The 55086-nt window shown below is 71.6% G+C and carries 53 protein-coding genes and 1 pseudogene (1 of these 54 only partly in view); 26 read left to right on the forward strand and 28 right to left on the reverse strand.

The genetic code is table 11. From position 1 onward, the window contains the following. A partial coding sequence (locus J2S22_RS06025; protein WP_307155806.1) for a hypothetical protein occupies positions 1 to 186 on the forward strand: 186 nt, incomplete at its 5' end. A gap of 242 nt (positions 187 to 428) precedes the next feature. Beyond that, the gene (locus J2S22_RS06030; protein WP_272780816.1) at positions 429 to 683 is read left to right on the forward strand and encodes a hypothetical protein; all 255 of its coding nucleotides are present in this window, start codon (positions 429 to 431) and stop codon (positions 681 to 683) included. A gap of 307 nt (positions 684 to 990) precedes the next feature. On the opposite strand, the gene J2S22_RS06035 is transcribed toward J2S22_RS06030, so the two are convergent. Next, positions 991 to 2013, reverse strand: a complete 1023-nt coding sequence (locus J2S22_RS06035) for an LLM class flavin-dependent oxidoreductase (RefSeq protein ID WP_272780815.1) — start codon at positions 2011 to 2013, stop codon at positions 991 to 993. Between the two features lie 112 nt (positions 2014 to 2125). Continuing rightward, complete coding sequence (locus J2S22_RS06040; RefSeq protein WP_272780814.1) at positions 2126 to 3322, reverse strand: patatin-like phospholipase family protein; 1197 nt, start codon at positions 3320 to 3322, stop codon at positions 2126 to 2128. 274 nt (positions 3323 to 3596) lie between these two features. Between J2S22_RS06040 and J2S22_RS06045 the strand changes: the two genes are divergently transcribed. Continuing rightward, positions 3597 to 4802, forward strand: a complete 1206-nt coding sequence (locus tag J2S22_RS06045) for a hypothetical protein (protein ID WP_272780813.1) — start codon at positions 3597 to 3599, stop codon at positions 4800 to 4802. A gap of 64 nt (positions 4803 to 4866) precedes the next feature. Here J2S22_RS06045 and J2S22_RS06050 read toward each other — a convergent pair whose 3' ends face one another. Both J2S22_RS06050 and J2S22_RS06055 read right to left on the reverse strand, forming a co-directional pair. After that, positions 4867 to 5619 (reverse strand): hypothetical protein, encoded by a 753-nt coding sequence (locus tag J2S22_RS06050; protein WP_272780812.1) that lies wholly within the window; start codon positions 5617 to 5619, stop codon positions 4867 to 4869. A gap of 303 nt (positions 5620 to 5922) precedes the next feature. Next, positions 5923 to 6801 (reverse strand): LysR substrate-binding domain-containing protein, encoded by an 879-nt coding sequence (locus J2S22_RS06055; protein ID WP_272780811.1) that lies wholly within the window; start codon positions 6799 to 6801, stop codon positions 5923 to 5925. 221 nt (positions 6802 to 7022) lie between these two features. Here J2S22_RS06055 and J2S22_RS06060 point away from each other — a divergent pair, with 221 nt between their 5' ends. Next, positions 7023 to 7418 carry a DUF1127 domain-containing protein gene (locus tag J2S22_RS06060; protein ID WP_272780810.1) on the forward strand — a complete coding sequence of 132 codons (396 nt, stop codon included), beginning with the start codon at positions 7023 to 7025 and terminating at the stop codon, positions 7416 to 7418. A 58-nt stretch (positions 7419 to 7476) separates the two neighbouring features. On the opposite strand, the gene J2S22_RS06065 is transcribed toward J2S22_RS06060, so the two are convergent. The 3 genes from J2S22_RS06065 to J2S22_RS06075 form a co-directional block, all read right to left on the reverse strand. Next, positions 7477 to 8451, reverse strand: a complete 975-nt coding sequence (locus J2S22_RS06065; RefSeq protein ID WP_272780809.1) for a Bug family tripartite tricarboxylate transporter substrate binding protein — start codon at positions 8449 to 8451, stop codon at positions 7477 to 7479. Between the two features lie 85 nt (positions 8452 to 8536). Next, positions 8537 to 8839: a hypothetical protein gene (locus J2S22_RS06070; protein WP_272780808.1), complete on the reverse strand. Its 303-nt coding sequence runs from the start codon at positions 8837 to 8839 to the stop codon at positions 8537 to 8539. 237 nt (positions 8840 to 9076) lie between these two features. Next, a complete protein-coding gene (locus J2S22_RS06075) occupies positions 9077 to 9436 on the reverse strand; it encodes a BA14K family protein (RefSeq protein ID WP_272780807.1) in 360 nt (119 codons plus the stop codon). Between the two features lie 181 nt (positions 9437 to 9617). Here J2S22_RS06075 and J2S22_RS06080 point away from each other — a divergent pair, with 181 nt between their 5' ends. Continuing rightward, entirely contained in the window at positions 9618 to 10250 is a 633-nt protein-coding gene (locus J2S22_RS06080) for a LysE family translocator (protein ID WP_272780806.1), read from the forward strand. Positions 10251 to 10268: 18 nt separating this feature from the next. On the opposite strand, the gene J2S22_RS06085 is transcribed toward J2S22_RS06080, so the two are convergent. The 3 genes from J2S22_RS06085 to J2S22_RS06095 form a co-directional block, all read right to left on the reverse strand. Further along, positions 10269 to 10700: a hypothetical protein gene (locus J2S22_RS06085; RefSeq protein WP_272780805.1), complete on the reverse strand. Its 432-nt coding sequence runs from the start codon at positions 10698 to 10700 to the stop codon at positions 10269 to 10271. A 115-nt stretch (positions 10701 to 10815) separates the two neighbouring features. Further along, positions 10816 to 11790: an alpha/beta fold hydrolase BchO gene (gene bchO / locus J2S22_RS06090; protein ID WP_272778376.1), complete on the reverse strand. Its 975-nt coding sequence runs from the start codon at positions 11788 to 11790 to the stop codon at positions 10816 to 10818. Positions 11791 to 11842: 52 nt separating this feature from the next. Next, positions 11843 to 13891 carry a c-type cytochrome gene (locus J2S22_RS06095; protein ID WP_272778371.1) on the reverse strand — a complete coding sequence of 683 codons (2049 nt, stop codon included), beginning with the start codon at positions 13889 to 13891 and terminating at the stop codon, positions 11843 to 11845. A gap of 532 nt (positions 13892 to 14423) precedes the next feature. Between J2S22_RS06095 and J2S22_RS06100 the strand changes: the two genes are divergently transcribed. Then, positions 14424 to 14687, forward strand: a complete 264-nt coding sequence (locus tag J2S22_RS06100) for a hypothetical protein (protein ID WP_272778370.1) — start codon at positions 14424 to 14426, stop codon at positions 14685 to 14687. Between the two features lie 325 nt (positions 14688 to 15012). Here the strand turns inward: J2S22_RS06100 and J2S22_RS06105 are convergent, their stop codons facing one another. Continuing rightward, the gene (locus J2S22_RS06105; protein WP_272778369.1) at positions 15013 to 15465 is read right to left on the reverse strand and encodes a hypothetical protein; all 453 of its coding nucleotides are present in this window, start codon (positions 15463 to 15465) and stop codon (positions 15013 to 15015) included. Positions 15466 to 15533: 68 nt separating this feature from the next. After that, complete coding sequence (locus J2S22_RS06110) at positions 15534 to 16535, reverse strand: 2-hydroxyacid dehydrogenase (protein WP_272778368.1); 1002 nt, start codon at positions 16533 to 16535, stop codon at positions 15534 to 15536. A gap of 307 nt (positions 16536 to 16842) precedes the next feature. On the opposite strand from J2S22_RS06110, the gene J2S22_RS06115 reads away from it, so the two are divergent. Then, a complete protein-coding gene (locus tag J2S22_RS06115) occupies positions 16843 to 17334 on the forward strand; it encodes an SH3 domain-containing protein (RefSeq protein WP_272778367.1) in 492 nt (163 codons plus the stop codon). 221 nt (positions 17335 to 17555) lie between these two features. Here the strand turns inward: J2S22_RS06115 and irr are convergent, their stop codons facing one another. Next, positions 17556 to 18062, reverse strand: coding sequence for a Fur family transcriptional regulator Irr (gene irr / locus J2S22_RS06120; RefSeq protein ID WP_272778366.1), 507 nt, complete (start codon positions 18060 to 18062; stop codon positions 17556 to 17558). A 232-nt stretch (positions 18063 to 18294) separates the two neighbouring features. Here irr and fabA point away from each other — a divergent pair, with 232 nt between their 5' ends. The 4 genes from fabA to J2S22_RS06140 all read left to right on the forward strand — a co-directional run bounded on the left by fabA (position 18295) and on the right by J2S22_RS06140 (position 22242). Beyond that, on the forward strand, positions 18295 to 18822 hold the full coding sequence (gene fabA, locus J2S22_RS06125) for a 3-hydroxyacyl-[acyl-carrier-protein] dehydratase FabA (protein WP_272778365.1): 528 nt from the start codon (positions 18295 to 18297) through the stop codon (positions 18820 to 18822). A gap of 51 nt (positions 18823 to 18873) precedes the next feature. Continuing rightward, on the forward strand, positions 18874 to 20091 hold the full coding sequence (fabB, locus tag J2S22_RS06130) for a beta-ketoacyl-ACP synthase I (protein ID WP_272778364.1): 1218 nt from the start codon (positions 18874 to 18876) through the stop codon (positions 20089 to 20091). 304 nt (positions 20092 to 20395) lie between these two features. Further along, positions 20396 to 21232, forward strand: a complete 837-nt coding sequence (fabI, locus tag J2S22_RS06135) for an enoyl-ACP reductase FabI (protein WP_272778375.1) — start codon at positions 20396 to 20398, stop codon at positions 21230 to 21232. Between the two features lie 8 nt (positions 21233 to 21240). Beyond that, positions 21241 to 22242 carry a transporter gene (locus J2S22_RS06140; protein WP_272778363.1) on the forward strand — a complete coding sequence of 334 codons (1002 nt, stop codon included), beginning with the start codon at positions 21241 to 21243 and terminating at the stop codon, positions 22240 to 22242. A gap of 9 nt (positions 22243 to 22251) precedes the next feature. Here the strand turns inward: J2S22_RS06140 and J2S22_RS06145 are convergent, their stop codons facing one another. Genes J2S22_RS06145 through J2S22_RS06160 form a run of 4 tightly spaced genes read right to left on the reverse strand, consistent with a single transcriptional unit; the run spans position 22252 to position 25448 of the window. Continuing rightward, the gene (locus J2S22_RS06145; RefSeq protein WP_272778362.1) at positions 22252 to 22665 is read right to left on the reverse strand and encodes a RidA family protein; all 414 of its coding nucleotides are present in this window, start codon (positions 22663 to 22665) and stop codon (positions 22252 to 22254) included. Then, positions 22655 to 23803: a DSD1 family PLP-dependent enzyme gene (locus J2S22_RS06150; RefSeq protein WP_272778361.1), complete on the reverse strand. Its 1149-nt coding sequence runs from the start codon at positions 23801 to 23803 to the stop codon at positions 22655 to 22657. Before J2S22_RS06150 ends, J2S22_RS06145 begins: the two co-directional genes overlap by 11 nt. Before the next feature lie 8 nt (positions 23804 to 23811). Continuing rightward, positions 23812 to 24816: a tripartite tricarboxylate transporter substrate-binding protein gene (locus J2S22_RS06155; protein WP_272778360.1), complete on the reverse strand. Its 1005-nt coding sequence runs from the start codon at positions 24814 to 24816 to the stop codon at positions 23812 to 23814. Continuing rightward, complete coding sequence (locus tag J2S22_RS06160; protein ID WP_272778359.1) at positions 24813 to 25448, reverse strand: HAD family hydrolase; 636 nt, start codon at positions 25446 to 25448, stop codon at positions 24813 to 24815. The genes J2S22_RS06155 and J2S22_RS06160 overlap by 4 nt, the downstream gene beginning before the upstream one ends. Positions 25449 to 25519: 71 nt before the next feature. Here J2S22_RS06160 and J2S22_RS06165 point away from each other — a divergent pair, with 71 nt between their 5' ends. Beyond that, positions 25520 to 26467 carry a LysR family transcriptional regulator gene (locus J2S22_RS06165; RefSeq protein ID WP_272778358.1) on the forward strand — a complete coding sequence of 316 codons (948 nt, stop codon included), beginning with the start codon at positions 25520 to 25522 and terminating at the stop codon, positions 26465 to 26467. Between the two features lie 128 nt (positions 26468 to 26595). Here J2S22_RS06165 and J2S22_RS06170 read toward each other — a convergent pair whose 3' ends face one another. Next, on the reverse strand, positions 26596 to 27363 hold the full coding sequence (locus tag J2S22_RS06170; protein WP_272778357.1) for a carbonic anhydrase: 768 nt from the start codon (positions 27361 to 27363) through the stop codon (positions 26596 to 26598). A gap of 188 nt (positions 27364 to 27551) precedes the next feature. Here J2S22_RS06170 and J2S22_RS06175 point away from each other — a divergent pair, with 188 nt between their 5' ends. Both J2S22_RS06175 and J2S22_RS06180 read left to right on the forward strand, forming a co-directional pair. Beyond that, complete coding sequence (locus J2S22_RS06175) at positions 27552 to 28460, forward strand: hypothetical protein (RefSeq protein ID WP_272778356.1); 909 nt, start codon at positions 27552 to 27554, stop codon at positions 28458 to 28460. Between the two features lie 74 nt (positions 28461 to 28534). Further along, complete coding sequence (locus J2S22_RS06180; protein ID WP_272778355.1) at positions 28535 to 29065, forward strand: REP-associated tyrosine transposase; 531 nt, start codon at positions 28535 to 28537, stop codon at positions 29063 to 29065. Between the two features lie 228 nt (positions 29066 to 29293). On the opposite strand, the gene katG is transcribed toward J2S22_RS06180, so the two are convergent. After that, positions 29294 to 31504: a catalase/peroxidase HPI gene (gene katG, locus J2S22_RS06185; protein ID WP_272778354.1), complete on the reverse strand. Its 2211-nt coding sequence runs from the start codon at positions 31502 to 31504 to the stop codon at positions 29294 to 29296. A 154-nt stretch (positions 31505 to 31658) separates the two neighbouring features. On the opposite strand from katG, the gene J2S22_RS06190 reads away from it, so the two are divergent. Next, entirely contained in the window at positions 31659 to 32606 is a 948-nt protein-coding gene (locus tag J2S22_RS06190; protein WP_272778353.1) for a hydrogen peroxide-inducible genes activator, read from the forward strand. A gap of 51 nt (positions 32607 to 32657) precedes the next feature. On the opposite strand, the gene J2S22_RS06195 is transcribed toward J2S22_RS06190, so the two are convergent. Next, positions 32658 to 34778 (reverse strand): methyl-accepting chemotaxis protein, encoded by a 2121-nt coding sequence (locus J2S22_RS06195; protein WP_272778352.1) that lies wholly within the window; start codon positions 34776 to 34778, stop codon positions 32658 to 32660. A 357-nt stretch (positions 34779 to 35135) separates the two neighbouring features. Between J2S22_RS06195 and J2S22_RS06200 the strand changes: the two genes are divergently transcribed. The 3 genes from J2S22_RS06200 (at position 35136) to J2S22_RS06210 (ending at position 38989) form a co-directional block, all read left to right on the forward strand. Next, entirely contained in the window at positions 35136 to 35885 is a 750-nt protein-coding gene (locus J2S22_RS06200) for a hypothetical protein (protein WP_272778351.1), read from the forward strand. Positions 35886 to 36635: 750 nt separating this feature from the next. Continuing rightward, positions 36636 to 37163: a YaiI/YqxD family protein gene (locus J2S22_RS06205; RefSeq protein ID WP_272778350.1), complete on the forward strand. Its 528-nt coding sequence runs from the start codon at positions 36636 to 36638 to the stop codon at positions 37161 to 37163. Further along, positions 37163 to 38989: an ABC-F family ATP-binding cassette domain-containing protein gene (locus J2S22_RS06210; protein ID WP_272840360.1), complete on the forward strand. Its 1827-nt coding sequence runs from the start codon at positions 37163 to 37165 to the stop codon at positions 38987 to 38989. Before J2S22_RS06205 ends, J2S22_RS06210 begins: the two co-directional genes overlap by 1 nt. A gap of 124 nt (positions 38990 to 39113) precedes the next feature. Here J2S22_RS06210 and J2S22_RS06215 read toward each other — a convergent pair whose 3' ends face one another. The 6 genes from J2S22_RS06215 to J2S22_RS06240 form a co-directional block, all read right to left on the reverse strand. Continuing rightward, positions 39114 to 39515 (reverse strand): hypothetical protein, encoded by a 402-nt coding sequence (locus tag J2S22_RS06215; protein ID WP_272778348.1) that lies wholly within the window; start codon positions 39513 to 39515, stop codon positions 39114 to 39116. 38 nt (positions 39516 to 39553) lie between these two features. Next, a complete protein-coding gene (locus J2S22_RS06220; RefSeq protein WP_272778347.1) occupies positions 39554 to 42742 on the reverse strand; it encodes an efflux RND transporter permease subunit in 3189 nt (1062 codons plus the stop codon). Between the two features lie 3 nt (positions 42743 to 42745). After that, complete coding sequence (locus tag J2S22_RS06225) at positions 42746 to 43873, reverse strand: efflux RND transporter periplasmic adaptor subunit (protein ID WP_272778346.1); 1128 nt, start codon at positions 43871 to 43873, stop codon at positions 42746 to 42748. A gap of 131 nt (positions 43874 to 44004) precedes the next feature. After that, the gene (locus J2S22_RS06230) at positions 44005 to 45237 is read right to left on the reverse strand and encodes an HlyD family secretion protein (protein ID WP_272778345.1); all 1233 of its coding nucleotides are present in this window, start codon (positions 45235 to 45237) and stop codon (positions 44005 to 44007) included. A gap of 3 nt (positions 45238 to 45240) precedes the next feature. Next, on the reverse strand, positions 45241 to 45798 hold the full coding sequence (locus J2S22_RS30890) for a hypothetical protein (RefSeq protein WP_370878181.1): 558 nt from the start codon (positions 45796 to 45798) through the stop codon (positions 45241 to 45243). Between the two features lie 109 nt (positions 45799 to 45907). Beyond that, positions 45908 to 46234, reverse strand: coding sequence for an HdeA/HdeB family chaperone (locus tag J2S22_RS06240; protein WP_272778344.1), 327 nt, complete (start codon positions 46232 to 46234; stop codon positions 45908 to 45910). Between the two features lie 550 nt (positions 46235 to 46784). Here J2S22_RS06240 and J2S22_RS06245 point away from each other — a divergent pair. The 6 genes and pseudogenes from J2S22_RS06245 to fabI (J2S22_RS06270) all read left to right on the forward strand — a co-directional run bounded on the left by J2S22_RS06245 (position 46785) and on the right by fabI (J2S22_RS06270) (position 53004). Continuing rightward, positions 46785 to 47048: a hypothetical protein gene (locus J2S22_RS06245; protein WP_370878182.1), complete on the forward strand. Its 264-nt coding sequence runs from the start codon at positions 46785 to 46787 to the stop codon at positions 47046 to 47048. Positions 47049 to 47099: 51 nt separating this feature from the next. Then, positions 47100 to 47600: a hypothetical protein gene (locus tag J2S22_RS06250; RefSeq protein ID WP_272778343.1), complete on the forward strand. Its 501-nt coding sequence runs from the start codon at positions 47100 to 47102 to the stop codon at positions 47598 to 47600. A gap of 95 nt (positions 47601 to 47695) precedes the next feature. Continuing rightward, complete coding sequence (locus J2S22_RS06255) at positions 47696 to 49969, forward strand: DUF3141 domain-containing protein (protein ID WP_272778342.1); 2274 nt, start codon at positions 47696 to 47698, stop codon at positions 49967 to 49969. Continuing rightward, positions 49858 to 51000: pseudogene (locus tag J2S22_RS06260) on the forward strand (phosphate acetyltransferase); the annotation flags it as partial. The gene J2S22_RS06255 and the pseudogene J2S22_RS06260, both read left to right, overlap by 112 nt. Before the next feature lie 19 nt (positions 51001 to 51019). Further along, positions 51020 to 52225 carry an acetate/propionate family kinase gene (locus tag J2S22_RS06265; RefSeq protein WP_272778340.1) on the forward strand — a complete coding sequence of 402 codons (1206 nt, stop codon included), beginning with the start codon at positions 51020 to 51022 and terminating at the stop codon, positions 52223 to 52225. After that, the gene (fabI, locus tag J2S22_RS06270) at positions 52222 to 53004 is read left to right on the forward strand and encodes an enoyl-ACP reductase FabI (RefSeq protein WP_272778339.1); all 783 of its coding nucleotides are present in this window, start codon (positions 52222 to 52224) and stop codon (positions 53002 to 53004) included. Before J2S22_RS06265 ends, fabI (J2S22_RS06270) begins: the two co-directional genes overlap by 4 nt. 97 nt (positions 53005 to 53101) lie before the next feature. On the opposite strand, the gene J2S22_RS06275 is transcribed toward fabI (J2S22_RS06270), so the two are convergent. Beyond that, a complete protein-coding gene (locus J2S22_RS06275) occupies positions 53102 to 53794 on the reverse strand; it encodes a polysaccharide deacetylase family protein (RefSeq protein ID WP_272778338.1) in 693 nt (230 codons plus the stop codon). A gap of 844 nt (positions 53795 to 54638) precedes the next feature. Between J2S22_RS06275 and pufB the strand changes: the two genes are divergently transcribed. Continuing rightward, entirely contained in the window at positions 54639 to 54782 is a 144-nt protein-coding gene (gene pufB, locus J2S22_RS06280; protein ID WP_272778337.1) for a light-harvesting antenna LH1, beta subunit, read from the forward strand. Positions 54783 to 54797: 15 nt separating this feature from the next. Continuing rightward, positions 54798 to 54977 (forward strand): light-harvesting antenna LH1, alpha subunit, encoded by a 180-nt coding sequence (gene pufA / locus J2S22_RS06285; RefSeq protein ID WP_272778336.1) that lies wholly within the window; start codon positions 54798 to 54800, stop codon positions 54975 to 54977. 108 nt (positions 54978 to 55085) lie between these two features. Here pufA and J2S22_RS06290 read toward each other — a convergent pair whose 3' ends face one another. Next, a protein-coding gene (locus J2S22_RS06290; RefSeq protein ID WP_272778335.1) for an alpha/beta fold hydrolase crosses the window boundary here: on the reverse strand, position 55086 shows a 1-nt sliver of it. 791 nt of this gene lie beyond the right edge of the window; only 1 of the gene's 792 nt is visible here; the start codon falls outside the window, past its right edge; its stop codon straddles the right edge of the window (only 1 of its three bases is visible, at position 55086).

Raw genomic sequence — 55086 nt, forward strand, 5'->3', positions numbered from 1 at the left:
GGCATCCTCGGCCTCGACCGGTTCGTGGCCTGCCTGGCCGAATGCGCCGCCGAACTGCTCGCAAGCGGCGCCCGGAACGCCGTCCAGCCCCTCATGCGCGCCGCCGTGCGCCTCCTGGCCCGATTCGCGGCCGAAAGCGCCCGAACGAAAGCCTCCCCGCGACCACTCTCCGCCCTCCAGGCCTGAAGCGCTTTCTTGCCCAGCCTCGCAGCGACGGCCGGGTCGGCCGGGCCGCGGATCCCGGGTCTCGTTTCACTCCACCCGGGCTACGGAGCCGGACTGCGGCGAGGCTCCGAGCCGATCGCACCTGTCACCGGGTCCCTGCGCCCATCCGCCCTACGGTGCGGGCTTGAAATCATGTTCCTGTTATGTTCTTTGGCGATCGCCGAGCCGGCTCGAATCGCCGAGTCGGGACAGGAGTGGGACTGATGGATGCGCCGAAGTATTCCGACATGTCGTCGGAGGAGCTGCTGACGATGATCGAGGATGCGCAGGCGGCGCTCGATCAGAAGATCGCCGCCGAGAGGGCGGAGCTGGAGGAGCGGCAGGCCAAGCTGGCCGAGCTGCAAGCCCGCATCGGCGGCAAGGACGCCGGACAGAAGCCGTCGGCGCCCAGGCCGCGCGGCCGGCCGCCGCGGTCGGCGACGCCGCGGACCGACGAGCAGCTTGCGCCGGCGCCGTAGCGGCACGACGGGACGCGGCGCTTCGCGGCCAAGGCGAGATCGAAGGCACGGCCTCTCGATCGTCGTCGTCCGCGCAGGCAAGGGCTTTCCATGGTCATTCCGGGGCGCGCCAAAGGCGCGAGCCCGGAATCCAGCGCCGAACTCGGCATTTTTGGCTGGATTCCGGGTCCGGCGCTGCGCGCCGTCCCGGAATGACCAATAATGCAAAGCCGTCGCCTCCGTGGACGACGACGATCGAGAGGCTGTGCCTCCGAACCTGTCTTGGCGCCTATGCCCCGCCACGGTCCCGCCGCCGGCCGCCACCACGTCACCGCCAGCCGAGCGCCGGCGCCACGTGGGTCAGGATCGCCTCGATCACGTGGGCGTTGTAGTCGACGCCGAGCTGGTTCGGCACGGTGAGCAGCAGCGTGTCGGCCTCGGCGATCGCCTCGTCCTTACGGAGCTGCTCGATCAGCGCGTCCGGCTCGGCCGCGTAGCTCTTGCCGAAGATGGCGCGCTCGGTCTCGCTCAGGAAGCCGATCTGGTCCTCGCCGTCGCCGCTGCGGCCGAACCAGGCGCGGTCGCGGTCGTCGACCAGCGCGAAGATCGAGCGCGACACCGACACCCGCGCCGGCCGGGCGTGCCCGGCCTCCGCCCAGGCGGCGCGGAAGCGGCGAATCTGCGCGGCCTGCTGGACGTGGAAGGGCTCGCCGGTCTCGTCGATCTTCAGGGTCGAGCTCTGCAGGTGCATGCCGAGGCGGGCCGCCCACTCGGCCGTCGCATTGGTGGCGGCGCCCCACCAGATTCGGTCGCGCAATCCATCCGAATGCGGCTCGAGGCGCAAGAGGCCCGGCGGGTTCGGAAACATCGGCCGCGGATTGGGCTTGGCGAAGCCCTCGCCGCGCAGCACGTCCAAGAGCACCTGCGTATGCCGCCGCGCCATGTCGGCGTCGGTCTCCCCCTCGCCCGGCGCGTAGCCGAAGTGACGGAAGCCGTCGATCACCTGCTCGGGCGAGCCGCGGCTGATGCCGAGCTGCAGGCGCCCGCCGCTGATCAGGTCGGCGGCGCCGGCGTCCTCCGCCATGTAGAGCGGGTTCTCGTAGCGCATGTCGATCACGGCGGTGCCGATCTCGATCCGTTTCGTGCGCGCGCCGATCGCCGCCAGCAGCGGGAACGGCGAGGCGAGCTGACGGGCGAAGTGGTGCACGCGGAAATACGCGCCGTCGGCGCCGAGCTCCTCGGCCGCGACCGCGAGCTCGATCGACTGGAGCAGCGCGTCGGCGGCCGAGCGCGTCCGCGAGCGCGGCGACGGGGTCCAGTGGCCGAAGGAGAGAAAGCCGATGTGCTTCATCGTGGAGGTCTTCTGCTGGGGGGACGCGACGGCGGTGCGCCTTATCTATTCATCCGGTTCCGCCGCGCCAGGAGGGCCGGCAGCCCCCTGCCCCCGCCTGCGGCGGGAGCCGCTACGGCGCGGCGCCGGCGCGCGCCGTCGTCTCCGGCCGCGGGGCGGCGTCCGGACCGGCGAGGCCGATGCCCTCCACTGTCTTCCGCCAGGCCGCGCCGGAGAGCCCCTGCTGCTCGCCGATGACGAACACGGTCTCCATGTAATCCCGCGCGAACGGGCGGTCGGGCTGGAACTCGACCTGCCGGTCGATGAAGGCGAGGTCGAAGTCATAGCCGTGCCGCTGCGCGCCGGCGAAGGCGACCCGGGCGTTGTCCTCGGCGTGGGACTTCACCAGGGTCGCGAACGACCGGTAGCCGACCGCGATGGTGCCGTGCTCGGTCATGCCGAACTCCGGCGGCAGCGTGTTGTTGACGACCACCCAGAGACGGACGGAGGTCCGGGCCCGCTTCGGCACCGACTCGGCCAGCGCGTCGACCGGCAGGAAGAACTGCATCGCCGCGCCGCCGTCGACATGCATCTCGTCGATCGGCTTCTCGCCGGCCCGCGATCTGATCAGCACCGGCGGATAGACGGCCGGAATGCTCGCCGAGGCGAGCAGGATGGTCCGCACCAGTGCGACGGAGTCGGGCCGGCCGCTCGCCGCGATGGCGCCGATGTCCCAGACCACCGGCCGCTGGGCGTCCAGATTGGTGGTGACGACGAACAGACGCCGCCCGCCGCGGTGCTGCGCCCCGATCCGCGCGATCAGGTCGGCATCGACGTTCTCGGCGATCAGCCGCTGCAGCGGCGCCGGATCGAGGAGACCGTTGCCGGCCAGGATGTCGATGGGATTGCGCAGGCTGTGGAGCGACGTCGACACCCCGGTCCGGTACAGCCGCTCCAGGACGCCGTCGTCGTCCGGGCCGAGAAACGCGAACGGGGCGATCAGGGCGCCGGTGCTGACCCCGGTGACGATCGCGAAGGCCGGCCGGCGGCCGCTCCGGCTCCAGCCCTTCAGCAGCCCGGCCGTGAACGCCCCGCCGGCGCCACCGCCCGAGATGGCGAGCACGTCGACGCCGGCGCGAGCCCCGGGCGGCGCCACGAAGCTGCCCAGCACGCGCGGCGACGCATCCGCCCATTCGCGGATGCGGCCGTAGCCGGCGACCGCGGCGCGCTCCTGCTCCAGCCGCGTGAACGCCTCGCGCGGCAGGCTCGCACAGCCCGCGAGCGACGCGAGAGCGAGGAGGGCGCCGGCGGCCTGGAGTCTCGGGGTCATCGTGTCCTGTTCCGGCGGGCACCGCGCGTGCCCCGCATCGACGGACGGAGATCAACAGGACCGAGGTGGCGGCAATGGGGGCGATACTTGTTCGGGCGTTTCGAAGTGTTTCCGTCGCCCCCGCCGCGGCAGCAGCAGGCGCGGCGGCGCGCTCACGACCTCACGCGAGCGCCGTTCCGTGTGAGATGCCTCACAGAGCACAACCCCCGGTTCGCCGATCGTTCGATCATCGCCGGCATCGGGCCGGAGGACGAACAAGCAAGCGAGGGACGTCATGACCAGGCATCTCGGACCTGCCGCTCTTGCCTCGGCTCTGCTCGTTGTCGCGTCTGCGTCGTCGAGTGTCGCTGCCCCTGCCGACCCGGCCGCACGGCCCGGCCAGCTCACCGTCAAGCGCCCGGTCCAGACCGGCGGGGTCGGCGCGACCCGGCCTCGGCTCGAGCCGGTTCCGCTGACGAAGCCGCTCCCGAAGTCGCCGACGCAGACCAGCGCGACGACGTCCGCGGCGACCCCGTCCAAGCCGGTCAAGCCGCACGTGCTGCTGCTGCCGAAGGACTCCATCAAGCCGAGCTCGGGTCCCGCCGCCGGTCCGGCGGTCGGTCCCTTCAAGCCGAAGTTTCCGCTGCCGAAGGACGATCGGGTCGGGTCGAACACTCCGGCCGGCCCGAAGAAGCCCGATTTCACGCTGCCGAAGAGCGACAGGATCGGCCCGACCAGGCCGGGCGGCCCGCTGTCGCCGACGTTCCCTCCGAAGCACAGCGGCCCGATCAAGCCGGGCGACTCGACGGTCGATCCCAAGGCGCCGGACAATCCGCTCGTTCCGAAACATGCCGACAGCAAGCCCAGCCCGAACCCGGGCCCGCTGCCGTGCATCGGCAACACGCCCTGTGTGCCCGGCCCGAACAAGGGCCAGGGCCAGGCCCAGACGCAGCCGGAGGTCGGCCCGGGGCCGGGCAACTGCGTGACGGTCCGCGGCAGGCTGATGTGCCCGCCGCACCGCGGCCCGCTGGTGGTGACGCCGCTGCCCGTCCCGGTCCCGGTGCCCGTGTATCCGCACCAGACCCATGCGCAGCAGCAGGCCTATCCCCAGCGCGTGCAGCCGCAGCGCGTCGTCGCCCAGACCGTGGCGCCCCGCCCGGTGACCCAGGTGATCACGCCGCCGCAGCAGGTGGCGGCGCCCGCCTCGGCCCCGCTGGTGTGCAGCTCGGGCGGGCAGATGTCGGCCGAGGTGACGGGCGCGACCCAGGTGACGCTGCGCTTCGCCCCGGGCAGCAGCGCCGGCACCAGCACGGCTCCGCAGCCCGGCGAGTGCACTTGGCTCGACCGCGGCTTCGCCACCGGCGAGCCGGCCGTGCTGATGGTCGGCAACGACGCGAGCCAGACCGCCTACATCGTCGACGGCGTCAAGAGCGGCGGGACGTTCTACGCCCACGCCTACAACAACGGCAGCGCGCTCGTGGTGACGAAGGTCGGGCTGTGACCGGCGCGACGGCCGCGGCGGGTCGCCCCGTGCGGGCGCCCCGTCTCGCCCGGCGCAGGCCCGGCTACTTCCGCCGCACGCCGATCGTCCAGGACGGACGCTGGTTCGCCTCGCGGCGGCTGGTGACCAGGCGGAGGTCGGCGTCCATGTAGACGTTCTCCATCTGGGGCGCCGCCTTGAAGGTCTTGCCGAGCTTCCTGGCCGCGGCGGCGTCGAGGGCGGAGAGGTCGGGCGTGCCGAGATCGGCGGCCTCCTGATAACGATCGCCCTTCTTCGCCATCACGTCCGCGAACCACGCCTCGGCGGCCGGAATGTCGAGATCGCGATCGGCCCGCACCAGCGCCACCTCGATGCCGATGTTGCGGATCAGCCAGCGGCCGTCGGCGATGTCGTATTTCTGGATGATCATCAGGTTGGCGCCGGCCAGAACCGAGCGGAGCTTCTCCATCAGCCCGCCGCGCTGCCCCGGCACGTGGTGTGCGATGTTGGCGTAGAAGCCGTCGTGCCGGAAGACCTGATAGGACTGGTCGAACACGCGGCCCGGAATGGCGTCGTGGAACGGGATCGTCGACCACGCCGGGGTCCACACGCCCTGCACGGCGACGACCTGATCCTCGACGCGCGGAATCGGATTGCGGCGCGCCAGCGCCGTGAACAGCGGCATCAGCTCGCGATCGAGCAGAGCGAGCTTGTCGCTCTGCCTCGCGTCGTGGCGTCCGTCCACCAGTGCGAGCAGCCGCGCCTTCAGCTCGGCCGTGCTCCAGCGTTCGAGATCGGCGTCGCCGGATGCGGCGAAGGGGGTCACGCGATCGAGCATCGTCGTCCGGCTCCGTGGCGAGGCGTCTCGGTCATGACGCTGCCCATGGCGCGCCGGATGGGGCGGAGCCGCAGCGTCGTTTCGGCACGGAGTCGCAGAGACCGCGGTGTCAGATCGATCTGACAGACGTCTCTGTCACGTCGAATGTCACGACGTGAGACGATCCGCACGCGAGGAACAAACCCGCCGATGCGGGAGAGTTCCGCGGGGCAGCCGTCCGGCCGGCCCGTCGCGCGGCGCGACAGGGCGTCCCGCCGCCCTCGACCCGAGGAGCCAGCCCGGGCACGGATCGGGCCGGTCGGCTCACTCCGCCGCGGCGCCGGCCGACAGATTGTCGAGCGACGACACGATATGGCCGGCGAGCGCGTCGGCGAGCGCCGACGGCTCGTGCGGGTTGCGCAGCAGGCCGATCCGGCAGGGCGGCAGCTCGGGGAAGCCGTCGGCCGGGGTGAGCACGCGCATGCCGGGGCGCAGGCCCGAGGTCGGCAGCACCGAGACGGCGAGCCCGGCCAGCACGGCGGCCGAGATGGCGCCGGCATTGCCGCTGGAGAACAAGAGCCGGTGGGTGCGCCCCATCGAGTCGAGGCCGTCGATCGCCGCCTCGCGCCAGTTGCAGCTCGGCCGGCCGAGGGCCAGCGGCAGCGGCGTGTCGAGATGCGTCGCGTGGCGGCTCGACGTCACCCACAGGAGCTTCTCCTGGCGGAAGATCTCGGAGGCCCGGTAGGCCCCGCAGCTGGTCACGATGGCGATGTCGATCTCGTTGCGGTCGAGCCGCAGGATCAGGTCGGAGGACGGCTCGCAGAACACCGTGAGCTCGACGCCCGGATAGACGCGCGAGAAGCGCGCCATGATCTCGGGCAGGTAGCGGTCGGCATAGTCGTCCGGCACGCCGAGCCGCACCCGGCCGGACAGCTCGGCGTCGCCGAAGGCCGACACCGCCTCGACGTTGAGCTTGACGATGCGCCGCGCGTAGTCGAGCAGCCGCTCGCCGTCCTCGGTCAGCTTCGACTGGCGGCCGTCGCGGGCGAACAGCGGCCGGGCGATGCGCTCCTCCAGCCGCTTCATCTGCATCGACACGGCCGACTGGGTCTTGTGGACGATCTCGGCGGCGCGCGTGAACGAGCCGGTCTCGGCGATGGCCACGAAGGTGCGGAGCTGGTCGACGTCGAGCAGGGTGGTCATGGCGGCCTCGTGCCCGGGGGGGGACCGATCGGGGCCCGATCGGCGTCCGGCCCGTGCCGGGGCATTCATCACCCCGGCTGATGCCGCAGATTAAAAACATTCGTTTTCGTCATCAATCCTGGAGTGGCATTCTCCGCGCCTCGGCAATCGCACGGCTTTTCGGGTGGCGTCCTCGGAGGTGGACGTCGACGATGCCGCGCCGCCACCAACAGGAGGTCGCCATGACGGCGCTGACGCAATTCCGCATCGTTCCCCTGCCCGGCCTGCGTGGTCTCCGGGCGATCGCCACGGCGATCGGGACGGTAGCGATGCGCGCCACCCGCGTGGCCGAGGCCGTGAAACACCGCCGCGAGGCCGCGATGCTGGCCGGCTTCAACGACCGCATGCTGTCCGACATCGGGCTCACCCGCAGCGACGTCGCCGACGCCTATGCCGAGCCGCTGTGGCGCGACCCGACCGCGCTGCTGGCGCGGCGCGCCGGCGAGCGGCGGCAGCCGCGCCGGCGCCCGGGCGGACTGCTGCGCCGGGTCCTGGCCGCCCCCTCGGTGGTGCCGGACGACGACGGCGCCACCGAGACGGCCGACGACCATGCCGGCAGGGCGATGCGCTTCTCGTGACCGGGGCGCCACGTGGGCAGGGCGCGCCGTCGGCGAATCCTGCCCACCTGAAGGCTGATCACTTCGCCTCGACGAGATTGGCGAGGCGGACGACCTCGGCCCATTTCCTCACCTCGGCGGCGACGAAGGCGGGCATCTCGGCGGTCGGGCGGAAGCGGGCGACCACGGCGTTGCGGTCGAAGGTCTCGCGCACCGCGTCGGCCGACAGGCCGCCCTCGATCGCCTCGGCGAGGCGGGCGATGCGGTCCGCCGGCGTCTTCGCCGGGGCGAAATAGGCGAACCAGGCGTCGGCGTCGACGTCCGGCACGCCGGCCTCGGCGAGCGTCGGCACGTCGGGCATCAGCGGCACCCGCTTCGACGAGGCGATGGCGAGCGCCCGCACCAGGCCGCCCTCGAGCTGGCCGCGGATGTTGGCGATGGCGATGAAGCCGAAGTCGACGACGCCGGCCATCAGGTCCTGGGCGAGCGGCCCGCCGCCCCGGTAGGGCACGTGCTGCGCCTCGACCCCGGCCTTGATCTTGAACAGCTCGCAGGCGAGGTGCGACGACGAGCCGATGCCGGTCGAGCCGTAGTTCAGCCGGCCGGGCTCGCGCTTGAGCAGCGCCACCAGCTCGGACGCGGTGGCGACCGGGAGAGTCTTCTTCACCACCAGCGCATGCGGAACCGTGCAGACCTGGCAGATCGGCGCGAAGCTCTCGATCGTGCGATAGCCGATCGAGGGATACAGCGCCTCGTTGGTGCCGTGGGTCTGCTGGGTGCCGAGCACCAGCCGGTAGCCGTCCGGGTCGGCGATCGCCACCGCCTGGGCGGCGACCGAGCCGCCGCTGCCGCCGCGGTTCTCCACCACGACCGGCTGGCCGAGCGCGCGCGTCATCGGCTCGCCGATGGCGCGGGCGACGAGGTCGACCGAGCCGGCCGGCGGATAGGGCACGACCACCGTGACGGGGCGGGCCGGCCACGGGCCCTGCGCGAGCGCGGGGCGGACCAGGGCGGGAACCAGCGCGGCGCCGAGAAGCAGACGGCGATCGATCATCGGAGAATCCGGAAGCGGGGCGGGAGCGCGGGGGACGCCGAAACGGCGTTCATAGCCCCCGCGGCCCGCTTCCGGCAAGGCGCGCTCAGCCGCAGCGGCGGATGCTCTTGTAGACCACGGTCCCGTTGGGACGGACGATGCGCTCGCGCACGGTGCGGCAGCCGCCCATGCCGGCGCGCGGGCCGGGACCGGGCGAGCAGACGCGGCGGGTCTCGTAGATCACCCGGCCGTTCGGACGCACGATGCGCTCGCGCACCACCCGGCAGGCCACCTGCTCGGCCAGCGGCTCGGCGGCCTTCACGGCGGGATCGAAGAAGCGGGCGCTCGCCGGAGCGGCGGCGACCAGGACGGCGGCGGCCGCCGCGGCGGCAGTGAGGGCAAGACGCATCGTGCGGTCTCCTGGCGGGATGAGGTGAGACGGCGGGACGAACCCGGGACCGCGCCGCGGGCGGGACCTCGGTCGAGGCGGCGGCGCCTTCGACAACGACGATCGCGCGGCGGTGTTACGGCCCCGCGGCGGGCACCGCACCGGGCGGCGGCACGACGCAGAGCGCCCCGGTCGAGGGACGGCCGGGGCGCTCGCGTCAGGCAGGTCGGTCGGGGAAAGGTGCTGCGCGTCCCGGCGTCACGGGCACGAATGCCGGACGCCGTCGTAGCCCAGATACGTGCCCGAGGCGGGATCGTAGGACTTGAAGCGCTGCTGGCAGTATGCCACCGCGTTCGGGTCGGCGCCGCCATAGCCCGGCGCCGGGCCGTAGCCGCCGCCGTAGTAGTTCGGCTGCGAGGCGAGCGCGCCGCCGATGATCGCCCCGGTGGCGAAGCCGGCGATGCCGGCCGCGGCCGGGCCACCCCAGCCGCCACCGTGACGGTGATGCCCGCCGCCGTGGCGCCAGCGCTGCGCGTCCGCCGGTTGCGGAGCCGCGAACACCAGCGCGGTACCGAGTGCCAGCGCGCCGGACGCGATCTTCATCCTGGTCGAGATCATGGAGCCTCCCGTTTCTGTCGTCGAAGCCATCGGGAGGGAAACGGCTCCGGCGGGCCTGCGTTTCGTGAAACTTCGGTAACGCGCACGGTGCCATGAAACCGGGTGGCGCACCGGCGCCCGTCGCGCTACGTGTCGATCCACTCCGCTCCCGAGACGCGACGATCCCACGAGGCCCCCGCCGATGCAGCTCTCGCCCGAGTTCCTGATCACCTCGCTGGTGGTCGTCGCCTCGCCCGGCACCGGCGTCCTCTACACGCTGGCGGCAGGGCTCTCGCGCGGCCGGCGCGCGAGCGTCGCGGCGGCGTTCGGCTGCACGCTCGGGATCGTGCCGCACATGCTGGCCGCCGTGCTCGGCCTCGCCGCGCTGCTGCACACCAGCGCGCTGCTGTTCCAGATCGTCAAGCTCGCCGGCGTCGCCTATCTGCTGGTGATGGCATGGCAGACGCTGCGCGAGCACGGTGCGCTGCGCGTCGACCCGGCGGACGGCGCCGCGCCGGCGGCGCCGCGCCCGGCCCGCGACATCGTGGTCGGGGCCGTGCTGATCAACATCCTCAATCCCAAGCTGTCGCTGTTCTTCCTCGCCTTCCTGCCGCAGTTCGTCGCGGCCGGCGAGGTGGCGCCGCTCCTGCGCATGCTGGAGCTGTCCGCCGTGTTCATGCTGATGACCTTCGCCGTGTTCGTCGTCTACGGCGTCGCCGCGGCGGCGGTGCGCCGCCACGTGATCACCCGGCCCGCCGTGCTGACCTGGCTGCGCCGCGCCTTCGCGGCGGCGTTCGTGGCGCTCGGCGTCAAGCTGGCGCTCGCCGAGCGCTGAGCCCGGCGCGAACCGGCGTCACCCCGCCGTGCGGGCGTAGTCCCCGGCGGCGCGGGCGAGCAGCGTCTCGCAGGCCTCGGCGTTCATCTCGTCGACGGTGCCGAGCAACTGGCCGGCGTCGCCGTGCCGGTAGAGCCACACGTCCCGGCCTTCGCGCACGTTGATCGAGTGGCGCAGCCCGTGCGGGCTGCCGCCGCTCTGCTCGCCGGTCGGGGCGATCCAGAAGTCGACATGGGCGTGACCGGTCGAGCGCGGATCGAGATTGGTGTCGACCCGGAACTGGACGCCGTGGGCGCCGAGCTCGGCATTGGCCTGCTCGATCGCCGGCAGCAGCACCTCGCGGGCCCAGGCGACGCCGCGATCGAAGGCCGACGGAGCGGCGCCCCCTTCGGCCCGTCCCGGCGTCTGCGCGCCGCGTCCCGCGACGAACGCATCCTGCACGCGGCCCATGGTCCATCTCCCTCGGTTGACCGCGCCGACACGGCGCGGTCGACCAAGATAACACGCGCGAGGCGTTTCGGTTCGACGCCTCCCGGCTGGATGGTGGCGCCGGCCGCCGGTGCGGCTATTCGGCGGCGATCGGGATCACGTCGTCGGCCGCGTGGATCCGCGGCAGCACCCCGGCCTCGCGCCCGACCCGCACCAGGATGGCGCAGGCCTCCCCGGGGTCCTCCTCGTGGGCGAGATGGCCGAGCCCGGGCAGCGTGAGCAGGCTGGTCCCCGGCACCATGGCGCGGACCCGGGCGGCGTCCTTCGGCGCGATGGTCTTGTCGTTGCCGCCGCTGACCAGCACCAGCCGGGTCTTCAGGTCCGGCAGGTCGCGGGCGAGCGGCGGCAGGCGCCAGTTGGCCATCATCCGCACCGCGGCCGCCACATGGCCGGGATTGCGGGTGAGCCGCCCGTAATAGCGGACGCCGTCCGGATCGGGCGCCGAGCCGGTGTCGGAGATCATCTTCTCGACGAAACGGTCGCTCGCCGCGAAGCGGGCGAACAGCCGCGGCACCCGGTCGCTCGCCGCGAGCAGCCGCGCGAACGGCGTCAGCAGGCGGCCGGCGAGGCCGCCGATCGGCAGCATCGCCGCGTTGAGTCCGACCAGGGCGAGCGGCGCGATGCGCCGGTCGAGGCACAGGCGGGCCAGCACGGCGGCGCCGGCCGAATGCCCGGCGACGATCGCCGGCGCGCGGCCGAGCGCCTGCAGGAGCGCGGCGAGATCCTCGGCCATGCCGTCGAGCGAGAGGCGCTCGGCGGCCGGCGTCTCGGTGAAGCCGTGACCGGGCAGATCGGGCGCCACCACGGTGAAGTTGCGGGCCAGGAGCGGCAGCATGTCGCGCCACGAATGCGTCGCCGAGCCGGTGCCGTGGACGAGCAGCAGCACGGGGCCGCGCCCGGCCTCCTGCACGTGCCAGCGGATGCCGGCGGCGGTGACGAAGCGGCTAGTGCCGCGGTTCGGCCAGTCGCGGCCGTCGCTCTCCCAGGAGAGCTTCGGCAGCGGGCCGCCCTTCGGCGGCGGCGGGGTCGAGACGTCACGAGAGGCCGGCATGGTCACGGGGGTGACTCCTGATCGGGGGTTGACGCGTGTGTCGTGCGTTTCTTCATCGACAGCCGGGAGCCGTGTTTGGTTCCGTCCACACCGTGTAGACGGCGCAGTCGTCTGGCGACGGCGGGCGATAGGCGGGGACGGGCTGCGCCACCGGCGGCAGCCGGCGCAGATAGGCGACGAGCGCCGTCACGTCCTCCTCGTCGAGATTGGAGAAGTGATCCCACGGCATGGCCTGCCAGTAGAGCGGCCGGCCGTGGCGGCCGACGCCGCTGCGGATCGCGCGGGCGATCTCGGCGTCGCTCCAGGCGCCGAGCCCGGCCGCGCGGTCGGACGTGATGTTGGCCGTGTAGAGCGTGCCGGGCAGGCCGCTGAGCTTCAGCCCGCCGCGCCCGTCGGGGCCGTGACAGAACACGCAGGAGACGTTGACGAACAGATAGCGGCCGCGCTCGACCAGGGCGGCGCGCTCGGGCCCGAGATCCGCCGTGTCGGGCCGCGGCACCTCGCGCAGCGCCTCGCGCGACACCATGTCGGCCGGCAGCATGCCGAGCATCGGCGTGGCGTAGACGGCGAGCACGGCCGTGCAGCCGGCGACGCCGCGCCAGCTGCGCCGGCCGAGCGGCACCCACAGCCGGCGCGGGATGGCGAGCGCCAGCCCGGCGAGCCAGGCGGCGGCGACGAGGAGCTGCAGTGCCACCAGCCCGTCCTGCAGGCGGGCGAGATCGGGGCCCTTCGGGTTGGCGTAGTTGCCGCTCGCATAGGTGATGGTCTTCGGCCGGCCGAGCCAGACCTCGCCGCTGAACAGCTTGGCGAGCGCCGTCTCCAGGGTGCCGTAATGGAGCGGCGCCGGCACCGCGTTGTGCACGGGCGGGAGGGTCTTCAGATAGCGCGCGATGGCGAGCGCATCCGGATCCGAGAGCCCGTGCAGGAACACCCAGGGCATGCTCCAGACGTTGAGGAGGCGGGTCTCGGTGCGGCCGTCGCGGATCGCGCGGGCGATGTCGGCCTCGCTCCAGGCACCGAGCCCGGTCTCGCGGTCGGGCGTGAGATTGCGGCTGACGAACACGCCCTGCGGATGCGCGCCGATGCGAATGCCGCCGGCCAGATAGCGCTCGTCGCGATAGATGCCGCCGGCGCTCACCTCGGTGTGGCAGAGCCCGCACATGCCGGCGCGCACCAGATAACGGCCGCGCACCAGCGGATCGGGCGACTGGCCGGGGCCGGCCAGCACGCTGCCGGGCGCGCCCGGCGCCGGACGCGCGCGCGACTCCAGGAACGCGACCAGGGCCCAGCGGTCGGTCTCGGAGAGATGCGCATAGGCCGGCATCGGCGCCGGCGCCATGCCGGTCGAAAGGCGCAGGAACACGTCGGCGGGTGCGGCGCCGCCCCGGAACGTCCACGGCGCGGTGAGATCGCGGCTCGTCACCTCGTGATCGTGCGCGTCGCGCATCGGCGTGCCGCCCGCGAGAGCGTCGCCGTGACAGCCGCCGCATCCCTGCTCGGTATACAGCGCCGCGCCGCGCGCGACCGTCGCCGCCGTGACGGGCGGCCGCGGCGGCACCCGCAGGCGCGGCGTGTCGTCGTCCGCGACGGGGGTGCCGAGCGTGCCGAGGTGATCGAGGACCGCGTCGATGTCGGCATCGGACAGCACGCCGCGGAATCCCGGCATCGCGCTGGCGACGAGACCGTCGGCGACCACCTTGTGCAGATCGGCGCGGGTCGGAGGCTCGCCCTCCGGCGTCGTCTTGAACTTGAACGGGTCGGCGACGAGATCGCGCGGCCGCGGACCGAGCGACGGTGCGGCGGCGCCGTTGCCGCGTCCCTCGGGACCGTGACAGATCGCGCAGTTCTCGCCGTACAGGCGCGCGCCGCGCGACGCGCCGGCCGCGACGCCCGCGGCGGGCGGCCAGACGATGTCGGCGAACTGCGTCGCCGCGGGCTGCCACAGCGACGCCGGCTCGTTCCAGGCGAGATGCGCGATCAGCGAGCGCGCCGCGTCGAGCGCCAGCACGGCGACGAGCGCCGCGACGCTCCAGCGCAGCAGGCGGTGCGACCGCGGCGACGGAGCGGCCGCGTCGGAGGCCGTCTCCGCGTCGACTCGCACGGCCGACCGCGCGGATGGTGCGTCGTTCGTCATCTCCGCAGGTCGGTCCTCGGATCGGTGCGACACCGCATGCGCTCGAGATGCACTCGAGGCGCAATGACGAAAGCGGTCTGCGGCCGCCGTGGTTCCTCCGCGGAGCGAAAGTCGTACCGCCGCGGGCCGACGTGATCAGATCCGACGGCGGCGTGTCACGCGCGCCGGACACTCGGGGTGCGGCTGCGGGCCGGAGCCCCGCCACTGGATGCGACGCGAGCGCGATCGATTGACGGACGAGGCTGTCAGCATGTCGTGACAGAACCGGCGCGAAGCGATTTGTCACGTCCGGAAACGCACGAGCATCGAATCCCCGTGACGACTCGCGGAACGGATCGGTACACTCGTCGTTCAGACAATGCGGAGCGTGAGAAGGCCGCGGCGACGATCGTCGAGACGACGAGACGCCGGCCGCGGCGGACGGCGGAGGAAACGGCATCCGCCGTCGGTGCCTGCGGTCGCTGCGCATCGCCGTCCCCCGACAGCCGACGAGACCACGATGACGAACATGACGCGATACCGGACTGCCGCTCTCGACGTCGCTTCGCGGCGCAGTGACCGAAGCAGCTACACCGAGCGGATGAGCGTGCTGATCTGGGGCATGCTCGGCGTCATCTTCATCACGCTGGTGTTCTCGACGGTCTTCGGTGCGGGCACCGAGACGACGCGCGCCGCCGTGGTGCCGCTGTCGATCGTCGGCGGCGGCCTCGCCGCGCTCGCCATCCTCGAGTTCGTCAAGCTGATCTTCGGCGCGGCGCGCTGACGCGCTCCGCCTCGCGCTCGACGACGACACTCCGACGCCGGTGCGGACGAACGACCGTCAGGTCGCGCCGTGCCGCGCGTCGACCCCCGGAGTGACGCCATGAAGCTGTCCCATCTCGCGACCTTCCTCGTGATCATCATGGGAGGCGCGGTGCAGAACGCCGCCGACGCCATGCGCCGGAACTTCTCACGCGAGCGATCGCGGCCGGGCTGAAGCCGCGGCGCAGCGCGGGCGCGGAGACCGGCGCCTCGCGGCCCCGCTCCCGGCCCGCCGTGAGCCGCGCGTATCGGCGCCTCGCGGCCGTGACCTCACGGGCGCCCTGACCTCACGGACAGGGGCCGATGCAGAACTCGACGTCGTCGCTGTTGCGATAGCGACGGCCGGCGAGCCGCTCGTAGCGGACGCAGCGGCGCAGATCCGGCGTGTCGACGGCGTCGCGCCGGCACACCCGGTCGCCGTCGAGCTCCCAGCGGCCCTGCGCGACGATGCCGGAGCCGGCCAGCACGGCCGTGCCGTCGGTGTGATGGACGGTGCAGATCGGCTTGCCGGCGAGCGGGCCGGTGCGCGGCTTGCCGCACAGCGGCAGGCCGACCAGCTCGCGCCGGAACTCCGCGCCGGTCATCGGCTCCGGCGGCCCGGCCGGTCCGGCCGGCTCGCCGCACCCGGCGAGCAGACCGGCGAGCGACAGACCGGCGAGCAACGCGACCGCGAGCCGCGGGGCGGCGCGCAACGGGACGATCGACGGCCGCCGTCGCGGCGACAGCAGGGTGGAGGACATGGCGTTGCACACGAGGCGCCGCCACCCGCCGGCGGACGGCGCGATCGCCGGCCGAGCCCGGCCGGCCGTCACAGCATGGAGGGCAGCACCCGGTCGGGCGGGCGGTGGCCGTCCATGAAGGTCTGGATGTTGATGATCACCTTGGTGCCCATGTCGACCCGGCCCTCGACGGTCGCCGAGCCGAGATGCGGCAGCAGCACCACCTTGCCGGTGCGGGCGAGCCGCATCAGCTTCGGGTTCACGGCCGGCTCGTGCTCGAACACGTCGAGGCCGGCGCCGGCGATCTCGCCCGACTCGATCATGCGGGCGAGCGCGTTCTCGTCGATGATCTCGCCGCGCGCCGTGTTCACCACATAGGCGCCCTTCTGCATCAGCTTGAGGCGGCGCGCCGACAGCAGGTGGTAGGTCGCCGGCGTGTGCGGGCAGTTGACCGAGATGATGTCCATCCGGGCGAGCATCTGGTCGAGGCTCTCCCACCAGGTCGCCTCCAGGGACTCCTCGATCTTGGGCGGCACCCGGCGGCGGTTGTGGTAGTGGATCTGCACCCCGAAGGCGCGGGCGCGCCGGGCCACCGCCTGGCCGATCCGCCCCATGCCGATGATGCCGAGGCGCTTGCCGGAGATCCGGTGGCCGAGCATCCAGGTCGGCGTCCAGCCGGTCCAGGCCTTGTCGCCGATCATCAGGGCGGCGCCCTCGGTGAGCCGCCGCGGCACGGCGAGAATCAGCGCCATCGCCATGTCGGCGGTGTCCTCGGTGAGGACGCCTGGCGTGTTGGTCACCGTGATGCCGCGCTGCAGCGCCGCGCCGACGTCGATGTTGTCGACGCCGTTGCCGAAATTGGCGATCAGCTTGAGCCGCTCGCCGGCATGGCCGAGGGCGTGGGCGTCGATGCGGTCCGTGACGGTCGGGACCAGCACGTCGGCGTCCTGCATGGCCTCCGCCAGGGCCGCCGGCGTCATCGGCGTGTCGTCGATGTTCAGACGCGTGTCGAACAGCTCCCGCATGCGGGTCTCGACGCTGTCGGGCAGCTTGCGCGTCACCACCACGACCGGTTTCTTCCGATTCGGCATGTCGTTTGCCCCACCGCGTCCAGGGCGCTCGCAACGAGCGGGCCCGCGGCCTTTCAGTCCTCTTTAACCCTCATCGCGGACATTGGATTTCCGCACTCGGAGGCACGTCGAGAAGGACCGTACCGGCTCTTCTGTACCAGATGGCCGGGATAACACAATGCGCCAGGAACGGCTTCGCCCCTCCCTCTTTCGGGCTCCCTTCGGCTCGCGCCGCGGGGCGCGGACGCGCGCTGTCGACGACGTTCGTCCGGACCGCCGGCGGCCTCGCGCGATCGTCGTTCTCGCCGCAGCCCTGGCGGTCGCGGCGATGGGCCGCGCCCCCGGCGGGGCGACCGAGCTGCCCACCGGCGCCCTGCCCACCGGATCGGTGAGCGGCCTGCCGGTGCCGCGATTCGTCAGCCTCAAGCCGGACCGCGTCAACGTGCGGGCCGGGCCGACCAAGGACCACGACGTCACCTGGGTCTACACCCGCTCGGGCCTGCCCGTGGAGATCACGGCCGAATACGAGAACTGGCGCCGCGTCCGCGACTGGGAGGGCGCCGAGGGCTGGGTCTACCACTCGCTGCTGTCGGGCAAGCGCACCGCCTTCGTGGCCCGGGCCAAGGGCAGCGACGACCTCGTGCCGGTGCGCGAGGATGCCGACCCCCGGGCCCCCGTCACGGCCCAGCTCGAGCCCGGCGTGCTCGGGACCGTCAAGCGCTGCGACGGCACCTGGTGCCGCTTCGTCGGCGACAAGTTCGACGGCTGGATCGCCCAGGAGCGGCTGTGGGGCGTCTACCCGAACGAGAAGGTCGACTAGGGCGGAACGCTGCGGCCCTCTCGCGGTGGGAGAGCGTGCGCATGCCTCGGTCGTCCCGGGGCGGCACGGCAGCGCCGAGCCCGGGCCCCGTACGCCCGGTCTCTCGTGAGCCACCACATAGGGGCCATGGATTCCGGGTTCAAACGACAAGACGCCGAACGAAAAACGGCCGGGGGTCACCCGGCCGTTCGAAACCCGTTCGGAGAGGCCGCGGCCCGGTCCTACTTGCCCTTGGCCTTGAGGCGCACGACCACGTCGACCCGGCCGACCTCGTAGCCGTCCGGCAGGTCCGGCAGGGTGCCGATCTCCGTCTCGACCGTCGGGATGTCGACGAGGGCGTTCTTGTCCTCGAGAAAGAAGTGGTGGTGCTCCGAGACGTTGGTGTCGAAATACGTCTTCGAGCCGTCGACCGCGACCTGCCGCAGCAGGCCCACGTCGGTGAACTGGTGCAGGGTATTGTAGACGGTGGCGAGCGACACCGGGACGCGGGCCCGCGACGCCTCCTCGTAGAGCATCTCGGCCGTCAGGTGCCGGTGGCCCTTGCCGAACAGGATCCAGCCCAGCGCCATCCGCTGCAGCGTCGGCCGCAGGCCGACCCCCCGCAGCATGCTCTTCACGTCGTGCCAGGGGCACCCGTTCAGCTCGGGCCGCTGGGCGAAGAAGGCGCCCGCGTCCACCGACTTGCTGGTACCCGAACCGGAGCTGAGCGCCGGGGAATTCCTCTGCATTGTCACCGAACTCGCGTGCATGGCCGGCATGAGACCGAATGTTCAGACCATCATATCGACAACCCCCTGCTCTTGCAACCTTCTTGCAAATGCATCGCAATTCCGCGCCGCCGAACGTCCCCGTGGATTTCCGCGACGGAGCCTTGCGGCGGGCGGTTTGACCGCCCGTTGACGTGTGTTAGGGAAGGGCGAACCGGCTCCGGTGGGCGGGCGGTCGCGGGGATCTCACGGAATGCACAATCGTCGGTCGAGCTTCGAGTACGAAGACCTTCTTGCTTGTGGCCGGGGCGAAATGTTCTCCGAGGGACCGCAGCTGCCGCTTCCGCCCATGCTGATGTTCGACCGCATCGCCGAGATCGAGGAGAAGGGCGGCGAGCACGGCAAGGGGCTGGTGCGGGCCGAGCTCGAGGTCAAGCCGGACCTGTGGTTCTTTCCCTGCCATTTCAAGGGCGATCCCGTGATGCCCGGCTGCCTGGGGCTCGATGCCCTGTGGCAGCTGCTCGGCTTCTTCCTCGGCTGGCTCGGGGCGGAGGGCAAGGGTCGCGCCCTCGGCCTGGGCGAGCTCAAGTTCTCGGGTCAGGTTCTGCCGACCGTTCGCAAGGTCGTTTACGGCATCGACATCAAGCGCGTCGTCCGCTCCCGGCTGGTCCTGGGCGTCGCCGACGGCTGGCTGTCGGCCGACGGGTCGGTCATCTATCGCGCAATGGATCTCAAGGTGGGCTTGTTCCGGGATCAGGCGCCGCAGCCGGATCCGGCATAGCCCGGCACCGCGGACGGGCGTTGGCCCGCCGGCAAGTCAGGAATCGGAATCATGAGACGCGTCGTCGTCACCGGGATGGGCATCGTTTCGTCCATCGGGAACAACACCCAGGAGGTGTTGGCGAGCCTGCGCGAGGCCAAGTCCGGCATCTCGCGCGCCGACAAGTATGCCGAGCTCGGCTTCCGCTGCCAGGTGCACGGGGCGCCGACCCTGGTGCCCGAGGAGGCGGTCGACCGCCGGGCGCTGCGCTTCCTGGGCGGCGGCGCCGCCTGGAACCACGTCGCCATGGAGCAGGCGATCCGCGATTCCGGGCTGGAGGAGACCGAGGTCTCCAACGAGCGCACCGGCATCATCATGGGCTCGGGCGGCCCGTCGACCCGCACCGTGGTCGAGTCCGCCGACATCGCCCGGTCGAAGGGGCCGAAGCGGGTCGGGCCGTTCGCGGTGCCGAAGGCGATGTCGTCGACCGCCTCGGCGACGCTCGCCACCTGGTTCAAGATCAAGGGCGTCAACTACTCGATCGCCTCGGCCTGCGCGACCTCCAACCACTGCATCGGCAACGCCGCCGAGATCATCCAGCTGGGCAAGCAGGACGTGATCTTCGCCGGCGGCTGCGAGGAACTCGACTGGACCCTGTCGGTGCTGTTCGACGCCATGGGGGCGATGTCGTCCAAGTACAACGACACGCCGGCCACGGCCTCGCGCGCCTACGACGTCGACCGTGACGGCTTCGTCATCGCCGGCGGCGCCGGGGTGCTGGTGCTGGAGGAGCTCGAGCACGCCAGGGCGCGCGGCGCCCGGATCTACGCCGAGGTCGCCGGCTACGGCGCGACGTCGGACGGCTACGACATGGTCGCCCCGTCGGGCGAGGGCGCGGCGCGCTGCATGCGCATGGCGCTGTCGACCGTCAAGGCGCCGGTCGACTACATCAACCCGCACGCGACCTCGACCCCGGTCGGCGACGTCAAGGAGATCGAGGCGATCCGCGAGGTGTTCGGCGACAAGGTGCCGCCGATCTCCGCCACCAAGTCGCTGACCGGGCACTCGCTCGGCGCGGCCGGCGTGCAGGAGGGCATCTACTCGCTGCTGATGATGAGCAACGGCTTCATCTGCGAGAGCGCCAACATCCAGACGCTCGACCCGGTGTTCGCCGACATGCCGATCGTGCGCGAGCGCCGGGACGGGGTCACGCTCGGCTGCGTGCTGTCCAACTCGTTCGGGTTCGGCGGCACCAACGCATCGATCGTGTTCAAGCACGTGGACGCCTGAGCCGGCCTGGGCCGCGCCGTTGGAAAGGTCACGTCGTGTCGACAGAGATGAATCCACAGGGACGTCCCGTCGGCACCGCCGCCGTCACGACGCTGTTGCACGTCCGACATAGAGATCCGGGGAGCAGGACCGAACGTACCGTCATTGGACGCGACCGCCGGACGGGCGAGCGGGCGAGCCGTGCGGGGGAGGCGGCGGAGAGATGTCCAGCGACAGCAAGACGGCGGGACACGCCGTGGTTCGGTTCCCGCCGCGCAGGCCGTTCGTCATGACGGCCGAGCAGGGCGGCACCAAGAGCGGCCTGATGCTGGGCCGGCGCGGCCTGGTGATGGGGGTCGCCAACAACCACTCGATCGCCTGGGGCATCGCCAAGGCGCTGGCCGCCCACGGCGCCCAGCTCGCCTTCACGTATCAGGGCGAGGCGCTCGGCAAGCGGGTGAAGCCGCTCGCCGAGACGGTCGGCTCCGATCTCGTCCTGCCGTGCGACGTCGAGGATCTCGCCTCGGTGGACGCCGTGTTCGACAAGCTCGCCGAGGCCTGGGGCGGCATCGACTTCCTGGTGCACGCCATCGCGTTCTCGGACAAGAACGAGCTCAAGGGCCGCTACGCCGACACGACCCGCGAGAACTTCTCGCGCACCATGCTGATCTCCTGCTTCTCCTTCACCGAGCTGGCGAAGCGGGCCGCCGCCCTGATGACCCATGGCGGCGCCATGGTGACGCTGACCTATGGCGGCTCCACCCGGGTGATGCCGAACTACAACGTGATGGGCGTCGCCAAGGCGGCGCTCGAGGCCTCGGTGCGCTATCTCGCCGCCGACTTCGGGCCGCAGGGCGTCCGCGTCAACGCGATCTCGGCGGGCCCGGTGCGGACGCTCGCCGGCGCCGGCATCGCCGACGCCCGGCTGATGTTCAACTACCAGCAGCGCCACGCGCCGCTGCGCCGGACCGTCAGCATCGAGGAGGTCGGCGGCGCCGCCCTCTACCTGCTGTCGGACCTCTCCACCGGCGTCACCGGCGACATCCATTTCGTCGACTCCGGCTACAACATCATCTCGATGCCGCATCCGGCCGCGCTCAAGACGGTCGACGACGCCGAGAGCGCCGCCGAGGAGCGCGCCGCCAAGGACGCCGCGCAGTAAGGACGTCCATGGAGGCGCGCCCGGACTTCGGGTCCGACCCGCTGCCCGGGCTCGTCTGGGCCTTCCGGATCCGGCCCGACGGCACCGCCGAGGAGCTCGACGTCGAGCGGCCGGTCGCGCCGGTGACGGACGGCTGGCTGTGGCTGCATTTCAGCCTCGTCGACACCCGCGGCTGCGCGTTCCTGCGCAGCTTCGCCGATCTGCCGCCGGACGCCGTCGACGCCCTCACGGGCCCCGACACCCACCAGCAGCTCCAGGCCGAGGACGACTGCGTCTACGGCGTGTTCGCCGATCTGGGCCGCGAGCTCGAGGGCGTCACCGACGAGGTGCGGCTCCTCCACTTCGCCATGCGGGAGCGCTGCCTGGTGAGCGCGCGCCGCCGCGCCCTCAACGCCGTCGACGAGGTGCGCCAGGCGCTGCGCGCCGGCCGCCGCATCGATTCGCCGGCCACCCTGATCGAGCAGGTCGTCGACCATGTCGTCGACGCCATCGACCGCCTCGCCGACACGCTGGCGCTGGAGATGGACCGCATCGAGGAGCGCATCCTCGACCTGGAGACGACCGACGAGCGGCGCAAGCTCGGCGTGTTCCGCCGCACCACCGTGCGGCTGCACCGCCAGCTCGCCGGCCTGCGGGCGCTGTTCCGCCGCTTCGAGGAGATCGAGCCGGAGGAGCTGGCGCCGGGGCTGCGCATCGACGCCGTCCGCCTCTCCCAGCGGCTCGACGGCCTCGACCAGGAGATCGACGCCCTGCGCGACCGCGCCCGCATGCTGCAGGACGAGCTGTCGAGCCAGCTCGCCGAGGAGACCAACCGCAACCTGCGCGCCCTGTCGATCGTCACCATCCTGTTCCTGCCGCCGACCCTGGTGGCTGGCTTCTTCGGCATGAACCTGAAGGGAATCGCCTTCGCGGAGGGCGAGGCCGGCTTCTGGGCCGGCGTGCTGGTGTCGGCGCTCTCCTCGCTGATCGTCTACATGCTGCTGCGCTGGCGCGGCCTCACGCGCGGATGAGCGGCGGCGTCACGCCAGCGCGGTCGCCTCGACCTCGACCAGGAAGCCGTAATGGAGCTGCGGCACCGGGACGACGGCGCGGGCCGGACGTGACGCGCCGGCCCAGGCGGCGTACAGCGCGTCGAAGGCCGGCCAGTTGGCGATGTCGGTGACGTAGACGCGCACCTGCACCAGCCGGTCGATGCCGCTGCCGGCGCCGGCCAGCGCGGCCGCGACATTGGCGAGCACCTGCCGGGCCTGCGCCTCGAACGGCGCGTCGGCGAGCTTGGTGCCGTCCGGCGCGATCGGCAGCTGCCCGGCCACGAACACGAAGCCGCCGGCCGTGACGGCGTGCGAATAGTGGCCGCCGGGCTTCGCCATGCCGGGCGGCGCCACCGCCACGATGTCGCCCGTCGTCGCGTCGCGCGTCGTCTCACCAGCCATGAAAGCGTCTCCAAATCTGCTTTGTGTCGTTTCTCGTTGCGCCGTCGCGATCGACGACGTGATAGAGGTCGAACTGCGTCGCGGTCGCGCAGGCGTGGTTTGGCAGGATACGCAGCCGCGTGCCGACCGGAAAGCGCGCGGCGACGTCTGGATCCGCGACACCGTCGCGCCGCGCCACGATGCCGTGCTCCTGGTTGGCCCCGCCGACCACGTAGCCGTCCAGCACCGTGCCGGCCTCGTCGCAGACCGCGCCGTAGCCGTAGTCGACGGTCTGGCCATGGGTGCCGCGGTCGCGGCTCATCGCCATCCAGCCGGCGTCAGTGATGGCCCAGCCCTTCTCGGCCTGGTGGCCGATCACGGTGGCGAGCACCGACAGCGCGATGTCCTGGAGCCGGCACACGCCGACATTCGCCATCACCAGATCGAAGAACACGTAGACGCCGGCCCGCACCTCGGTGACGCCGTCGAGCGTCTCGGCCGACAGCGCCGTCGGCGTCGAGCCGACGCTGACCACCGGGCACGGCAGCCCGGCGGCGCGCAGCCGCGTCGCGGCGCGCACGCAGCCGGCGCGCTCCTGCTCGGCCATGCGGGCGAGCGCCTCGGGCGCGCTCAGGGCATAGGAGCTGCCCGCATGGGTCAGCACGCCAACGAGGGTCGCGCCGCCGTCCCGCAGCGTCTCGCCGATGGCGATCAGAAGGTCGTCGTCCGGCTTCACGCCGGAGCGGTGGCCGTCGGTGTCGATCTCGATCATCACCTCGAAGCCGTGGCGCTCCCCCTGCCCCTTGTCGACCACGGCGCGCGCCGCGGCGAGCGAGTCGACCAGGATCACGAGCCGGCAGCCGGCGCGCCGCAGCGCCAGCACCCGGTCGAGCTTCTGCGGCGCGATGCCGACCGCGTAGAGGATGTCGTCGAAGCCGGCGGCGAAGAACTCCTCCGCCTCCTTCAGGGTCGACACCGTGATGCCGCGCGCGCCGGCGTCGCGCTGCAGGCGGCCGACCGCGATGCATTTGGAGGTCTTCACATGCGGCCGCAGGGTCGCGCCCAGCGCCGTCACGCGGGCCTGCATGGTGGCGATGTTGCGCATCATCACCGCGTGGTCGATGACGGCGGCGGGCGTGTCGATGGCGGCGAGGGTCACGGGTCCTCTCAATCCAGTGCGGCGCCGAGCGCCTTCAGGGCCGGCACGTCGCGCGCGATCCCGTCGGCGATCAGCGTCGACACGGCCGCCGGCGCGAGGTCGTCGCCGCGCGGCAGGTCGACGCCGACCGCCTGCATCTTCGCCTGCAGCGCGGGCTCCGCGACGGTGGCGCGCAGCGCCGCGTTCAGGCGCTCGACGATCCGGGGCGGCGTGCCCTTGGGGGCGAACAGCGCGCTCCACGAGCGGAAGCTCACCTGCGGATAGCCGGCCTTGGCGACGGTTTCGAGACCGGGGAGCTGCGGCACCGTGTCGTCGCTCAGCACCGCCACGGCCTTGACCTTGCCGGCCGTCACCTGGGCGAGCGCCGTGGTCGGCTGGTCGCACATGAAGTCGATGTGGCCGCCGACCAGATCGTTCATGGCCGGCGCGATGCCGCGATACGGCACGTGCGCGGCCGGCTGCTTCATCGCGGCGAGCATGATCACGCAGGCGAAATGCGCGATGGAGCCGACGCCGGCGCTGCCATAGGTCGTCTTTCCGCCGCTCGCCGCGATGTACGCCTTCAGCCCGCGCAGGTCCGACACGCCGAGGCCCGGCCGCACCACCACCAGCATGGGCGCCGTGCCGGCGAGGCCGATCGGCACGAAGCTGGTCAGCGGATCGTAGGGCAGCGTCTTGTAGAGCGCCACATTGGCGACATGCGTGCCGATGGTGCCGAAGCCGAGCGTGTAGCCGTCCGCCGGCGCCGCCGCGACCTTGCCGAGCCCGATGGTGCCGCCGGCCCCGCCGATGTTCTCCACCACCACGGTGCCGCCGAGCGTCTCGGCCATGCCGTGGGCGACGGCGCGGGCGAGCGCGTCGCTCGGCCCGCCCGCCGGGAACGGCACGATGAGCGTGATCGGCCGGGTCGGGAACGGGGCGTCCTGCGCCAGGGCGATCCCGGAGGGCCCGGCGGTCGCGGCGAGCGCAAGCGCCACGGCGAGTGAGACGACACGGCGGCCGATCGTGATCATGCGAGGGTCTCCAGCCAGGGGATGAGCCGATCCAGCGTCGGCTGCTCGAGATCGGCCCGCGGCGCGCCGTCCGGCCGGGCGAGCCCGACGCGGTTGTGCCAGTAGGTGCGCAGCCCCACGGCCGCGGTGCCGAACAGGTCGTAGCCGGAGCCGGCCACGAAGGCGGCCTCGTGCGGCGCGACGCCGAGCCGGTCCAGCGCCAGGCGGTAGGGCCGCGGATCGGGCTTGTAGAAGCCGGCCTCCTCGGCCGTGACGACGCAGTCCCAGTCGATCGTCAGGCGGCCCGCGGCCAGCCGGCCGAGCCGCACCGAGCAGTTGGTCACCACGGCGAGCCGGGTGCGGCCGGCGAGCGCGTCGAGCGCCGCCTGGGCGCCGCTCCACACCGGCAGCTCCAGCCAGCGCGCCTCCAGGGCCTCCGGCGCGGACGGCGGCAGCCCGACCGCCGCGGCGGCCTCCTGCACCAGCGTCTCGTAGGCGACATAGGCGCCGCAGCCATAGGTGCGGCGCAGATAGTCGGCGCGCCAGGCGCGGCCGGCGGCCTCGGATCCGGCGGCGGCGTTCCACACCGTCCACGAATCGAGGAGCGCGGTGAGCAGATCGAACAGGACGGCCTTGGGCAGAGCGGAGGTCATGGGCGAGATCGTAGCGCATCGACCCTCACCTGTGTTTAAATCAGATGCAACAATCAGTTCAGCTGGATTGAATGATCACGCTCGAGGATCTGCGCTTCGTCGAGGCGCTCAGCCGCACCGGATCGCTCAGCGCGGCGGCGCGCTCGCTCAACGTCACCCCGCCGGCACTGTCGATGCGGCTCAAGCGCCTGGAGCAGGCGCTCGGCGTCGGCCTGGTGGTGCGTTCCTCGCGCAGCATGCGCTTCACCAGCGAGGGCGAGCATCTGGTCGCCGAGGCGCAGGCGGTGCTCGGCCGCATCGAGGCGCTGCCCGAGGAGCTGGTCGCGGCCGGACGACGCCTCTCGGGCCGGCTGCGGGTGGTGGCGCCGTTCGGCTTCGGCCGCATCCACGTGGCGCCGCTGATCGCCCGCTTCGCCGCGCAGCATCCCGCCGTGCGGGTGACGCTCGACCTCTCCGAGCGGCCGTGGCGCGAGACCGAGGACGCCGACGTGGTGATCCATATCGGCGAGGTGAAGGATTCGTCGTGGATCGCGCATCTCCTGGCGCGCAACAGCCGCTGGGTCTGTGCCAGCCCCGAGCACGTGCGCCGGCACGGCGCCCCGGCGCAGCCGCGCGACCTGCTGCACCACGCCTGCCTGTGCGTGCGCGAGAACGACGAGGACGTGACGCTGTGGCGCTTCCGCAAGGCGGGTCGCAGCGGGGAGGGGCGCGCCGCCGAGGACCGCGCCGCGGCGCCGTCGCGGCAGGACGCGATCCGGGTGTCGCCGGTGCTGACCAGCAACGATGGCGAGGTGGTGCGCAACTGGGCGCTGGCCGGGCTCGGCTACGTGCTGCGCTCGCAATGGGACGTGGCGCCGCTGGTGCGGCGCGGCGCCCTGCAGCGGGTGCTGACCGCCTGGGAGTTCGGCGCCGCCGACGTGCTGGCCCTGGTCCCGGCCCGCCGCGGCATATCGGCCCGCGTCACCCAGTTCGTCGCGTTCCTCGAAGCCGGCTTTCGGCCCCGCCCGCCGTGGCGGTGAGGCCGGGCGCCGAGACCGCGGCGGAGCCGGCGCCCGCCGGTCGGCGACCGGGGCGGTCGCCCCGGCCGCCGGGTCCCGCGCGACGCGACGGGACCGGGGGGCAGCGTCGAAACGCGTGGACGAGACGCTCAGACCATGGCGACCTTGCCGGTGGCGATGTCGTAGACGCCGCCGACGATCTTGACCTTGCCGTCCGCCACCGCCTTGGCGACGATCGGCTTCGCCTCGACGAGGCGGCGGACATTGTAGCGGACGTTCTCGGCGATCGCCGCGTCGAGCGGGTTCGCGGCCTTGGTCTTCTCGGCCGTCTCGATCGCCGGCTTGATCGCCTCGATCAGCAGCGGCAGGTGCCCGGGCAGCTCGGTCTTCTCCTTGACGGCCTTCAGGGTGGCGGCGACGGCGCCGCAGTTGGAATGGCCGAGCACCATGATCAGCGGCATCCCGAGCACCGCGACGCCGTATTCGAGGCTGGCGAGCCCGTGGTCGTCGACGAAGTTGCCGGCGAGCCGCACGACGAACAGCTCGCCCGGCCCCTGGTCGAACGCGTATTCCGGCGCGACGCGCGAATCCGCGCAGCTCACCAGGCCGGCGATCGGATACTGGGCACTGGCGCGCGCCACGCGGCCGGCCGAGAAGTCGCGGTTCTGCATCGTGCCGCCGGCATAGCGGGCATTGCCGTCGACGAGCCGCTTCAGCGCCTCGTCCGGACCGATGGCGTTCGGGCGCGCTGCCGCGTCCTGGGCGAAGGCCGGCGCGACGCCGCCCGCGGCGAAGCCGCCCGCGAGGCCGGCGGCGAGCGCCGTCGCGGCACCGGCCCCGAGCAGCGCGCGGCGCGAGAGCGGGTGCCGGGCTCCGGCGGGATGGTCGAGATGGGCGCAGCGGGGGTGGTCACACATCGAATCGTCCTCTCGGGCAAAGGCGCGGCGCCGCGTTCCGGGTGGGACGGGCGCCGCCGGGGCGAAGATCTCCCCGACCCAGGCTCCGATCTTCGTGTTGATGGGCTATAAATTCCCAGTCCAAACTTTGCCGGAGATTCGGGGCGCAGATGCCGGGGACGCGGTTCAGGAGTCGGTCGCAACGCCCCGTGCGATCCACCGCGCCGGCGGCGGCGATCCCGACCACGGCCGCGGCGCCGCCCGGCGATCTCGTCGCGGCCGCCGCACGGCTGCGCGGCCACCCGGGCTTCCGCCCGGCGCTGGCGGGCTACTGCCGCGGCATGACCGATGCCGCGCCGATCGCCTGGCCGGCGCAGAAGCTGTTCGATCAGTACCGGCGCTATCTCGTCTGCTACATGCTGATCCACAACTGGCACGCCTGGACGCGCGCCGGCGGCGCGGCGCCGACGCTCGCGGCCCTGCAGGCGGTCGCCGGCGCCTCGGCCCGCCAGGTCGCCGAGTTCGTCGCGATGCTGTCGGCCCGCGGCTTCGTCGCGGTCGCCCCGGATCCGGCCGACCGGCGGGCCAAGCTGCTGACGCCCGCCCCCGCCCTGGTCGCTGAGATCGGCCGCTCGGCACGCCTGTTCGTCGGCGCCGTGGACGCGGTTCTCGGCCGCCGCCCTGGACGCGCCGACGGGCTCGCCGACGCCGACCGGCTGGGCGCCGTGCTGCAGGGCTCGGCCGCCTTCGTGCAGGCGCACGGCACGCTCATCCATCCGTTCCCGCGGGTGCTGCGCTTCGCCGCGCGCGACTGCGGCTATCCCCTGCTCTGCGCCGTGATCGGCGCCCATTACGCCGCGGCGCTTCCCGACGCGGCCCGCCCGGTTCCGCTCGGCAGCCGGGCGCTGGCCGAGCGCTTCGGCGTGTCGCCGGCGCATGTCGCGAGCCTGCTCGCCGAGGCGCGCCGCCAGGGCTGGTTCTCGACGGCGCCCGCCGGCCGCCTCGCCGCCCTCGCCCCCGACCTCCTCGACGAGTTCGAGCACTGGGCCTCGTGGCAGATGGCGCATTACGACGCGCTGGTGGAGGAGACGGAGGGCGCGGAGGAGGCAAAGCCGTAGGGTGGGCAAAGCCGCGCAGCGGCGTGCCCACGCGTGCTACTATTCTCCTCCTGATGATTGGATACGGTGACGTCGTGTCATGGTATCGCCGCGCCAAACTTGCTGGCGGAACATTCTTCTTCACGGTCGCGCTCGCAGATCGCCGGAGTGATCTGCGGATCCTCCATATCGATCGCTTGCGCCGCATCTATTCGTCCGTGCGCGAACGGCGTCCGTTCGAGACGGTGGCGATCTGTGTTCTCCCGGATCATCTCCATGCGATCTGGTCGCTTCCGGAGACTGACGCCGACTTCGCCTCGCGCTGGATGCTGATCAAAACGGGCTTTTCACGCGGGCTCCCGGCCGCCGCGACCCGATCGACGAGCAAGGTGGCCAGGCGCGAGAAGGGACTTTGGCAGCGGCGTTACTGGGAGCATGCGATCCGGGACGGAGATGATCTCGCCCGGCACGTCGATTACATCCACTTCAACCCGGTCAAGCACGGCCATGTCGGCAGGGTCCGCGACTGGCCCTACAGCAGCTTCCACCGATATTGTGCGAAGGGCCTTCTGCCGACGGACTGGGGCGGGGACATCGCCGATGCGACGGGCGAGTTCGGCGAATGAACGCGTGGGCACGCCGCGCCTTCGGCGCGCCTTTGCCCACCCTACACACACTGCGAACCCCACGCACGCTGCGAACGAAAACGGCCGGAGCGCGAGAGCTCCGGCCGTTTCCGTCTTCGTCCCGCGGCGGACGTGCGGGACGCGGGGGTTCGGGGGTGATCGCGGGGGTGCCTCGTGCCCCGGCGGGAGCCGATCGGATCCCGCCGGCGCGATCGTGTCGGGCGGCGATCAGGCCGCCTTGTGGGTGCCGGCGCCGACGATGTCGAAGCGGTCGGCGTTCATCACCTTGGTCCAGGCGGCGACGAAGTCCTTCACGAACTTCTCCTGCGCGTCGGCGCAGGCATAGACCTCGGCGAAGGCGCGCAGCTGCGAGTGCGCCCCGAAGATCAGGTCGACGCGCGTCGCCGTCCAGCGGAGCTCGCCGGTCTTGCGATCGCGGCCCTCGTAGACGCCTTCGGTCGCCGACTGCTCCCAGCGGTTGCGCATGTCGAGCAGGTTGACGAAGAAGTCGGTGGTGAGCCGCTCCGGCCGGTCGGTGAACACGCCGTGGGTCGAATGCCCGTGGTTGGCGCCGAGCACCCGCAGGCCGCCGATCAGCACGGTCATCTCCGGCCCGGTGAGGGTCAGGAGCTGGGCCCGATCGACCAGCGCCTCCTCGGGAGCCATGAACTGCGTGCGCTTGCCCGTGTAGTTGCGGAAGCCGTCGGCGCGCGGCTCCAGAACCTTGAACGACTCGACGTCGGTCTGCTCCTGCGACGCGTCCGTGCGGCCCGGCGTGAACGGCACCGTCACGGCGACGCCGGCGTCCGCGGCGGCCTTCTCCACGGCGGCGCAGCCGGCCAGCACGATCAGGTCGGCGAGCGACACCTTCTTGCCGTCGGTCCGACCGCCGTTGAACGCCGTCTGGATGCCTTCGAGCGTCGACAGCACCTTGGCGAGCTCGTCCGGGTGGTTGACCTCCCAGTCCTTCTGGGGGGCGAGGCGGATGCGCGCGCCGTTGGCGCCGCCCCGCTTGTCGGAGCCGCGGAACGTCGAGGCCGACGCCCAGGCGGCCGAGACGAGCTGCGACACCGAGAGGCCGGAGGCGAGGATCTTCGTTTTCAGATCCGCGATGTCGTGATGGCCGACCAGCTCGTGATCGACAGGCGGGACCGGGTCCTGCCAGATCAGCACCTCGCTCGGCACCTCGGGACCGAGATAGCGCACGCGCGGGCCCATGTCGCGATGGGTGAGCTTGAACCAGGCGCGGGCGAAGGCGTCGGCGAACTGGTCCGGGTTCTCCAGGAACCGCCGCGAGATCGTCTCGTAGATCGGATCGAAGCGCAGCGACAGATCCGTCGTCAGCATGGTCGGCACGCGCTTCTTGTTCGGATCGAACGGATCCGGGATGCAGGGCTCGGCGTTCTTGGCCCGCCACTGCCAGGCGCCGGCCGGGCTCTTCTCGAGCTCCCACTCGTAGCCGAACAGGTTCTCGAAGAAGTAGTTGCTCCACTTGGTCGGCGTCTGCGACCAGACCACCTCGGGGCCGCCCGTGATGGCGTCGGCGCCGACGCCGGTGCCGAACTTGCTCTTCCAGCCGAGCCCCTGGTCCTCGATCGCGGCGCCTTCCGGATCCGGGCCGAGCAGCGAGGGATCGCCGGCGCCGTGGGTCTTGCCGAGCGTGTGGCCGCCGGCGATCAGCGCGACCGTCTCCTCGTCGTTCATCGCCATGCGGAAGAAGGTCTCGCGGATGTCCTTGGCGGCCGCGATCGGATCCGGCTTGCCGTTCGGGCCCTCCGGGTTGACGTAGATGAGGCCCATCTGCACGGCCGCGAGCGGCTCCTCCAGCTGGCGCTCGCCCGAGTAGCGCGAGTCGCCGAGCCACGACCCTTCCGGACCCCAGTAGAGCTCCTCCGGCTCCCACACGTCCTTGCGGCCGCCGGCGAAGCCGAACGTCTTGAAGCCCATCGACTCGAGCGCGACGTTGCCGGCCAGCACCATCAGGTCCGCCCAGGAGATCTTGCGGCCGTACTTCTGCTTGATCGGCCACAGCAGGCGGCGCGCCTTGTCGAGGCTGGCATTGTCCGGCCACGAGTTCAGCGGCGCGAAGCGCTGCTGGCCGGCGCCGGCGCCGCCGCGGCCGTCGGTGATGCGATAGGTGCCGGCCGAGTGCCACGCCATGCGGATCATCAGGCCGCCGTAGTGGCCCCAGTCGGCCGGCCACCACTCCTGCGAGTCGGTCATCAGGGCGTGCAGGTCCTGCTTCACGGCCGCCAGGTCGAGCGCCTTGAACTCCGCGGCGTAGTCGAACGCCTCGCCCATCGGGTCGGACTTCCTGGAGTTGTTGTGCAGCACGCCGATGTCGAGCGCCTCCGGCCACCAGTCACGGTTCCGGTGTCCGCGGCTGCCACCCGTGAACGGGCACTTGCCCGCGCCCTTGTCGTCCGTCTTCGCGTCCATGTGTCTTGCTCCCGGGGGTCGTGGGCCTGTCGCTCGCACCGTTCTGGCCTGCGTCTCGAGCGCGCCGCGGTTCGAGGTGGCGGCACCTTGCCGGCTTCTTTCGATCAGGTCTAATCGTATTGTTTTTCCATCTCGATCAGTTTATCTTATCGTCATGGTGACGTTGAAGCAGTTGCGTTATTTCGGCGCCGTCGCGCGCCACCGGCATTTCGGCCGCGCAGCGGCCGACTGCGCGGTCAGCCAGCCGGCCCTGTCGATGCAGATCCGCGACCTCGAGGCGCGGCTCGGGGTGGAGCTGGTCGAGCGCCGGCCGGGCGACGTGGCGCTGACCCCGGTCGGGGTCGAGATCGCCCGCCGCGCCGAGGAGCTCCTGGCCGGCGCCCGCGACCTCGAGGACTTCGCCCGCCACCACGCCGGCCCGCTCGCCGGAACGCTGCGGCTCGGGGTGATCCCGACGCTCGCCCCCTATGTGCTGCCCAAGGTGCTGCCGCTGCTGCAGCGGCATCACGCCGGACTGATGGTGGAGCTGCGCGAGAGCCAGACCCGGCACCTCGTCGAGGAGCTCGCCCGCGGCCTGATCGACGTGGTGATGCTGGCGCTGCCGATCGAGCAGCCCGAGATCGAGACGCTCGCCCTGTTCGAGGACCCGTTCGTGCTCGCCGTGCCGGCCGACGACCCGCGGCCTCCGGCGGAGCCGATCGCGGTCGCCGCGATCGCGCAGGAGCGGCTGATCCTGCTCGAGGAGGGCCACTGCCTGCGCGAGCAGGCGCTCGCCGTCTGCTCCAGCGGCCGCAACGGCGAGACCGGCGGGCTCGGCGCGACCAGCCTCGCCACCGTGGTCCAGCTCGTCGCCTCGGGTTACGGCGCGACGCTGCTGCCGCAAGTCGCCGCCGCGGTCGAGCGCGACAACACCCGGATCAAGCTGCTGCGCTTCGCGGCGCCGGAGCCGGGCCGCACCATCGCGCTCGCCTTCCGCCGCACCTCGCCGCGCAAGTCCGACTATTCCGTGCTGGCGCGCCGCATCACCGAGGCGCTCGGCGTGTCCGAGGTCGGGGCGCTGCCGACCGCGGCGTGCCGGGCCGGCACCGCGGTCCCGGCGTGAAGGTCCCGCCGTCCCGGCGCGACGATCCGCCGTCCGGCCCGAGCAGCCGCGTCACGCCGCCTGCGCCGCGGCGCGACCGGCCCGCCGCTCCGATCCGTCCCGGCCCGGGTCGTCGCCTTCGCCGCGGTCGAGGGGGCCGGTGCGGACGTTCATCAGGAAGCGGTTCACCTCGTCCTTGAGCTTGCCGCCCTCGGAGGCCAGCACGGTCGCCGAGTTGCGCACCTGCTCGGAGGCCGCCTCGGTGGCGCCGGCGCCGCGGCTCACCTCGCCGATGGTACGGGCGACCTCCGCCGTGCCTTCCGAGGCCTGCTGGATGTTGCGGGCGACCTCGGCGGTCGCCGCCCCCTGCTGCTCGACGGCGGCCGCGATCGCCGCGGCGATCTCGGAGATGTGCGCGATGGTGCCGCCGATCTCCTTGATGGCGGCGACCGAGTCGCGGGTCGCCGACTGCATGGCGGCGATCTGGGCGCCGATCTCGCCGGTCGCCTTGCCGGTCTGGGCGGCGAGCGCCTTCACCTCCTGGGCGACCACGGCGAAGCCCTTGCCGGCCTCGCCGGCCCGGGCCGCCTCGATGGTGGCGTTGAGGGCCAGCAGATTGGTCTGCCCGGCGATCGCCGTGATCAGCTCGACCACGTCGCCGATGCGGCTCGCCGCCTCGGACAGCGCGGCGATGCGCTGGTCGGTCTTCTCGGCCTGGCTCACCGCGGCGCCGGCGATGCGGGTCGACTCCTGCACCTGGCGGCTGATCTCGTTCACCGACGAGGTCATCTCGGCGGTGGCGGTGGCGACGCTCTGGACGTTGGTCGAGGCGGTCTCGGAGGCGGTCGCCACCGTGACGGAGAGATGCTGCGTGGTCTCGGCGGTGCGGGTGAGGCTGCCCGAGGCGGCCTCGAGCTCGGTGGCGGCGGCCGACACGGTGTCGACGATGGCGCCCACCGCCGCCTCGAACTCGTCGGCGATGCGGTGCACGGCGCTCTGTCGCTCCCGGGCGGCGCGCTCGTCGGCGGCGCGCTGCTCGGTCTCCATCGCCGCGAGCCGTTCCAGATTGTCCTTGAAGGCCTGCGCGGCGCGGGCGTTGTCGCCGACCTCGTCGCGCCGCGTCACGTAGGGGATCGTCACCGCGCGGTCGCCGTCGGCGAGCGCCTGCAGGGTGGCGCCGACCCGGCGGATCGGCCGGCCGATGGCGAGCGCCCCGAACAGGGCCGAGCCGATCAGCACGAGGACGACGAAGCCGCCGGCCGCGGTGTTGATGATGGTGCCCTCGGCGATCCGCTGCGAGGTCGCCTCCATGTCGCGCGCCGCGGCGGCATTGGCGCCGTCGATGACGCCCGAGAGCAGCTGGTCGATCTGCGCGACGATCGGCTCGAGCCGGTCGCGCAGCAGCGCGTCCTGCTGGCCGATCGTCTCGACGGCCTGGGCCGTGGTCTCGCGCAGCGCCGCGAGCGTCTCGCCGAGCGGCCCGAGCGCCTCGGTCAGCACCGCCTCCCGGCTCGCCCGGCGGGTCCGGTCGAGCAGGTCGGCGGCCTCGGCGGCGCGTGCCGCCACCACCTCGCTCTGCCCCGGATCGCGCAGCGCGTCGAAGTCGAAGGAGGCGATGCGCAGCCGGTCGACGCCGGCCGCGGCGGTGCGCAGGCGGGCCTCGAAGGCGCGGGTGTCGGAGACCTGCTCGGCGACGAGGTCGAGGGTGCGGAGCACCGCCTCGTCCCAGGCGACGCCGAGCCGGCGGCGCTCCGACCACAGCCCGACCAGGGCGCGCTGGTTCTCCACCAGCTCGGCCGCCCCGGTGAGATAGTCGGCATAGAGCTCCTTGACCTTGTCGAGCGTCTCGCTGCCGGCCGCGTCCTTGGTCCGCTCGCCGAGCTGGTCGAGCAGCGCGAAGCCGTCGCCCGAACTCTTCTCCAGGGCGTGCAGGGCGGTGTCGACCGCCGCCTCGTCGCGGGCGAGGCGCGCGTCGCGCGTGTAGGTCTGCATGCGCTCGAAATGCAGGCCGATGCGGCCGGCCTCCTGGGCGGCCTTCTGCCGCTCGTCGACGGCACCGGTCATCTGCAGCGTCGACCGGCCGTTGAGGCCGGTGTTGACGATCATGCCGAGGACCAGCAGCACGCCGATGGCGGCGGAGAGCGCGAGCTTGGTGCCGATGCGGCGGGGTGGCCTGATCTTGACGAGAGTCATGGAGAAAGCCATCGCGGATGCCTTCGCGCCGCGGGAGTCGGGGGCGCGCACGCAGTTTCGATCGAGCGACGCTCGCCCGCCGCTCGAGGCGGCCGATGCGAGGACGACGAGTACTGGCGCGGTCGCAGACAGGCGCGGGACCGCGCCAGGCATCTGACGTTGCGGCTCAAAGAAAGCTCGACCGCATTCTGAGTGCGCACGATTTAATCTCGCGTTAAAGGCGCGCATTTGAAACAATATTCTACGAGTCGCACATGCTGACGATTTTTGCTAAATCGTTTCCGCTCCTGCCGGATCGCGGCACGGAACCGGATCGGGCCGATCCCGACGTGTATTGCGTGATGCCCACGAGACGCGATGGCCGCTCCGACCATTCGAAACGCCTCGGGCCGGCCGTTGCGCCGGAGCCCGGCCTGGAACGGCCGCGGCCCCGAGCGCCGGCCCGTGCCGGTCCGGCGGCCGGGGCCGTCGTCCGGCCCGGCGCCGTTGTGGCGGATCGTGGCCGGCCCGCTGTCGTTCCTGGCGGTGGCGCTCATCGTCGCCGGGGTCATGACGGCGTGGATGAGCAGCCGCACGCCGACGCCGCCGGCCGCGCCTCCGGCGGCCCGGACCGAGCCCGAGCTGAGCGCCGCCGAGGCGGTCCGTCTGCGCTTCGCCCCGGAGCTGCTGGCCGTCCGTCCGGCCGAGCTGCCCTCCTCCGACTTCGCCGAGCGGTTCGGCCCGGGGCCCCAGCGGGCGGCGCCGGGCGACCAGGTCTCCGCCTATGCGCCGCTCGCGACAGCCCCGGCGGTGCCCGAGCCCGGGCGGGCGCGTCCGTCCAACGCGCTCCTCAACGACGCCCAGATCGCCTCGATCAAGACCCGGCTGAAGCTGACCGCCGAGCAGGAGAAGCTGTGGGTGCCGGTCGAGACGGCGCTGCGCGGCGTGGTCTGGCGCCGCGGCGCCGACCGGCGCGGCAGCGGACCGGCCGCTCTCGACGCCCAGAGCGTCGAGCGGCTGAAGGCCGCCGCCGCCCCCCTGATGGGCCGCCTGCGCGACGACCAGAAGCGCGAGATCCGCTCCCTCTCCCACGTCATGGGCCTCGGCGATCTCGCCGAGAAGCTGTGAGACCGGCGCGCAGGCGAAACGACCCCTCTCCGCCCTCACGGCGAGGCCTGGGTCGATGCAATGGCGCTTCGGTACGACTCTGCCACGGGCGGGAGCACACACCCGAGGATGAAACGGCGTCCCGTCTCTCGCAGGCCACGATCCCGATCCGATCGGGCCGTTCGGCGGCTGCGCCGGCACGGCGGTGATCGAGGACAGCCTCGTCGTCCTCACCGGCAGAAGGCCGACGTCATCGAGACGATGCGCGCGCTGGACGATGCGCGCGCCGGCAAAGCGAGACCCGTCGCGCCGGGGCGCGAGACTCACCCCTCGTCGCGAGGAGCGGGGCGAGGAACGGAGGTGACGGAGGCGGGTCTTCCCTTTCGCCGCGTCGCACCCTACATGCCGACGATCGTCAACAACCGAAAGGAGGTGATCCAGTGTCTCATTGTCTCTCGCCGTGGTCTCCGGCTGCGACCTGGATCCTCGCCTCTCGCGAGGTCCGCGCCGCGTGAGCGGCGTCCGCGGTCCTCGCCGGACCCGGTTCGACAATGGAAGGGCTGCCTTCGCGGGCAGCCCTTCGCATTTTCCAGTGCGTCATTCCAGTTACTGGTCATTCCGGGTCCATGCGCCGAGAGGCGCATGGACCCGGAATCCAGCGGCACATTCCGCATTCCGGGCTGGATTCCGGGTTCGCACCTTCGGTGCGCCCCGGAATGACGCCGCGGGGTGGAGTGGCCTTCGTCGTAAAAACCCGCTAATCGCCACCGCATGAGCGTCCCGCCCGAAGACACCGCGACACCGCCCGACACGCCCGTGCCGGACGGCCCCCGCATCTATGTCGATGCCGACGCCTGTCCGGTGAAGGACGAGATCTTTCGGGTCGCGGCGCGGCATGCGCTGCCGGTCACGGTGGTCGCCGCCGGCTACATCCGGGTGCCCGCCGATCCGCTGATCACGCGCGTCGCCGCCGGTCCCGGCATGGACGCGGCCGACGACTGGATCGCGGCGCGCCTGAAGCCCGGCGACATCGTCGTCACCCAGGACATTCCGCTGGCGAGCCGCAGCATCAAGGCCGGGGCCGCGGCGATCGCGCCGACCGGCCGCACCTTCACCGAGGCCGACATCGGCATGGCGCTCGCGGTGCGCAACCTGATGACGGATCTCCGCTCCGCCGGCGAGCAGACCGGCGGCCCGCGGCCGTTCACGCCGCGCGACCGCTCGACCTTCCTGCAGGCCCTGGAGCAGGCGGTGCGCCGCGCCCGCCGCGCCGCCGCGCAACCCAGGACCACCTCCTGATGGCGCCGCCTCCGCTTCTCCAGCTGAAGGACATCGGCCTCACCTTCGGCGGCCATCCGCTGCTCGACGGCGTCGAGCTGGCGGTCGCGGCCGGCGAGCGCCTCTGCCTGGTCGGCCGCAACGGCTCGGGAAAGTCGACGCTGCTGAAGATCGCCGCGGGGCTGATCGAGCCCGACCGCGGCAGCCGCTTCGTCCAGCCCGGCGCGACCGTGCGCTACCTCCCGCAGGAGCCCGACTTCGGCGAGGCGACGACGACGCTCGCCTATGTCACGGCCGGCCTCGGGCCCGGCGACGATCCGTACCGCGCCCGCTACCTCCTGGAGCAGCTCGGGCTGACCGGCGAGGAGAGCCCGGCGACGCTGTCGGGCGGCGAGGCGCGGCGCGCCGCCATCGCCCGGGCGCTGGCGCCCGAGCCCGACATCCTGCTGCTCGACGAGCCGACCAATCACCTCGACCTGCCGGTGATCGAATGGCTGGAGGCGGAGCTCGACGCGACCCGCGCCGCCATGGTGATGATCAGCCACGACCGGCGCTTCCTCGCCGACCTCTCGCGCATCACGGTGTGGCTCGACCGCGGCCGGCTGCGGCGGATCGAGCGCGGCTTCGCCCAGTTCGAGGCGTGGCGCGACGAGGTGCTGGCGGAAGAGGAGCGCGAGCAGCACAAGCTCGACCGCAAGATCGTCGCCGAGGAGCACTGGATGCGCTACGGCGTCACGGCGCGCCGCAAGCGCAACATGCGCCGCGTCGGCGAGCTGCAGGCGCTGCGCCAGGCGCGGCGCGACTATCGCGCCACCGCCGGCAGCGTGTCGCTCGCCGCCGCCCAGGCCGACCGGTCCGGAACGCTGGTCGCCGAGGCGAAGACGATCTCGAAGAGCTACGACGGCCGGCCGATCGTGACCGAGTTCTCGACGCGGATCCAGCGCGGCGACCGCATCGGCATCGTCGGCCCGAACGGCACCGGCAAGACGACGCTGCTGTCGCTGCTCACCGGCATCCTCGCCCCCGATTCCGGCACGATCCGGCTCGGCGCCAATCTGGAGATGGCGACGCTGGAGCAGAGCCGCGAGAGCCTCGACCCGAACGCGACGGTGGCCGAGACGCTGACCGGCGGGCGCGGTGACAGCGTGATGGTCGGCGGCACGCAGCGCCACGTCGTCGGCTACATGAAGGACTTCCTGTTCGCGCCGGAGCAGGCCCGCACCGCGGTCGGCGCCCTGTCGGGCGGCGAGCGCGGCCGGCTGATGCTGGCGCGCGCGCTGGCCAAGCCCTCCAACGTGCTGGTGCTGGACGAGCCGACCAACGATCTCGACCTCGACACGCTCGACGTGCTGGAGGAGATGCTCGGCGACTATGCCGGCACGGTGCTGCTGATCAGCCACGACCGCGACTTCCTCGACCGCATCGTCAACGCCGTGATCGTGCCGGAGGGCGACGGCCGCTGGACCGAGTACGCCGGCGGCTACACCGACATGCTCGCCCAGCGCGGCGCCGATCTGGCCCGCCAGGCGCCGGCGAAGGCGGCGAAGGAGAAGCCGGCTCCGGCGGACGACGCGGCCGCGCCCGCAGGCGACGCGAAGGCGGCCCGGCGCAAGCTCTCGTTCAACGAGAAGCACGCCCTGGAGACGCTGCCGAAGACCATGGCGAAGCTGCAGAGGACGATCGCTTCGCTGCACGACAAGCTCGCCGACCCGGCCCTGTTCGCCCGCGACCGCAAGGCGTTCGACGAGACCTCGCAGGCCGCCGCGGCGGCCGAGGCCGAGCTCGCCGCCGCCGAGGAGCGCTGGCTGGAGCTGGAGATTCTCCGCGAGGAGATCGAGGGACGATAGCCGACGATCCTCGGCCTCGTGTCACCGGACGCGGCGCGAGCCGGTGACGTCTTCCCTCTCCCGCGAGGGGAGAGGTAAGACAGCGTGCCGCGCCACTCGGCCGGAGCTGATCAGGCGGCCCAGATCACATCGGGCAGCGCTTGTAGACCAGCTCCATCCCGTCCATGCCGGGGAAGATGCGCACCAGCGTGTCGGGGCTGGGCTGGCGGACGCTGAGCTGGACGCTCGACAGCATGATGTCCGAGGCGCAGTTCGCCAGCATGTGGGTGACGGCGCCGGCGGTGCGGCGGCTCCTGATCTCGCAGGTCGTCGCCTTGCCGCGCACGTGGTTGCCGTCGATGACGAAGCCGCCGCCGAACAGCTCCGAGTTGTCCCGGAACGTGACCCGGCTGCCGGCCTTGACGAAGATCTTGTCGCAGGCCGAGCCGTCCGTCGCCCACGCGCCGGAGAGGTCGTCGGCCGCGGCCGGCGACACGGCGAGCCCGCCCGCCAGGGCGGCCGCCAGGACGATTCCGAAGGTTCTCATGGGTCACTCCTTCGTGCGCACCGGCGCACGTCAAATCTTCACTCCGCCGCCGGCTTCGCGTCCGGCTCCACGCCCGCGGACGGCTCCATCGCCGAGGCCGACTCCTGCTTCGGCCGCGCGCCCTTGCGGAGCTTCTCGCGGATGGCCTGGAAGAAGACGTAGAGCGGCGGGATGACGAAGATGCCGAGGAACGACGCGAAGAGCATGCCGCCGAACACCGGCGTGCCGACGTCGCGGCGCGCCAGCTGCGAGGCTCCGGTGGCGATCACCAGCGGCCACAGGCCGAGGATGAAGGCGAAGCTCGTCATCATCACGGGCCGGAAGCGGAGCCGCGCGCCCTCCGCCGCCGCCTCCAGCAACGGCACGCCGCGCTCGCGCTGCTCCTTGGCGAACTCGACGATCAGGATGCCGTTCTTCGCCGCCAGCCCGATCAGCACGACCATGCCGATCTGGGCGTAGAGGTCGAGCGTCAGCCCGGCCAGGACCATGGCGACGAAGGAGCCGAGCAGGCCGACCGTCACCGACAGCAGCACCGGGACGGGAATCGTCCAGCTCTCGTACAGCGCCACCAGGAACAGATAGGCGAACAGCACCGCGAAGCCGAGGATCATCGCGGTCTTGCCGGAGGCCCGCTTCTCCTGGAAGGCGGTGTCGGTCCAGGCGCCGGCATAGCCCGACGGCAGCGTCTTCGCCGCCACCTGCTCCATCGCGGCGAGCGCCTCGCCGGAGGAGACGCCATCGGCCGGCGAGCCCTGCACCGTGACGGCGCGGGTGTTGTTGTAGCGGATCAGCGACGGCGGCCCGACCACGATGCTCGCCTCGGCGAGGCTGCGCAGCGGGATCATCTGGCCGTCCTTGTTGCGGATGTTGACGCGGTACAGATCCTCGACGCCGCGGCGGTCCGCCGCCTCGCCCTGGAGCTGCACCTTCCAGGTGCGGCCGTAGAGGTTGAAGTCGTTGACGTAGAGGCCGCCGAGCGTCGCCTGCAGGGCCTGGAACAGGTCCGACAGCCTGACCCCGAGCACCTGCGCCTTGTCGCGGTCGATGTCGAGATAGATCGACGGGTTGGTGGCCGAGAAGGTGGAGAACACCCGTGAGAGCTTCGGATCCTGGTTGGCGGCGACGAGGAGGCCGCGCAGCACCTGGGCCAGCACCTTCGGGTCGCCGGCCTGCAGGTCCTGCAGCACGTAGGTGAAGCCGCCGCCGGTGCCGAGCCCGATGATCGGCGGCGGCGCGAGCGGCAGCACCGTGCCGCCCTGGATCTGGCGGAACTTCGGCACCAGCCGCTCCATGATGGCGGACGCGGACTGCGACGGATCCTTGCGCTCCTCGAAGTCCTTCAGGGTGACGACGACGAAGGCCGCGTTCGCCTGCGAGAAGTTGTCGATGAAGTTGAGGCCGGTCACCGAGGTGAAGAACGCGATCGACGGCTCCTCCTTGAGGATCGCCTCGGCCTGGCGCAGGACCTCGGTCGAGCGGGCCACCGAGGCGCCGCCCGGCAGCTGGGCCACGACGAAGAAGGCGCCCTGGTCGTCCTCCGGCAGGAAGCCGGTCGGGGTGATCCTGGAGAAGCCCCAGGTGCCGGCGCCGGCGGCCGCGACCGCCACCAGGCTGATCACCGCCACGCGGACGATGCGGGCGGTGACGGCGCCGTAGGCGTCGCGCACCTTGTCGATGCCGCGCATCACGTATCCGATCGGCCCCCGCCGCGGCCCGTGGTGGCGCTTCAGCAGCACGGCGCACAGCGCCGGCGACAGGGTGAGCGCGTTGACGGCCGAGAGGAACATCGCCACCGCCACGGTGACGGCGAACTGCCGGAACAGCTCGCCCGAGATGCCCGGGATGAAGGCGACCGGCACGAACACCGAGAGCAGCACCAGCGTGATGGCGACGATCGGCGCCGTGATCTCGGTCATCGCCTTCTTGGTGGCGTCGGCGACCGAGAGATCGGGATGCTCCTCCATCACCCGCTCGACGTTCTCCACCACCACGATGGCGTCGTCGACCACGATGCCGATGGCCAGCACCACGGCCAGCAGCGACACCGAGTTGGCCGAGTAGCCGATGGCGAGCAGCACCACGAAGGTGCCGATCAGGCTCACCGGCACGGCGACGGTCGGGATCACCGTGGCGCGGACGCTGCCGAGGAACAGGTAGACGACCAGCACGACGAGGACGAAGGCCTCGATCAGGGTCTTCTGCACCTCGTGGATGGTCGCCTTGACGAAGGTGGTCGGATCGTAGGTGACGGTCCAGACGAGGTCCTCGGGGAAGCGCGTCGCCAGCTCGCGCATCAGGCCCTTGACCTCGTCGAGCGTGGTGATCGCGTTGGCGCCGGGCGACTGGTAGATGGCGATCGCCGCCGCCGGGGCGCCGTTGAGCTCGGTGGTCGTGTCCGACGAGGAGGCGCCGAGCTCGATCCGGGCGACGTCGGAGAGCCGCAGCACCGATCCGTCCGGATTGGTGCGCACCACGATGGCCTCGAACTCCGGCACCGTGGCGAGCCGGCCCTTGGTCTGGATGTTGAGCTGCAGGCGCTGGTCGTCGGAGATCGGCCGCGCGCCGATGCGGCCGACCGCCGCCTGCACGTTCTGCGACTGGATCGCCTGGACGATGTCGCCGGTGGTGAGATCGAGGCCGGTGAGCCGGTCGGTCTGCACCCACACCCGCATGGCGTAGTCGAGCGGCCCCCACAGCGCGGCGTCGCCGACGCCGGGCGTGCTCTTGATGCGGTCGAGGATGTTGATGGTGACGTAGTTGGAGATGAACAGCGGGTCGTGGGTCTGCTTCGGCGACGACAGGGCGATGACGCCCAGCATGGCCGAGGACTTCTTCTTGACCGTGACGCCCTGCCGCTGCACGTCCTCGGGGAGGCGCGACAGCGCGATCTGCACCCGGTTGTTGACGTTGACCGTGTTGGTGTCGGGGTTCGTGCCGAGCTCGAACGAGACGATCAGCGTGTAGCTGCCGTCGTCGCCCGACACGCTCTTCATGTAGATCGCCTTGTCGACGCCGACCACCTGCGCCTCGAGCGGCTGCGCGATGGTCGCCTCCACCACGGCGGCCGAGGCGCCGGGGTAGCTGGTGGTCACCGAGACCTGCGGCGGCACGATGTCCGGATACTGGGCGAACGGGATCGCGGCGAGCGAGACGAGCCCGGCGATGGTGGTGACGATGGCGATGACGACGGCGAAGCGGGGACGATCGACGAAGATCGAGGACAGCATCGCTCAGCTCCGGCCGACCGGCTGCACCGGGGTGGCGCGCACCGCGGTGCCGGCGCGCACGCCCTGCAGGCCCTGGACGATGACCAGCTCGCCGCCCTTCAGGCCCGACTCGATGACGATGTCGGCGCCGACCGAGACGTTCGGCACCACCCGCCGCACCGCCGCCTTGCCGTCCTCGACCACGAACACGTAGGTGCCCTGCTGGTCGGCGATGAGGGCCGCCTGCGGCACCAGCACCTTCTCCTCGGGCGTCGCCGTCTGCAGGGTGACGCGGACGAACTGGCCGTCGATCAGCAGGCCGTTCGGGTTCGGCATGGTGGCGCGGGCCAGCACCGTGTCGGTCGACCGGTTCACGGTGACGTCGATGAAGTTCATCTTGCCGGTCTGGTCGTAGGTCGTGCCGTCGGAGAACCTGAGCGACACGGTGAGCTCGTCGGCGGAGCGCTTGCCGCCCTTCTCGGCCGCCTCGGTGAGCGCCCGCTGGCTGATCGGGAACGAGACGTACATCGGATCCTGGCTGACGATGGTGGCCAGCACGCCCGAATCGGGGCCGACGACGTTGCCCTTGGTGATGGCGGTCTTGCCGATCTTGCCGTCGATCGGCGAGGTGATGCGGGTGTAGCCGAGATTGATCCGCGCGGTGGCGAGGTTCGCCTCGGCGCTCAGCACCGAGCCCTTGGCCGAGTTCTCCTCGGCGATGGCCTGGTCGCGGGCCACCACGGTGCCGGAGTTGCGGGCGAGCAGATCCTCGGCCCGCTGGCGCTGCAGGCCGGCGAGCGTGAGCGCCGCCTTGGCGCGCTCCAGCGCGCCCTGCGCCTGCTCCACGTCGGCCTCGAACAGGCCCTTCTCGATCTGGTAGAGCGCGGCGCCGGACTTGATCGTGTCGCCCTCGGTGAACAGCACCTCGTCGAGGAAGCCCTTCACCCGCGCCCGTACCTCGACCTTGTTGATGGCGTCGACGCGGCCGACGAAGTCGGCGGACGGGTTGATCGCCTTGCGCTCGGCCTTGACCACGCCGACCGGCACGGCTTGGCCGTCGACGGACTGGGCGCCGGCCGACGTGGCGAGCCCGAAGGCCGTCACGGCCGCGCACACACCCACCGCCATGGTGCGGGTCCAAGGTCGTCGCATCGTCCCCTCCAGATCAGGCGCTCGGATCGTCCGGCACGACGTCCGGGAATCACCCGCACGGGGGCCGTCGCAGATGATGATATCGCGCCGCCGGCGTGCTGTCCCGGACGGCGACGCGACCGCGGCGCCGCTCAGTGCCCGCCGAGCACCAGCGTCTGTATCGGCAGCAGCAGCGCCTGGATGCGCAGGATCATGGCGTGGACGAGCGCCACCGTGTCGACGACGTGCAGTGCGAGCCACCGCAGCGTTCCGACATGGCCCGAAGCGAGCGCCTCGTGATTGCTCGTGTAGGCGTTGGCGATGCAGCTCGAGCCCGGGGTGACGCCCTCGAGCCCCCCCGCGTAGAGCGGCTCGAGGGTCACCAGGATAGTCCCGGGCCGGGTCACCTGGAGAGGATCGACGAGCTGCTCGCCGCCGCGGAACTGGCCGCTGGCGATGTAGCCCTGCACCCCGGTGACCACCATCGGGATGATGGTCCAGGGCTTGGAGGCGCAGGTAGCCTCGGCCACCATGCCGACCGCCATGACCTGCGCCTCGATCTGGCCGAAGCCGGCCTGCAGGCCGCGCCCGGCCGACGACGCCGGAATCAGGATCCCGGCCGGTCGCATGAGCGGATTGACGATGTCCCCGACTCGCAGCGTGAACTGCTCGACCCGGCCGCTGACGCCGGCCTTCACCAGAGTCTTGCTCAGGTCCACCTCGGCCTGGGCCAGCGCCGCCTCGGAGCTCGCCTTCTGGGCCGGCAGCAGGGTGACGAGGCGGGCCTCGGCGGCGTCCCGCTGGGCCGTCGCCGCGGCGACGCCGCCGCGACGACCGGCGACCATGTTCTCCAGCCGCTCCAGCTCGCGACGGGCGACGATGTCGGGGTTCCGCTTGTACAGCTCCTGTTTGGTGGCGAGCTCGTCGAGCGCCTGCTGGTAGGCGCCCTGCGCCTCCTGGATCTTGCCCTCGGCGGCCACGATGTCGGTCTTGGCGACCACCATCTCGGCATCGACCTCGACGATCTGACGCCGCGCCGTCTCGACGGCGGCCTGCTGCTTGGTGGAATCGAGCCGGAAGATCGGGGCGCCCTCCTCGATCGGCGCGCTGAAGCCGATAAAGACCTCAGCGACCCGGCCGTTGGTCTCCGGCAGGATCGGGACGGTGCGATAGAAGGAGGTGACGTTGGTGGTGGAGGGGTGATTGTAGAACACCACGGTGATGAGCCCGACCGTGAGCATCAGGCAGGTGGTGATGCCCCAGCGCAGCTCGAACCACACCGAGTAGAGCGTGATCTCGTGGCCGAACCGCTTGCCCTGGCGGTAGCGACGATAGAGGTAGTCGGGCAGGATGGTGAGCAGCGAGCAGAACAGAAGCTCGAGCATGGGTCAGCTCCTGGCGGCGACGGTGAGCCCGGGCGCGGCGGAGGGCGGCGCGGCCGTCATGGCGGCTTCGCGCGGCGGCGGGGCAGACGGAGCCGCGGGCGACGCCTCGCCGGCCGCCGGCCGGGCGTGAGCGCCGGTGCCGTGACCGGCCTCCGGCCCGCCGTCGGGTCCGGTCGCCGTCTCGGTCTCGTCGGGCACCCCGGCGCCCCCCTGCCCCGGCGGCACCCCGGCGATCCGCTCGACCGACCCGGCGATCCGGCGCAGCGGGCTGCCGAAGTCCGGCAGATCGATCAGGGCGAGCAGCAGCCCGATGACCCAGAAGATGTGCACATGGGTGAACAGGGCAAGCAGGCCGAGCACGGCGACGATCTCGAACTGCAGCTTCTTCGACTTGTGGGCGATGCGCTCGGGCAGCGTGTGCAGCCGCAGGAACAGGATGCCGACGCCCAGCACCGCCCCGATCAGCGTCAGGGCCATCACCACCATCAGGACGTCGGTGTCGCCCGGGGCCGTGATGAAAGGTGGCAGGTGGTGGGGTGCATTCGGATGCAGAGCACTCATTCCATCTCTCCTGTCGCCGGAACGTCACACGACGGGCGCGCGCCGGAGGGAGATCGTGCGAGATCGCGCCGGCCGGGCGCCCGATCGCCCGCGCCGCGCGATGCCCGTGTCACTTCCCGCCGACGATCTCCTGCGCGACGGCATCCATCACCAGCATCTTCGGCTCGCGGAAGCAGCGGTCCTTCACCTTCCTGATGTTGGTCTCGCGGAACGTCTGCACGTCGATCACGGTCGTGCCCCGCTTGCCGGCATGATAGCCGCTGATCCACAGCGCGACCTGGTCCGGGTTGGCGACCTTGTAGGCCTGCCACTGCTCGCACGTGATCCTGGCGACGTCGATGGTCGTCTGGGCCCGGACGGGCGCCGGCACGAGGAGCGCAGACGCCGCGACGAGCCAGACGACATGCGCTGCGGTCGATCCGTCGTAGGATGTCATTGAACGGCCTCCTTCGTTTCGTGTCGTTCGGAGCCCCCCGCACGACGTGGCCCGTCGTGCCGTCGCCGCCGATCACTCGCTCTTCCGCCCCGCGTGCATCGGAGCATGCAGCACTCCGCCGACCGTCCGATCCGGGCCTCGACTGTCAACTCGTTCGAACGGGACGGTCGGTCGTCGCGTCGCCCACCGACGAGGCCGCCCTCGTCGCGACAAATGATAATCTCGCCACAGTTGGCACCGTCACCAGAAGAACCTCTTAAGCGACGCCTAGTCGATTTGAGCTATAGCGTGAGACGCGGCTTCGTCGCAGGCTGTCAGTCACGGTCCGGCAGAAGCAGAGCCTGGAATCGAAGAGGCGAGGTGCCGAAGTCTGTGTTCCGAGATTCGAGCTCACGATCCGATCAACCTTGATACCGGTCAATGCACTTTCGTCTGGCCAAGCAATTTTTCACGTGATGATGATGTCTCGCCTGGAAGCCGAGCCGGCGCACGAGAGCATCGGCTCTCCCTCGCGACAAGAGCACGAGCAGGGGCGAACCGGGAGTCTGCAATGAAGATCACATCATCGTTATCGCTGGCAGCGGCAATCGTGATGACGACGCTGATCGGCGGCGTCAGCCCGTCGAACGCCGTCGTCTACTGCCAGTACGTCGATTATCCTCCGAGTTGCGTCGCCCGCCCCGGCGTCGTCCTGCGCCCACGGCCGGTCGCGCGAGCCGTCGCGAGGCCGGGCGTCGGAGCCCCGGGCGTCGGCGTGCGGCCGGGAACGCCGATGAACCGCGGCGGCCCCGTCAATCGCGCCGGACGACGTTGACCGGGCCGTTCTCGACGGCGCTCACCGACGGGTCCACCAGGAGGCGCGTGAATGAAGACCACTGAACCATCGAAGGACACCTCGGCATCGGGCCTGCAATCACCCGGCAGTCCGGACGACCTCCTGCCCACCGCCGCGGACTGCCTGAAGACGATCGCGCTCGCCGAGGCAGAGAAGGCCAGCGAGGCGATGCGCCTCAAGGCGCACGAGGAGGCCGAGCAGGCAGCCCTCCTCGACAAGTTCCAGAAGCCGTCCGGCGTCGACGACGCCGAGCGGCTGACGCGCGCCGCCGCGATCGTCAAGCGCGCCGTCGCCAACGGGCTCACCGAGGTGCAGGTGATCCGCTTTCCCAATCGGCTCTGCACCGATCGTGGCCGCGCCATCAACAACCAGGAGCCGGGGTGGGAGACCACGCTGACCGGCCTGCCGAAGGAGCTCTTCGAGTTCTGGGAGGCGCACATGAAACCGCGGGGCTACCGCCTGAAGGTGCAGGTTGTGGAGTTCCCGGGCGGCATCCCGGGCGACATCGGCATGTCGCTCTGCTGGGGTTGACTCGGTCGGGCGCCCGCCCGCCGCGACGAACCGGAAGCGCCGGAGATCCCGCGTCCGGCCGTTACAGTTCCGGGCCGAAGCAACAGGAGACGTCCATGACCACGCAACGGACCGTGTCGGCGCAGGATCCCTTCGGGCTCGGCAGCGGCGCGTTCGACCTCGGTGCGTTCGGCTCCGGCAATGCCGCGGTGAGTGCCGCCGGGTATCTGGTCGACGTCGCCCAGCGCAGCGTGCTGTTCTGGGACGTGCTGCGCCAGCGCGGCAACGGCTATCGCGAGCACATGGCGATGGCCGCCCCCAACGTGCTGAACTATCAGGCCGAGCTGGTCCTGGACGGGCGCACGCTCGAGCGGCCGGTGAACTATGGGCTGGTCCGCGTCGTGCCGCCGGCGGGCGTCGTGATCGACCCGAAGAAGCGCCCCTTTGTGATCGTCGACCCGCGCGCCGGCCACGGCCCGGGCATCGGCGGCTTCAAGGCGGACAGCGAGATCGGCGTCGCGCTCGCCGCCGGCCACGCCTGCTGGTTCGTCGGCTTCCTGCCCGACCCGGTGCCGGGCCAGACCATCGAGGACGTCGCCCGCGCAGAGGCCGTGTTCCTGCAGACCGTGATCGACCGGCACCCGGAGGCGGACGGCAAGCCGTGCGTGATCGGCAACTGCCAGGCCGGCTGGGCCGTGATGATGCTGGCGGCGATCGTGCCCGACCTGTTCGGCCCGATCATCGTCGCCGGATCGCCCTTGTCCTACTGGACCGGCCAGAGCGGCCTCAACCCGATGCGCTACACCGGCGGCCTGTTCGGCGGTAGCTGGGCGACCGCCTTCACCAGCGATCTCGGCGGCGGCCGCTTCGACGGCGCCTGGCTGGTCGAGAACTTCGAGAACCTCAATCCGGCGAACACGTTCTGGAAGAAGCCCTACAATCTCTACGCGAAGATCGACACCGAGGCGCCCAACTACCTGAACTTCGAGCGCTGGTGGGGCGGCCACGTCAACCTGAACGGCGAGGAGATGCAGTTCATCGTCGACGAGCTGTTCGTCGGCAACAAGCTCGCCGCCGGCCGGGTGACGACCTCGAACGGCGTCGCCATCGACCTGCGCAACATCCGCTCGCCCATCGTGGTGTTCTGCTCCAAGGGCGACAACATCACACCGCCCCAGCAGGCGCTCGGCTGGATCCTCGACCTCTACGACGACGTGAACGAGATCCGCTCCTACGGCCAGACGATCGTCTATTCGGTGCACGAGTCCGTCGGGCATCTCGGGATCTTCGTGTCGGGCGGCGTCGCCCGCAAGCAGCACGACGAGTTCGCCAGCAACATCGACCTGATCGACGTGCTGCCGCCCGGCCTGTACGAGGCCGTCTTCACGGCGAAGGACGGCGACACGACCAATCCGGACCTGGCGCACGGCCGCTGGGTGATGCGCTGCGAGACGCGCACGCTGGACGACATCCGGGCGCTCGGCGGCAACACGATCGAGGACGACCGCCGCTTCGCCACGGTGGCGCGCATGTCCGAGACCAACCTCGCGCTCTACAAGACCTTCGTGCAGCCGTGGGTGCGCGCCATGGTGACGCCGCAGGTCAGCGAGATGCTCTACCGCCTGCATCCGGCGCGGCTGCAGTACGAGCTGGTCTCCGACGCCAACCCGCTGACCAAGCCGATCGCCGCCGCCGCCGACTGGATCAGGCAGAACCGCAAGCCGGTCGACGAAGGCAACCCGTTCGTCGCCGCGCAGGAGATGGTGTCGAAGCAGATCGTCGCCGGGCTCGACGCGTATCGCGACATGCGCGACGGCATGACCGAGGCGCTGTTCAAGGCGTTCTACGGCTCGCCCGCCGTGCAGGCCTTCTACGGCATCGACCCGACGTCCGAGAAGCCGCTGCACAAGGCCGGCAAGAGCGCCCTGCACGGCGAGCTGGTCGCGCGCCGTATCGCCGAGCTGAAGGCACACGTCACGGTCGGTGGCCTGCGCGAGGCGGCGGTGCGCGCCATGATCTATGTCGGGATGCCGCGCGGCGGCGTCGACGAGCGCGGCTTCGAGACGGTGCGCCGCATCCGTGCCGCCAACGAGAAGATCGGCGCCGTGCCGCTCGCCGAGTTCAAGGCGCTGCTGCGCGAGCAGTTCTTCCTGCTGCTGATCGACCAGGAGGCGGCCGTGGCGGCGATCCCGTCGCTGCTGCCGGACGACCCGGCCGCCCGTGTCGAGGCGATGACGATGATCCGCGACGTGATCACGGCGGCCGGCGAGCCCAGCGGCGAGGTCGCGCTGCGGCTGGCGCGCATCGGGCGGATGTTCACGGGCGAGGCCGGCCCCCCGGCGCTGACCGTGGTCGGCGGTGGCGACTCCACGGTCCGCGAGGCGTCATAGCTCCACCACCGGATCCGAGGAGGGTTCGCGCCGTGACGACCACCCCCGATCCGGCCGTCGCCGATCCGCCCTCCGTCGTGGCGGCCACGCCGCACGTGCCGCACGCCAAGTACGAGAAGCTGATCGCCGCCGCGAAGGCGCTGCCGCCGGTGCCGACCATCGTCGTCCATCCGTGCGACGAGACGTCCCTGCGCAGCGTCGTGGAATCGGCCGAGGCCGGCATCGTCGTACCGATCCTGGTCGGTCCCGCGGCCAGGATCGTCGCGGTCGCCGGGCGCTTCGGACTCGACATCGCCGGCTTCGAGATCGTCGACGTGCCACACAGCGACGCGGCGGCGACCCGCGCGGTCGCGCTGGTGCGGGAGGGCCGCGCCGAGCTGCTGATGAAGGGCAGCCTGCACACCGACGAGCTGATGCGGGCCGTCACCTCGACCGCGGCCGGCCTGCGCACCGAGCGACGGATCAGCCACGTCTTCGTCATGGACGTGCCGAGCCACGCCGACACGCTGTTCGTCACCGACGCCGCCATAAACATCGCGCCCGATCTCGACGTGAAGCGCGACATCGTCCAGAACGCCATCGATCTCTACACCCGGATCGGCCTCGGCACGCCGCGGGTCGCCATCCTGTCGGCGGTCGAGACGGTGACGACCAAGATCCCCTCGACCATCGAAGCGGCCGCGCTGTGCAAGATGGCCGAGCGCGGCCAGATCACCGGTGGAATCGTCGACGGCCCGCTCGCCTTCGACAATGCCATCGACCCGGAGGCCGCGCGCATCAAGGGCATCCGTTCCGAGGTCGCCGGGCACGCCCAGATCCTCGTGGTGCCCGACCTCGAGGCCGGCAACATGCTGGCCAAGAACCTGACCTTCCTGGCCGGCGCAGACGCCGCCGGCATCGTGCTCGGCGCCCGGGTGCCGATCATCCTGACCTCGCGGGCCGACTCGGTGCGCACCCGCATGGCCTCCTGCGCGATCGCCGTGCTGTATGCCCATGCCCGCCGCGCCGCCCTCGCCGTGCCGCCGAGCTGAACCGCCGAGCAGGACCACCATGGACGCCATCCTGGTCGTCAACGCCGGATCGTCGAGCCTCAAGCTGCAGATGTTCGAGGCCGCACCGGCCGGGATGCTGCGCCGTCTGGTCGAGGCGCGGATCGAGGGCGTCGGCACCGCTCCGCGGTTCCACGCCGTCGCCGGCGACGGCGCCGCCCTGATCGACAGAGCGCTGCCGCCCGAGGCGGTGCCGGACCTGCCTGCGGCGCTGCATGTCGCCGAGGACTGGCTGCGCGGGCAGGCCGGCGTCACCCTCGCCGCGGTCGGCCATCGCGTCGTGCACGGCGGCCCGGCCTACGACAGGCCGATCGTGGTGACACCGGCCGTGCTGGCCGACCTGGAGCGGCTGGTGCCGCTCGCACCGCTGCACCAGCCGCACAATCTCGCGCCCATCCGCACCCTCATGGCGCGGCGGCCCGACCTGCCGCAGGTCGCCTGCTTCGACACCGCCTTCCATCGCGGCCGCGATCCGCTCGCCGACCGCTTCGCCATTCCGCAGGCACTCCACGACGAGGGCATCCGCCGCTACGGCTTCCACGGCCTCTCCTACGAGTATGTCACGAGCCGCCTGCCCGAGGTGGCGCCCGAGATCGCAGGCGGGCGCGTGATCGTCGCCCATCTCGGCAGCGGCGCCTCGCTGTGCGCGCTCGCCGCCGGCCGCAGCGTCGAGACCACCATGGGTTTCACCGGGCTCGACGGGCTGCCGATGGGCACGCGGCCCGGACGGCTCGACCCCGGTGTGCTCCTGCACCTGATGGCCGCCAAGGGCATGGACGCCGGCGCGCTCGAGCACTTCCTCTATCGCGACTGCGGCCTGAAGGGCCTGTCCGGCATCGGCAGCGACATGCGCGACCTGGAAGCATCCGACGATCCGCGCGCCGCGTTCGCCATCGGGGTCTTCGTCTATCGCATCGGCCTCGAGGCCGGCATGCTGGCGGCGGCGCTCGGCGGCCTCGACGGTGTCGTGTTCACGGCCGGCATCGGAGAGAACTCGGCGCGGCTGCGGGCCGCCGTCGCCGAGCGGCTCGCCTGGCTCGGTGCGGTGCTCGACCCGGTCGCCAACGCGCAGGGGCGCAGCCGCATCTCGGCGGCCGACAGCCGCGTCGCGCTCCTCGTGGTGCCGACCAACGAGGAGCTGATGGTCGCCCGCCACACGGCCGCCCTGGTGGTCGGCTCGTCTTCCGTCAGCAGAGGTCCCGCATGATCCCCACCTACAAGGCCAAGATCCACGAGGGCAACCGCGGCCTGATCGTCGGCATCGCCAACGACCAGTCGATCGCCTGGGGCTGCGCCCGCGCGTTCCGGGCGCTGGGCGCCGAGCTCGCCGTCACCTATCTGAACGACAAGGCGAAGCCGCACGTCCTGCCGCTCGCCGAGGAGGTCGAGGCGGAGATCGTCATGCCGCTCGACGTGCGGGCGCCGGGCCAGATGGAGGCGGTGTTCGAGACCATCGCCAAGCGGTGGGGCCGGCTCGACTTCGTGATCCACTCGATCGCCTTCGCGCCCAAGCAGGCGCTGGAGGGCCGCGTCGTCGACGTCGACCGCGACGGCTTCCTCACCACCCTGGACGTGTCGTGCTGGTCGTTCATCCGCATGGCCAAGCTCGCCGAGCCGCTGATGACCAACGGCGGCGCGCTGTTCACGATGACGTATTACGGCAGCCAGCGGGTGGTGACGCACTACAACATCATGGGCGTCGCCAAGGCGGCGCTGGAGAGCGCGGTGCGCTACCTCGCCGCCGAGCTGGGGCCGTCCGGCATCCGCGTGCACGCCATCTCGCCCGGCCCGCTGGCGACCCGCGCCGCGTCGGGCATTCCCGAGTTCGACGAGCTGCTGGAGAAGGCCCGCGGCAAGGCGCCGACCCACAAGCTCGTGTCGATCGACGACGTCGGGCTGGCCACCGCCTTCCTGGCCCACGATGCCGCCCGCCTGATCACCGGCGAGACGCTGTACGTGGACGGCGGCTACAACATCGTCGATTGAGGCGCGCGCGGCGGCGGGCGCGCCCGCCGCATGCTCCGCTCATCCCCGCGCGAGCGGGGACGAACGGTCGAGGCGCCGCCTTTCTGATCAGATCACCTCACGCCGCCCCGATGCGCCCAGCCGCCTCGCGGGCGGCCTCCTCCAGCGTGAGCACCACGGCGCCGGCGTCCAGCGCGCCGTCCAGGAACGTCGCGAACGCGCGCAGGACCGCGCCGCGGCCGACCGTGGCGAGCGGCAGGGCACAGGTCAGCACGCCCCAGCTCACGCTGTCGCGCATCTGCAGAACCTCGTCGGTCCAGTCCTGCATCACGGCGCGGGCGGGCGCCGGCGCCTCGCCGAGCGCCAGCGTGATCGGCATCGCGATCACGGCGCTGTCCGAGGCCGCCGCATCGGCGCCGGCGCGCCGGCGCCGCGGCCACCAGCCGAGGCCCGGGCGCGAGGAGTCGTAGAGGACGCCGGTCCGCTCCAGCCACGCCACGTCGACCGGGGATGCGGCGTCCGCGCGAAACCCGCGCGGGGCCTTGCCGGCGAGTCGGCGGACGGCCTCGACGCCCTGCTCCGCCTCCGCCTCCCCACCCGAGGGCGGGCCGAGCAGCGCGATCTCGTGGCCGTCGCGAACCAGCCGCTCCCCGACCGGCGACGGCCGCGCCGCCGCCGTGCCCGCCACGAACCAGGTCGCGCGCAGGCCGCGGTCCGCCAGCAGATCGAGGACGCGGGCGGCGGCGATGGCCGCGTCCTCGTCCGGCGGGACCGGGAGATCGAAGCTGAGACAGACGAGGTGACGCGGCACGGCGCAGGCTCCGGAACGGCGGCGCGACGCGGCCGTGGCCGGCGCGACGCACCGGGCCGGACCATAGCACGGGCATGGCCGAACGAACCGCTCCCGGACGCATCCCGCCGAACGGCAGCGGGACCGAGCACGTCGGTCGGGTCGCCCCGTCCGCGTGTCGGTCCGCCGGCAGCTCGATGTTTCATCGGGGGATCAATCCGGCCGTTCTGCGCGGAAGAGGTTCCAAACGCCCGGCTTCGATATCGATGAAACGTATCAGGGTATACGGACGGCGATCTCCCGCTGACGCGACAAATCCCCGGTAGTCGACGAAAGGGCCATCTCCATGGCCATGCAAAGGATAGCCGGACGCGCCTGCCGGTCAACGCCGAACAACGCGTAGCCGTCCGGCGCTATCCCGCACATCCTCAGCCTTATGCGAGAATTCGCGGGCCCGCAGCCCCCGGCGGCGGGGCGGACCGGGTCCGTGTAGCCCCGGAAGCTTACGTCATGTAGCCCCGCGACGTTACGTATAGAAAGCCGTTGACACTCACGAGTGTAAAGAGTGCATTACGACTGTGACGTTCGAGGTTTTCAAACAATAGCCTTTTCGAAAGCGACGTGTTTTCGAAAGCGGGACGGTCGTGCCGGCAGTCGCGCCGTCCGGGACCGTGATCCTGCGAGAAGACCCCGACCGGCATCGCGACCGAGCGACGAGGCGTGCGGCCGGTCTGCCGGAACCGCGTTCGTCCGATCGCGACTTCGCCCGGCGGTGCCGGGTGCAGCGGTGGCTCATACGCCACGACGAGCCGGCGCGAAGGCGGTCGCCCGCCTCGCCCCGGCAACCGATGGGAGCTCAGAGACGATGGCTGACCCGAGAAGCATCTCCGGTCTGACGGAGGACGAGGCGCTGGAGTTCCACGCCCAGTTCAAGACCACCTTCACGGCCTTCCTGCTGATCGCCGCGTTCGCGCACGCGCTGGTCTTCATCTGGAAGCCCTGGTTCTGATCCGAGGAGACCGCGATGTCCAATCCGCAGGACGACTACAAGATCTGGCTGGTGATCAATCCGTCGACGTGGCTGCCGGTGATCTGGATCGCCGCGCTGCTGGTCGCGCTGGCCGTGCACGCCTTCGTGCTGAACAACCCGCGCTACAACTTCATCGACCAGAAGACCGCTGCCGAGCAGCAGGTGAAGAAGTGAGCGTCGACGTCCGGTCGTGCACGGCAGCGTGACCGGACGGGGCGAACGAGAACGGGAGCGCCCGCCGGCGCTCCCGTTTTCCGTTCGGCGCAGGCGCCGGACACGGCCT

The sequence above is a fragment of the Rhodoplanes tepidamans genome (assembly GCF_030813915.1).
Classification (GTDB): domain Bacteria; phylum Pseudomonadota; class Alphaproteobacteria; order Rhizobiales; family Xanthobacteraceae; genus Rhodoplanes; species Rhodoplanes tepidamans.

Coding starts and splice junctions, on each gene's coding strand:
- J2S22_RS06030 (WP_272780816.1), top strand. CDS start 429: ATGGATGCGCCGAAGTATTCCGACATGTCGTCGGAGGAGCTGCTGACG.
- J2S22_RS06035 (WP_272780815.1), bottom strand. CDS start 2,013: ATGAAGCACATCGGCTTTCTCTCCTTCGGCCACTGGACCCCGTCGCCG.
- J2S22_RS06040 (WP_272780814.1), bottom strand. CDS start 3,322: ATGACCCCGAGACTCCAGGCCGCCGGCGCCCTCCTCGCTCTCGCGTCG.
- J2S22_RS06045 (WP_272780813.1), top strand. CDS start 3,597: ATGACCAGGCATCTCGGACCTGCCGCTCTTGCCTCGGCTCTGCTCGTT.
- J2S22_RS06050 (WP_272780812.1), bottom strand. CDS start 5,619: ATGCTCGATCGCGTGACCCCCTTCGCCGCATCCGGCGACGCCGATCTC.
- J2S22_RS06055 (WP_272780811.1), bottom strand. CDS start 6,801: ATGACCACCCTGCTCGACGTCGACCAGCTCCGCACCTTCGTGGCCATC.
- J2S22_RS06060 (WP_272780810.1), top strand. CDS start 7,023: ATGACGGCGCTGACGCAATTCCGCATCGTTCCCCTGCCCGGCCTGCGT.
- J2S22_RS06065 (WP_272780809.1), bottom strand. CDS start 8,451: ATGATCGATCGCCGTCTGCTTCTCGGCGCCGCGCTGGTTCCCGCCCTG.
- J2S22_RS06070 (WP_272780808.1), bottom strand. CDS start 8,839: ATGCGTCTTGCCCTCACTGCCGCCGCGGCGGCCGCCGCCGTCCTGGTC.
- J2S22_RS06075 (WP_272780807.1), bottom strand. CDS start 9,436: ATGATCTCGACCAGGATGAAGATCGCGTCCGGCGCGCTGGCACTCGGT.
- J2S22_RS06080 (WP_272780806.1), top strand. CDS start 9,618: ATGCAGCTCTCGCCCGAGTTCCTGATCACCTCGCTGGTGGTCGTCGCC.
- J2S22_RS06085 (WP_272780805.1), bottom strand. CDS start 10,700: ATGGGCCGCGTGCAGGATGCGTTCGTCGCGGGACGCGGCGCGCAGACG.
- bchO (WP_272778376.1), bottom strand. CDS start 11,790: ATGCCGGCCTCTCGTGACGTCTCGACCCCGCCGCCGCCGAAGGGCGGC.
- J2S22_RS06100 (WP_272778370.1), top strand. CDS start 14,424: ATGACGAACATGACGCGATACCGGACTGCCGCTCTCGACGTCGCTTCG.
- J2S22_RS06105 (WP_272778369.1), bottom strand. CDS start 15,465: ATGTCCTCCACCCTGCTGTCGCCGCGACGGCGGCCGTCGATCGTCCCG.
- J2S22_RS06110 (WP_272778368.1), bottom strand. CDS start 16,535: ATGCCGAATCGGAAGAAACCGGTCGTGGTGGTGACGCGCAAGCTGCCC.
- J2S22_RS06115 (WP_272778367.1), top strand. CDS start 16,843: ATGGGCCGCGCCCCCGGCGGGGCGACCGAGCTGCCCACCGGCGCCCTG.
- irr (WP_272778366.1), bottom strand. CDS start 18,062: ATGCAGAGGAATTCCCCGGCGCTCAGCTCCGGTTCGGGTACCAGCAAG.
- fabA (WP_272778365.1), top strand. CDS start 18,295: ATGCACAATCGTCGGTCGAGCTTCGAGTACGAAGACCTTCTTGCTTGT.
- fabB (WP_272778364.1), top strand. CDS start 18,874: ATGAGACGCGTCGTCGTCACCGGGATGGGCATCGTTTCGTCCATCGGG.
- fabI (WP_272778375.1), top strand. CDS start 20,396: ATGCTGGGCCGGCGCGGCCTGGTGATGGGGGTCGCCAACAACCACTCG.
- J2S22_RS06140 (WP_272778363.1), top strand. CDS start 21,241: ATGGAGGCGCGCCCGGACTTCGGGTCCGACCCGCTGCCCGGGCTCGTC.
- J2S22_RS06145 (WP_272778362.1), bottom strand. CDS start 22,665: ATGGCTGGTGAGACGACGCGCGACGCGACGACGGGCGACATCGTGGCG.
- J2S22_RS06155 (WP_272778360.1), bottom strand. CDS start 24,816: ATGATCACGATCGGCCGCCGTGTCGTCTCACTCGCCGTGGCGCTTGCG.
- J2S22_RS06160 (WP_272778359.1), bottom strand. CDS start 25,448: ATGACCTCCGCTCTGCCCAAGGCCGTCCTGTTCGATCTGCTCACCGCG.
- J2S22_RS06165 (WP_272778358.1), top strand. CDS start 25,520: ATGATCACGCTCGAGGATCTGCGCTTCGTCGAGGCGCTCAGCCGCACC.
- J2S22_RS06170 (WP_272778357.1), bottom strand. CDS start 27,363: ATGTGTGACCACCCCCGCTGCGCCCATCTCGACCATCCCGCCGGAGCC.
- katG (WP_272778354.1), bottom strand. CDS start 31,504: ATGGACGCGAAGACGGACGACAAGGGCGCGGGCAAGTGCCCGTTCACG.
- J2S22_RS06190 (WP_272778353.1), top strand. CDS start 31,659: ATGGTGACGTTGAAGCAGTTGCGTTATTTCGGCGCCGTCGCGCGCCAC.
- J2S22_RS06195 (WP_272778352.1), bottom strand. CDS start 34,778: ATGACTCTCGTCAAGATCAGGCCACCCCGCCGCATCGGCACCAAGCTC.
- J2S22_RS06200 (WP_272778351.1), top strand. CDS start 35,136: ATGGCCGCTCCGACCATTCGAAACGCCTCGGGCCGGCCGTTGCGCCGG.
- J2S22_RS06205 (WP_272778350.1), top strand. CDS start 36,636: ATGAGCGTCCCGCCCGAAGACACCGCGACACCGCCCGACACGCCCGTG.
- J2S22_RS06210 (WP_272840360.1), top strand. CDS start 37,163: ATGGCGCCGCCTCCGCTTCTCCAGCTGAAGGACATCGGCCTCACCTTC.
- J2S22_RS06215 (WP_272778348.1), bottom strand. CDS start 39,515: ATGAGAACCTTCGGAATCGTCCTGGCGGCCGCCCTGGCGGGCGGGCTC.
- J2S22_RS06220 (WP_272778347.1), bottom strand. CDS start 42,742: ATGCTGTCCTCGATCTTCGTCGATCGTCCCCGCTTCGCCGTCGTCATC.
- J2S22_RS06225 (WP_272778346.1), bottom strand. CDS start 43,873: ATGCGACGACCTTGGACCCGCACCATGGCGGTGGGTGTGTGCGCGGCC.
- J2S22_RS06230 (WP_272778345.1), bottom strand. CDS start 45,237: ATGCTCGAGCTTCTGTTCTGCTCGCTGCTCACCATCCTGCCCGACTAC.
- J2S22_RS30890 (WP_370878181.1), bottom strand. CDS start 45,798: ATGAGTGCTCTGCATCCGAATGCACCCCACCACCTGCCACCTTTCATC.
- J2S22_RS06240 (WP_272778344.1), bottom strand. CDS start 46,234: ATGACATCCTACGACGGATCGACCGCAGCGCATGTCGTCTGGCTCGTC.
- J2S22_RS06245 (WP_370878182.1), top strand. CDS start 46,785: ATGAAGATCACATCATCGTTATCGCTGGCAGCGGCAATCGTGATGACG.
- J2S22_RS06250 (WP_272778343.1), top strand. CDS start 47,100: ATGAAGACCACTGAACCATCGAAGGACACCTCGGCATCGGGCCTGCAA.
- J2S22_RS06255 (WP_272778342.1), top strand. CDS start 47,696: ATGACCACGCAACGGACCGTGTCGGCGCAGGATCCCTTCGGGCTCGGC.
- J2S22_RS06265 (WP_272778340.1), top strand. CDS start 51,020: ATGGACGCCATCCTGGTCGTCAACGCCGGATCGTCGAGCCTCAAGCTG.
- fabI (WP_272778339.1), top strand. CDS start 52,222: ATGATCCCCACCTACAAGGCCAAGATCCACGAGGGCAACCGCGGCCTG.
- pufB (WP_272778337.1), top strand. CDS start 54,639: ATGGCTGACCCGAGAAGCATCTCCGGTCTGACGGAGGACGAGGCGCTG.
- pufA (WP_272778336.1), top strand. CDS start 54,798: ATGTCCAATCCGCAGGACGACTACAAGATCTGGCTGGTGATCAATCCG.